This is a genomic window from Pusillimonas sp. ANT_WB101 (genome assembly GCF_008369125.1).
In the GTDB taxonomy this organism is placed as follows: Bacteria; Pseudomonadota; Gammaproteobacteria; order Burkholderiales; family Burkholderiaceae_B; genus Allopusillimonas.
The window spans coordinates 458,244-514,799 of record NZ_VOAY01000002.1 but is presented as its reverse complement, the minus strand read 5'-3'; the positions used below and the strand labels follow the sequence as shown (position 1 = coordinate 514,799).

Below are 56,556 nucleotides of genomic sequence, written 5' to 3'. Positions count from 1 at the left end.
TACAGCGTCTGGGCAAGCTAACCGTTCTTGTCAGTAATGCGGGCGGTGGCGGGCCCAAGCCTTTCGACATGCCCATGGCTGATTTTCGTCGGGCTTTTGACCTGAATGTGTTTTCGCTGTTTCGTCTTGCTCAGCTTGCCGCACCAAAAATGGAAAGCGTGGGCGGCGGGGTTATGCTGGCCATTACCTCAATGGCAGGCGAAAACAAAAACACGCGCATGGCGGCTTATGGTTCTTCCAAAGCAGCCACCAATCATTTGATCCGCAATATTGCCTTCGACCTGGGCCCAAAAGGTATACGTATCAACGGCATAGCGCCCGGGGCTACACGAACGGCAGCGCTCGAGTCAGTGCTTAATGACGACATTGAAAAAACCATGTTGATGCACACACCCATTCATAGATTGGGTGAGCCGCAAGACATGGCCAATGCGGCACTCTACTTGTGTTCGCCTGCAGCGAGTTGGGTCAGTGGGCAGATATTGACGGTCTCTGGCGGTGGCGTACAAGAGCTGGATTAAGGAGAATTTAATGAAACGCATGTCGGCATGGGCGATGGCCCTTTCCCTGGTTTTGGGAGGCAATGCAGTGGCCCAACAAACAAAGCCGTTATCGGCCCAGGATTCCGACCCCAACACATTGGGCTGGATGCAGGGCTTTCCGCCTGCCGCCGACAAGACCATACGGTTTACTGACCCAGATTACTTCGGGTTTCCAAAGTTGCGCTGGACGGTCTGCCATTTTCGCGAGCTCATGCCCACTGTTGCGGTAGATAATGGCAGCAAGGGCGCTCGTCAGTTGGCCGTGACGCTCGACCCTTCGCTTGATGCAGTTAGCTTCACACCGCTGGGTACGAACAAAGCCATGACGTGGGCTCAGGCCTTTGATGCCAACTATACCGATGGCGTTATCGTTTTGCACCACGGGCGTGTCGTGTACGAACGTTACGCAGGCTGCCTTCATCAGAATACGCTGCATGGTGCTATGTCAGTAACCAAGTCGCTGACAGGGCTTATTGGCGAAGTGCTGGTTGCCGAAGGCAAGCTGAACCCAGCGGCTCTCGTTGGCGATCTTATTCCTGAACTGAAGAAAAGAGCGTTTGGCGATGCAACCGTGCGGCAAGTTATGGATATGACAACTGCGCTTGATTATTCGGAAGACTATGCAGACCCCGAAGCGGAGGTGTGGACGTACGCCGAAGCGGGAAGCCCATTACCCAAGCCTAAAGACTATGTGGGCCCGCGCAGTTACTTCGAGTTTTTGCAGACGGTTACAAAAAGCGGTACTCATGGAAAGGCCTTTGCTTACAAAACCATCAACGCCGACGCCTTGGGTTGGCTGATTGCCCGTGCTACAGGTCATTCAGTTGCCGAGGTATTGGCTGAACGTATCTGGAGTCGTATCGGCACCGATCGCGAGGCCTTCTATACCGTAGACTCTATCGGCACACCCTTTGCAGGCGGCGGGTTTAACGCCACGTTGCGCGATATGGCACGCGTCGGGCAACTTATGCTCGATAGCGGCAAATTGAACGGAGAACAGATAGTACCCAAAGCCGCCATTAACGCCATCCGACACGGAGGTGATGTCAAGAAGTTTGAGGCGGCGGGTTATGAACTATTGCCAAACTGGCGCTACAGCAGCATGTGGTGGGTCAGCGGTAATGACCACGAAGCTTATGCTGCACGGGGCGTACACGGCCAGACCATCTGGATAGACCCGAAAGCCGACATGGTCATCGCGCGCTTTGCCTCGCACCCTGTGGCGGCCAATGCGGGAAGTGATCCCACCTCTTTACCCGCCTTTCAGGCCGTTGCCGAGCATTTGATGGCGAGCGATGCTGCATCGTCATCGGCCCAGAAGCAATAAATGCTGGTATTAAGACGCCAAACGCAAAGCAACGCCAATCTCGGCGAGCGAGTGGCGCTGCATACGCCTAAAGCAGACCTTGGGAGGGCTTATTAAGCCTAAGGGCACACTATTATTGCCCTGCGGGTCGCTACTTTGTTGCGTTTTCTATTTTTGCGCCGGCTTCACTAACGGCGTTGTCCAGCTTTTTGCCGGCTTTTTCGGCAGGCCCTTCTTTTTGGCAGGCTGCCAATGACAACGTCAGCATTGCGGCTGCCACCGCTACAACAACCTGTTTTGCACGACTATTCATTTAACTCTCCATGAAATAATAAGAATGCAAGCATAGCCGGAAATCTGGGTGGTTGTCATGTAACGCGGTGGTTAACGCCATTGGGTCGGCGTTGAGCACAGTTTGCCTGCATAATAATACGACAGTAGACACTTTAGCTGAGGCAAGATGACAGCACAGTTACGCAAGTTTCTTAATCAACTCGGGGATACCTTTTGGCTGGTCCCGGGGGTAATGGTGCTTGGGGGCATACTTTTGGCCCTGGGCCTTTTGGCCGTTGACAGGCAAGACATCTTGCCAACCTGGCTGATCGAGAACAACTGGTTATATAACGGCGGGGGAACGGGTGCGCGTACCTTGCTCGGTGCGATTGCTTCGTCAACCATTGGGGTGGCCGGCACGGTGTTCTCGATTACCATCGCGGCCTTGTCGCTGGCAGCAGGCCAGATGGGCCCGCGTCTGCTTCGAAATTTTACGCAAGACCGCGGGGTGCAGCTTACGTTGGGTGTGTATTTGGGCACATTTTCGTACGCCCTAATGGTGCTCAGAAGCGTCAGAACCCAGGAGGAAGGTGCCTTTACGCCTCATCTTGCCCTATCCGTGGGCATTATTTTTGCCTTTATTTGTGTCGCCATACTGGTTTATTTTGTTTCACACATGGCCAACCGCATCAACGTTGATACGGTTGTAGAACTCGTCAGTGACGACATCAGGTGGGCCATGGATCGTCTGGTTACCGACCAGGCACAAGCCACTGCGCCAGACGCGTCGTTTTGGGCAAACGCAACCCCAATCGTTGACGCACGACGAGGTTATTTGCAGCAACTATCAGAAGAAGAGCTGGCAGGCTGGGCCGCCGAACAAGGCACGGCCATTCGCTTGCTGGTGCGACGGGGCGACTATGTTTTTCCTGGCGCGCCTATAGCCGTCATGACTGTGCAGGTGCCTGATGCTGAAGCAGCGGTGCGTCGGGCAACTGCTTTGGGGCTTACTCGCGGCAGCGCCGGCGATGCAGAATACGCAGTGCGCCAGTTGGTCGAAGTGGCGGTGCGCGCATTGTCTCCCGGTATTAATGATCCGCATACCGCGATGAGCGTACTGGACAGACTAGGTGCAGCGCTATGCGAACTGGCCGGAAAAAACCTGCCCAGTGGCGTGACCCTTCATGAAGAGCAAGTTGCACTGGTGGTGCCCAACTTTACCTACGAAAGCCTGGTTGACGTCATGTTCAACATGATTCGGCAAAATGCAGCGGGCAGCACGGCGGTCTTGATCCGCATGCTCGACGTGCTGACCGCCGTTGTGGCCTGCGAGGCAGACGTGCCCCGCAGGGCAGTGCTGATGCGGCACGCCAATCTGGTGTGGACGGACGCGCAGCGCACCATACTTAACCTGTCAGACCGGGACGATGTCGGCCAGCGCTTTGCGCTATTCATGCGAACCATGGCACATGGCGCGCTGGGTGCCATCAATGCGCGCCCGCTCTCACAACCTGCTCTGCAGGAAAGCCCTGCGACTTCGCATAATCGAGCAGCTCCGTAACAATGTCTTTGTCTGCCTGCTTGTCGCGCGACAGCACCCACAGGTACTTGCGGTCAGGGGTGCCCACCAGAGAATAGTGGTAGTCATCACGAAGTTTCATGATCCAGTAGTCGCCCCAGACGAACGGCAACCAAGATGTCCAAGCGGGCGCAAACCGCACTTGCAATATTGCAGGGTCGCGTGGGTTTGCCGCTGTTGACAGTCGCCCTTCGCCTTGGGCAACCTCCGTGCTGCCGTCTGATGTGCGGCATTGATTGGTCACGAGTAGGGTGCTGTCGGGTCGCAGCACGTAATCGGCCTGTACGTCGCTAACGCACTGCTTCTGAAATCGGTTGGGTAAGCGTGCTTGCTCGTACCATGTGCCTGCATACTTATTTAGGTCAACGTCTTTTTCGGTAGTCAGGTTTGCATGGGGGGTGGCGCATCCGGCGAGCGTCACGATTAGTGATAACGCAGCAATTACTTTCATCGCCTTCTCCTTTTTGTCTGTTTGGAGAATAACGCGTTATGGCGGGGAACGCCGCGTTGTTGTAGGCACAAGTGGTGAGAGCGAGCTAGGTTAGTAATCAGGCACATACTAATCAGCTCTTGCGTCGGGGCCCGGGGAGTAGAATTCAATCACGATATGCGCTGCTTAATGTATAAGGCTGTTGCCGGCAGCATATCGTTTGTTTTGAGGAGAGCCATGTTTGAAATCGCTGCGCTGTGCCTGGTTATCACGGCCGTACTCGCCTATGTCAATCAGCGTTTCATAAAGCTGCCAACCACCATAGGTGTCATGGCCATCGCCTTGGCCATTTCCCTGTGTATTGTGATTGCAGCTTCTTTGGGGCTGGATCACGGGCTTAGGCGCTACGAAGTGTCTTTTCTTCAGTCGCTCGATTTTTCCGATGTCTTGATGCAGGGGATGTTGTCATTTCTCCTCTTTGCCGGCGCGCTGCACGTAGACCTTCGTGGGCTCTCGCGGTTTCGCTGGCAGGTGGGCTCGCTTGCACTGATCGGCACAGTGGCTTCCACGGTAATTGTTGGCTTGGCGGTTTGGTTAATACTGCCGCTGTTAGGGGTTCAGTTACCAATCATGTATTGCCTGCTCTTTGGCGCGCTGATTTCACCGACTGACCCGATTGCGGTCATGGGCATTCTTAAGCGTGCCAATGCACCAAAAAACCTTGAGGTGGTAATTGCTGGCGAGTCGTTGTTCAACGACGGGGTGAGTGTGGTGGTTTTTGCTTTGTTTCTTGGTGCCGCGACCACGGGCGTAATACCCGGTTGGGGCGAGGCCGCTGGGTTGCTGCTGCGCGAGGCGGGTGGTGGCATTGTGCTGGGCCTTGTGCTTGGCTATGTGGGTTTCCGCATGCTTAAAAGCATCGACCAGTATCAAGTAGAAGTGTTGTTGACACTTGCAATAGTAATGGGAGGCTATGCTCTGGCAAGGCGTCTGCACGTCTCTGGGCCTCTGGCAATGGTTGTTTGCGGTTTGCTAATAGGGAACAACGGCAGAGCGCTGGCGATGTCCGACGAAACACGCCGCTACGTCGATATGTTCTGGGAACTGGTTGACGAGATTCTTAATGCGGTCCTGTTCGTGCTGATAGGTCTTGAAGTGCTTTTGGTCACGTTTTCCATGCCGTTGCTGGCTGCAGGCTTGTGCGCGATTGTGGTGACCTTGCTTGGGCGATTTTTGACCGTTGGGCTTCCCATGCGTCTGGCACCACGATTCTTCAATCTTTCGGCCAATGCGTGGCGCGTACTTACATGGGGCGGTTTGCGTGGTGGTATCTCGGTTGCCCTTGCCTTGTCCATACCTCCAGGCCATGAACGCGAGGTGATACTAACGCTAACCTACTGCGTGGTTGTTTTTTCTATTTTGATTCAGGGGTTGACGGTGGAGAGGGTGGTTCGGACGTTATAACTCTACAGTGCGGGTTTTTGGGATATGGGTTGTATCAGCGACCATGACACCTTGCTGGCGTTTTCCAGTCCGCCAGACACCTCTCGAAGCCGATGCTGACCTTAGACTGCCAATTAGAATCCGTACAGTTTTTCAGGGTTAGTTACTAAGATTTTCTCGCGTACGGCAGTATCAGTCACCCAGATGGGTAGCTGGTTTCTTAGCTTGCCGGTATCAACCATGCGTGCAATGTGTACGTGAGGCCAATCGCTGCCCCACAAAGTCTGGTCTGGGGCCGCATTTACCAAGCTTTGTGCCCAGGATGTCAGATCGTTGCTCGTGTAGATATTGTTGCTGATACGATAGGCACCCGAAAGCTTTACCCACCAGCCATGTTCTTGCAGCATATACCGTAGTGCTTGATAGCCTTTTGAGGATTGGCCCTCGGTAACAGGCATATGCCCCATATGGTCGAACACACCGGGCACGGGTAGCTTTTCCATGTGAGGAAGTAGTTCTGGCAACTGTCGCACATCCATCAGAAATTGCATGTGCCAGCCCATGTCTTTTATTCGGTGGGCGATACGTGTCATGTCTTTGAAGCCGACACCGCCTTTGAAGAGTACGTTGATTCTTACCCCTCTGACGCCAGCTTCGTGCATGGCAACCAGCTCTGCGTCGCTGATGTCGGGACTGACCACAGCAACGCCTCTCAGCTTCTCGCGATTTCGCTTCAGAACATCAAGCATGTAGCGGTTGTCGGTGCCATAAACGCTAATTTGTACGAGAACGCCTCGGGTCATGCCTTGGGCTTTCAGCATTTGCAGATAGGCAGTTTCTGGCGCAGGCGGAGGTGTGTAGCTGCGTTCTGGTACAAATGGAAAGTGCTTGCTGTTCGCTGAAACGACATGGGCGTGTGTGTCGCAGGAACCCCATGGGATATCGAAAGCGGGCGGTTCTTGATCGATCAACGGCGGAAGACAGAGGTGTGACGCCATACTTACGGTGTACTCAGGGCGTCAGTGGACGGCTTGAGAAGGCCCCAGTCCCGTGCCCAGTCCAAACCGGCATCGGTTAGGCCTTGAGGGATATACTCACAGCCCACCCAGCCGGCGAAGCCGAGAGATTGCAACAGCTCAAGCAGATAGCGATAATTAATTTCACCATGCGTTGGTTCGTGGCGCCCTGGAACCCCCGCGATTTGCACATATTCGATGTCATGGAAATGGCGCTGAATCAATGCTGCGAGGTTGCCCTGCTCCATTTGTGTATGGTAAAGGTCGAGCTGCAGACCGACGTTGGTATGGCCAGCGCTTTTTAATACTTGCAGCCGTTCTAATGCCTGCTCAACACGTGTCAGTGAGTACGCAGGCAGCATTTGTCGGCTAAGAGGCTCGAGCAAAAGCATTAGCCCATTCGCATCGAAAAGCGTAGCCGCATAGTTGAGGTTGCTGTGCAGTGTTTCTGCTACCAGACGCTCATCAGCATCTTGAGGCAGGTTGCCGGTGAGCACATGCACGTTAGTGCATTGCGTGACGTGGGCGTATTCCACAGCTTCGTGCAAGCTCTGTTTGAACGCGTTTTCACGGCCGGGCAAAGCGGCAAGACCTCGTTCGCCGTCAGTATAATTACCCGGCGGCGCATTTAAAACTGATAGCGTTAGCCCCCATGCCCGAAGCTCCTTAGCCAGGTCATGGGCCGAAAATGCGTATGGATACATAACTTCCACAGCGCTAAACCCTGAACTTGCAGCGGCGCCTACGCGCTCCAAAAACGGTAGTTCAGGATAAAGAAGCGAAATATTGGCTGAGAGAAGAAGCATGACCTATCAGTTCATCTTTACGTTGGCTTCTTTGGCAATCCTGTGCCATTTTTTGAGTTCGTCAGCGGCGAACTGCTGCCCTTGTTCAAGCGAGTCGTTGACAACATCAGCGCCAAGCTGTTCGATCTTATCGCTAACAGGCTTGCGTTTCAGGGCGGTCTGCGCGGCATCGTGCAATTGTTTCATCAGGCCGTCGGGTGTACCGTTTGGCGCGAGCAGTGCCCACCATGATGACGTGACAAAATCCGGATAGCCCTGTTCTGCTACGGTCGGCACATCGGGCAATTGATCCCAGCGTTTTTCCGAAGTGACGGCCAACACTTTGAGCTTACCGTCTTTGATCATATTCATAGAAGACAGCGGCTGATCAACCATAAAATCTACGCGTCCAGAAACGAGGTCGGGGTAGGCGGCTGCACTTCCCTTGTAAGGCACGCTGACCATTTTGGTTGACGACATTGATTCCAACCACTTGGCATTGAGCAAGTGCATGGTGGCGCCAGTTGCATAAGCAACATTTTCTTGCTTTTCGGCCGCCTTAGTGATCAGATCTTTGATTGAATTGATGGGGGAGTTGGCAGGCGCCAAAAATACGTTGGGTGATGATGCAACCACGGCCACGGTTGAAAAATCGTCGGCGGACGAATACGGCAGCTCGCTGAAAATTGCTGGGTTGATGGCATACACACTGGTCGTCACCATCATGAGCGTGCGACCATCGGGCTTGGCGTTCTTAAGATCTCTTGCAGCGATGAAGCCCTCTGCTCCTGGCTTATTTTCGACAACAATAGTCCTGTCCAGTATGTCTCCCATCTCTTTGGCCATCAGGCGCGCAAGAATGTCAGTGGAGCCACCGGCTGAAAAAGGCACCAGCATGCGCAGCGGGCCATCAGGTAATGCTTGAGCAAACACGGGCGCTGCGGCGGTGCCTGAAATCAACAATGTGCAGATGAGTCGCTTGATCATGTTCGGTCTCCAGTTGTCGTATTGCGGGCGATGTGTTCACAAAGCGCGTTGGTACATTCTTCGGGAACAATGTGCTGGATCATGTGATACGTTGTACTTACATGCGCCAGCGTGAGGTCGCGAACATTGCGCTCCAGCGTCAGTCGCTGTTCGTCATTTGCTATTGCGCCGTTCTGAGGAAAAAGACAAAGCATGGGTGCGGTGATTTTGGGAAGATAGGGTGTTGCATTAGCATCGAGTGCGAACTGGGCCAACGCAGCAAGTACTTCGGTGCCTGTCTTCTCGACGGTATCCGTGTACCAGGTTAGAAAGCCAGGGTTCATGTCGGGCGGAAAACGCGTTGAGGCGTTCGTGCGGTCCAGCCATTCTCTTGCGCCCAGGTTGCGCACAGCGTCAGGCCATGACGCTTCGCCGAGCGCATACCCGACGCGTGCACCTTCAGAAATGAAGACGGGGCCCGAAACGTTCGTGAGGGTCTGCACACGGTCGGGGTAGCGTCCGGCAGTGGCAAGCCCCACTAGCCCGCCTATGGACTCACCTGCGTAATGAAACTTATCGACGCCGAGCGCGTCGGCAATCGCGATCACATCATCGCTCAGTGTTTCAAGCGTGAAGCCCGTGTCCAGATCGAACTCACGGCCTGACTGTCCGTGGCCTCTAAGGTCAGGGCACACGACCCGGAACTGACGGCTTAGGCGTGGAACCCATTGGTACCAGAACGCGCTATTGCGTCCATAACCGTGCTGCAAAAAGAGATATGGAGCGTCGGTCCATGGGTCAGTGTAGTCACAGAGGGTGTAATGAAGCGAGGGCCGCTCGTCACGAGTGATAGTGGGCATAGTGGTCACAGAAAGAGGGTGGGCGCTATCGGAAGAAAGGCAGTCTCGATGCGCGATGTTGTCATAGTACGAACTGAGTTATCATTCGTCCAATATATTGAACGTATTGTGTGATACTTATTAAATATGGAACTCAGGCATTTACGGTATTTCTGTGCGGTCGCGCAAGAGCTGCACTTTACACGGGCGGCGGAGAGGCTAGGTATTGGGCAACCACCGCTCAGCATGCAGATTCAGCAGCTGGAAAGAGAACTGGGCGTTATTCTGCTGCTGCGTGGGCGTCGAGGTGTTGAACTTACGGAAGCCGGCCTCGCGTTTCGAGAAGAAGCTCTGCGCGTATTAAGTGCCGCAGAGCGCGCTGTTGAGACGGCCAGACGCATAGGAAATAGCGAGATCGACAAACTCACCATAGGTTTCACAGTGTCGGCCAGCATTCATCCTTTTGTGCCGAGGGTCATTCAGGCCAGCAGAGAGCGTTATCCCACCGTAGAGATCGTTCTGTTACAACGAACCACCAATGAGCTTGTTGCTGCAATACGTGACAAGCAGATCGACGTTGCATTCATTCGGTCACCGGCACCCGAAGCACCAGGCGTACAGGTCGAGACACTTTTGCATGAGCCTTTGATCGCCGCGCTGCCAAGCTCTCATCGACTTGCTCAGCGCCAGACAATAAGTCTCAGAGATCTGAGCGGCGAGCCGTTCATCTTTTACCCGCGTAAAGTCGGCACAGGCATTTATGATGCGGTAGTTCATGCATGCCAGAGTTGCGGGTTTGTGCCTGAGGTGCGGTTCGAAGTCCCGCAGATGACGTCAGTAATTACCTTTGTCGCGGCAGGCATGGGGGTGTCACTTGTGCCTGAAACGATGCGTCAATTGAGGGCGGAGGGTGTTACCTATGTATCCATTGCTGATGAGGAAGTACCGCAGGCCTACCTGGCCGTTGCGTTCAATAAGCGGGCGCTTTCCATGGCTTTAAGTCGTTTTATTACCGGGGTACGTGAGTTTGCGGTTGGGTATGAGCAATAGCCCGCTGCTAAATAAAGGTTTGTTGAACGGGCACCGAGGGCTGGGGCGCGTTTAATTGCAGCAGATGATAGTCCCATTTATTGGGTCAGGCAATCTTAACTTGTATTGTTATAAGTACATCTATACAATTCAAGCATTGACCCAAAACTGTCTTATCGAGGAGCCTCGCATGGCGGCACAGACATTAGCTCAGAAACTGATTGCACGAGCCTGTCAGCGTGAAACGGTCGCGGTGGGCGAAATCGTGACGTGTGACGTGGACTTAGCCATGTTTCACGACTCCAGTGGCCCTCGTCGTCTGAAGCCCATGCTCGAGAAAATGAACGCGCAGATCTGGGATAAGTCCAAGGTCGTTCTGGTCATGGATCACTATGTACCCGAAGAAGATGATGATTCGCGTCGCATCTTGAAAATCGCCCGTGACTGGGCGCGCGAGCAGCAGCTCCCGCATGTATACGACTCCATCGGTATTTGTCATGTGGTGCTTCCTCAAAAAGGGCATTTGCGGCCTGGCATGTTCTGTGTCGGTGGCGATTCGCACTCGCCTACGGGAGGCGCGTTTGGTACCTATATGTTTGGCATTGGCAGCACAGAAATGCTGGGTGTGGTCGTAACCGGAAAAATCTGGGTGAAAACACCCACAACGATTTCCATGCAGTGGTCAGGGCGCCTGACGCCCGGGGTGACGGCCAAAGACATGATGCTGCACATGATTGGTCTGTATGGCACGAACGGCGCGAATTACGGCGCTGTTGAATTCTCCGGTAGTGCGGTTTCTGCCTTGCCGATGCAAGAGCGAATGACGCTGTCCAACATGAGTGCAGAATTGGGTGCTCAGGCCGGTTTGATTGCACCGGATCAAACGACAATGGATTATCTGCGCGCAATAGGTGTCGACATCGAGATTGATCTGAACCACTGGAAAACTGATGAAGACGCAGACCGTGAAATTCGGACGTTCGATGCTTCACAGCTTGCTCCTATGGTGGCTGCGCCCCATAGCCCCGAAAACGTACATTCGGTTGAAGATTTTAACGATATAGATATCCAGATAGCGTATATCGGCGCGTGTACCGGCGCCAAGCTCGAAGACTTACGTGCAGCGGCTCAGGTTCTGAAAGGGCAGCGGGTCGATCCGCGTGTGCGGCTCATGGTGGCGCCTGCGACCATGCGCGACCAGCAAGATGCACAAAAAGAAGGAATTATGGATATCTTGGTTGGGGCGGGGGCACAGGTTTTTGCAACGTCTTGTGGGGCCTGTTCAGGCTACGGAAATGCGCTGGCCGGTGCCTCCAATGTTATCTCCAGCACAGCACGCAACTTCAAAGGCCGTATGGGTTCGGTGGATACCAATGTGTACCTGGCTTCGCCCTACACAGTGGCTGCTTCGGCATTGACAGGCCGTATCGCCGATCCACGAGCTATTTTGGCGGAGGCTAAATAATGGAACGTCACCGAGTCTGGCGTGTCGGCGAAAATGTTGACACCGACGCGCTTGCGCCTGGCGCATACATGAAGCTGGACTTGCCTGAAATGGCCGGTCATTGCCTGGAAGCCCGTTATCCGGGGCTCGCTGCCGCATTTCGCCCTGGTGATGTAATCGTTGCCGGGCCAGGTTTTGGCATTGGGTCGTCGCGTGAACAAGCCGTTGGCGTGCTGGTGCAGCTTGGTGTGAAGGCTGTCATTGCCCCTTCGTTCAGCGGCCTGTACTTTCGCAATGCATTTAACCTCGGTTTGCTTGCTATTGTTTGTCCAGAGGCCGAGCTCATCGCTGAAGGCAGCTACATAGAAATAGACACCGAGAAGTCGGTGCTCTGCGTGCACGGTGGGGAGAACGCGGGTGACGCCTCGCCCCGAATACTCGATTGCGACAGCATCCCTTCGTTTCTTGTTGAAATGGTGGCTGCAGGTGGTTTGCTGGCGCAATTGCAGCGCAAACTCGCCGCGTCTTAATTCATACTGCCGCACTTATTTTTCAGCGCAAGCTATCTTATTAAAGACTGATGAAAACACTCAAATCGCTTTTGCAGAACTCTTCTTGCCTACTGGTGCCAGGCGTTTACGATGCGTTCTCCGCACTTATTGCCGAGAAATCGGGTTTTCAAGCTGTCTATTTGTCGGGTGCATCAATTGCCTACACCAGGTTGGGCCGATCTGATGTGGGCCTGACAACTTATACCGAAGTTGAGCAGACCCTGTCGCGGATTGCTGATCGTGTTGACGTGCCCATTGTGGTTGATGGTGATACAGGCTTTGGCAATGCGCTGAATGTGATACGTACGGTAAGAGGGTTTGAAAAGGCCGGAGCATCCATGATCCAGCTCGAAGATCAGACATTTCCAAAGCGTTGTGGGCATTTGGCAGGCAAGTCTGTGATTCCGGTCACAGAGATGTGCAACAAACTCAAGGCGGCTCTGGACGCACGTCGCAGTGACGATACGCTGATTCTTGCTCGCACCGATGCGGCGGCTGTCGAAGGATTGGATGCGGCGCTCGAGCGTGCGCAGGCCTACATGGAGTGCGGGGTGGATGTTCTGTTTGTCGAAGCATTGCGAACAGAAGATGAGATGCTTCAGGCGTGTGACCGTTTCAGAGGCCGGCTGCCTTTGCTGGCAAATATGGTGGAAGGCGGTATGACGCCCATACATTCTGCTGATGAACTAGGCCAGCTCGGGTTCAGCATTGTTATTTTCCCAGGTGGTGCTGCGCGCGCCGTAGCCCATGCCCTTCAGAACTATTATGGCCAACTTCAGCAGAACGGTTCAACGGCGGGCTCGGCTGATGCCATGCTGAACTTTGAACAGCTCAATGAATTGATAGACACACCCTCGTTGCTGGAAGAGGCGGCGCGCTATCAGTGACGCAGGAGGTGAACGTAATTATTTATGGTCGTCGAGAATCCAGCCCTCTGTGCCTTTGCTGCGCTTGTTGGATAGCGCCATGCGGTATTCAAAGCACTCGGGGTTATAGACGGCAATCAAATACTCTACGGGTCGCCCCTTGGTATCGCGTGTCAGGCGTTTGATGCAAAGCAGAGGTGAAGAAATCTCCACGTTGAGTGCTTCGGCATGGTGCGCGTCGGCGGCGGTGGCTGTAAAGGACTGCTCGGCCGACCCCAGCCGGATCCCAAGGCCCTTTAGCAGCATCTGCAGCGGTGCGCGCGTCATGTCTTCTTCGGTGTAGCGACATCCGATATCCTCGGGCACGTAGGTGACAAGATAAGAGAATGGCGCATCTTTGTGGTAACGCACACGTGTAGCCTTCTGGACTTTGCTGTTGGCCGGAAGTTCAAGGTGGTGCCTGGCCGTGTCATTGGCCGTTTCATACTCAAAGCTAAGTAGACGGACGGTGGTACCGGTGCCCATCTTGTTCAGATGAGCAACCAGTTTGTTTATGTCTGCAGGCAGCGGGTGAGTCGCCACGTTTCGGGCAGTAGGAAACGTGCCCGAACCCTGGCGCCGTTCGATCAGGCCGTCGCGTTGCAACAACTCTAAAGAACGACGTATGGTCAAACGCGAGACCTGGTACTTTTCAGCCAGATGGTTTTCGCCCGGCATGGCCTCTTGTTGATCATAGTGGCCGTTTTCTATCGCCTGTTTGAGCAGGCGATAGATTTTATAGTAACGAGGCGTGGGGTTTTCAATCATAGTCTCAGTCAGTCAGCGGTAACTCCGGTGAATTTTACGACTTTGGCATACCGCTTGATGTCTTCCGATACGAACTGTGCAAATTGCTCAGGCGTATTGGTGACCACAGTGCCGCCTTCAGGCTCGATGAGCCTGACGAAGTCTGCGCGCTTTGCACCTTCGACAACTGCCTGGTTTAGTTGATCGACGCGTTCCTTGGACATACCTGCGGGCCCAAACATACCGAACCAAGCCTTGGATGAAAAACCATCAACAGTATCGCCGATGGGTGGCAATGATGGAAATTGCTTCATAGACTTAGGGCTGGTTACGCCCAGAAATTTAATACGGTCGCCGTCGTAAAAAGGCATTACGTTTACGGCACTGGCAAACATGAGATCAACCTGACCGCCGACAAGATCTTGCAAGGCGGGTGCGGTGCCTTTATAGGGCACGGTAAGCCCCTTGATGCCGGCGTCCATCTCAAAGCTGGCAGTTGCCATATGCAGAGAAGATCCAACTCCGCCAATCGCAAACGAGTATTTTCCTGGGTTTTGTTTGGCGAGTTCGATGAGACCACTTATGTTATCCGCCGGAAAGTCTTTGCGCGCGATGAGTACGCTGGGTACTTCTGCCAGCATGCTAATAGGCGTGAAGTCTTTCTCTGGATCAAAAGGCAGTTTTTTGTAGAGTGTGGCATTGACCGTGAAGCTGGTAAAGCTTACCAGCAGCGTGTTGCCATCTTTTGGAGCCTTCGCTACCGCGTCAGCGGCGATATTGCCACCGGCTCCCGGACGGTTCTCCACGATGACTGTTTGCTTGAGAATATCGGTCATCTCTTTGGCGATCCCACGGGCAACGCGGTCTGTTGTACCGCCAGGAGACGCACCGACCACAAGCTTGAGCGGTGGGGTGTCAGCTGATGCATAAGAAGGGAGCGCAGCATAGGCAGCCAGCACGCCAAGAAAGCTGACGCGTATAAAGAGTTTGTGCATGTGATGGTCTCCTCTGATACATGCATTTGAAGTATGCCAGTGATCATATACATGTACTGATAACAATACAACTAGGGAAAGCGAGGGAGCTGAAAAGAGTTGGCAAGATTCTGAAGATTGTTAGGCTCGGCCTTACTGCTCCATAGTCAGATGATCAACGAAAAGTCGCGCTGCGCTGGGCAATGATTCTTTAGAACGCATGCAAATGTCAATGTTGCGCTTGGCCCAGTTTTCATCAATGGGGATTAGCTTGATGTCGAATATGTTCGAATAAAGCTTTGCGATATTTACAGGCAGTACGCCGATGCCCAGGCCGGCATCAACCATAAAGCACAGCGTGTCAAAGCCGGTTACCTGAATTTTTATGTTCATGTTGCGCTGCATGTTATCGGCGGCGTGGGCGACAATATGGTTTATGTTGCTGCCCTGGTGCAGGCCGATAAAGTCGTAATCGAGCGCCTCTTCAAATTTGATTTTTTCTCTTTTTAATAGGGCATGGTCCGCAGGCACGATCAATGCCAAGCGATCTTTTTTGTATGGCAATACCTGTAAATTGTCACCAGAATAAGAATTAGAAAAGATGCCAACGTCGGCAGCGTTTTCCTGTACAGCCTTGATAATCAGTGTGCTCACTTTCTCTTCAAGCTGAATTTGGACATTCGGGTATTGGACGTGAAAACGTTTTATATCTTTAGGCAAAAACTGTGTAATGACCGAAATGTTTGCAACGACGCGAACAATGCCGCGCTCGCCGCTTGAATACTCGCTCATTTGAATGGAAATATCTTCAAGGCCGTGCAAGGCTCGTCGTGCAAGTGAAGACAAGGCCAGGCCCGCTGATGTGGGGGTAACCCCCTTATTGGTTCGGGTAAGCAGTGTTGTCTTCAAGGCTTCTTCCAGCTCACTGATGCGCTTGCTGACGGCTGCAGCGGCAATAAATTCACGCTCTGCCGTGCCGGCAATGGTTCCCTCTTCGAGTACGCTGAGAAACAGCCTGAGTGACGTAGGGTCCAGGTGCATGATGAGGGCTCACATAAATAAGACAGGGCTCAGGGGCTTGCTACAGGTACCGCCATCGCATTTTACGATGGCGGCGTCATGATTTGCCGCTTTTATTGCTCAGGTGAACTTGATAATCTTGGTTGTTACCTTAAGTACGCGACGGAACCGTTACAGACTATAGGCAGAAGCGTACATGGGCTTGATAAATAGCTTTCTCTTTCGGCAGCAGGCATATATTGTCGGAGGGAGGTCCGACGCGAACTCGAAAGGAAAAATTTACTGTCCGCAATCCTTTCAATGCGAGCATCATAGGCACTATTCCTAACTTAGGTACAGTGGAAACCGTACAGGCAATTAATGCTGCCGAGAAGGCATTGGCTGAGTGGAAAGCCAGAACAGGTAAAGGGCGTGGAGCTAATCTCGAAATGAAACACCTCCGTATGTCAGGAAACTTCACTCCGATGTCTTAGCCGGCATCGTGTTAACGAAATTTTGGATGTCTCCAGATGAGCACACAGCAGAAATTTGATTATGTCATTGTCGGCTCTGGCGCTGCAGGTGCAATAGTGGCCAATCGCTTGAGCGCTAGCGGCGCGACGGTCTGTGTGCTGGAGGCCGGGCCGCCCGATAATCATCCTTTTTTGCATGTTCCTGCAGGCTTTATTAAGGTAATTTTCAACCCAAAGTACGCCTGGCAGTTTGCGACGCAGCCCTCTCCGTTTACCAATAATCGTCAAATTCCTATACCTCAGGGTCGTACACTGGGTGGCTCTACTTCGATAAACGGTCTTGTTTACAACCGCGGCCAGGCCAGTGACTTCGACAGTTGGGCGCAGCTCGGCAATACAGGCTGGTCCTTTCAAGACGTCTTGCCTTATTTCAAGTCGATGGAGCGCCGAGTGGGGGGCGATGATGCCTACCGTGGCCGAACTGGCGAGCTACCAGTCAGTGATATAGACTGGATTCACCTCTTGTGTGAGGCATTTATTGAAGGTGCCACGCAAGAAGGGCTGCCGCGTACACGCGACTACAACGGCGAATCGCAAGATGGTGTGGGCTATTTTCAGCGCACCATCGACAAGGGTTGGCGTATGAGTACTGCCAAGACGTTTTTGCGGCCGATTCGAAACAGAAAGAATTTGCATATCGAGACATATGCGCAGGCAAAAAAGATTCTTTTTAAAGATAAACGTGCAATTGGCGTTCTGTATGGACACCCATCAGGACACGGGCCAACCAAAACCGTCTTAGCCCTGAAAGAAGTCATTGTGGCTTGCGGCACAATTAATACGCCCAAATTGCTGCAGTTGTCGGGGATCGGCCCGGCTGCTTTGTTGAAAGAAAAGGGCATCGCCGTGGTCCAAGATCTGCCTGGTGTGGGCGAAAACCTTAGCGATCATTTCTCTGTTCGAGTAGTTGCCAAGGTGCACAACGTGAAAACGCTTAATGAGTTGTCGACTGGCCCGGCATTGGGCGCACAGGTATGTCGCTGGTTGCTCAAGAGGCCAAGCATCATGGCGTTGAGCCCCTCTCTTGTACATTGGTTCTGGAAGTCGCAGCCTGATCTTACGCATGCCGATCTGCAGGGTGTCTTTACCCCGGCCAGCTACAAAGAAGGATACGTCGGTCGTCTGGATGGTTTTCCCGGCATGACGGCCGGGGTTTGGCAGCATAGGCCGAAAAGCAGGGGCCACGTCCGCATTGCCTCGTCTGACCCTTTCGAAGGCCCAATCGTACAGCCCAATTATCTTGAGCACCCAGATGACCAGAAAGTGCTAGTCAATGGGGTGAAGCTGGCACGCAGGTTGTTGAAGACGGCGGCGCTAAGCCAATACTTTGATAAAGAGACACTGCCTGGCGCTTTGTGTCAGTCAGACGACGAATTACTTGATTTTGCAAAGCGGTTTGGCGTCTCTTCTTATCACGTCAACGGCACTGCGCACATGGGCCCGCGCAGTGATCCGAATGCCGTCGTTGATCAAAATTTACGCGTATATGGGGTAGAGAACCTGCGCGTGGTGGATTCGTCAGTTATACCGACCATACCTTCTGCCAACGTATGCGCGACAACCATGATGATAGGAAATCGGGCAGGTGATTTGATTCTCGGCATCTGAGCTCAGATGCGGGGTGCCCCACATGTACTGGTAGGCAAGTTAAGAGGATATTAATGTTAAAGCCGTTAAGTGGTATTCGAATTTTGGAGATGGGACAGCTGATTGCTGGGCCGTTTGCCGCAAAAATGCTGGCAGAATTCGGAGCAGAGGTTATCAAAATAGAAGTGCCAGGAAAAGGCGACCCATTGCGCAAATGGCGGTTGCTCCATGAAGGTACATCAGTGTGGTGGCAGGTGCAGTCGCGCAACAAGAAGTCGGTAACGCTCGACCTTCGACAGCCAGAGGCCCAGGAAGTGGTGCGCACACTGGTCAAAGACATGGACGTGGTTATCGAAAACTTTAAACCCGGCGCGCTGGAGGAATGGGGCCTGGCGTGGGAAGACCTAAAAGCAATCAACCCCAAGTTGATCATGCTGCGGGTATCGGGCTATGGTCAGACAGGGCCTTATCGTAATCGACCGGGTTTCGGGGTTATTGGTGAGGCTATGGGCGGGTTACGCCACTTGTCGGGAGAACCCGGCCGGGCGCCTGTACGCGTGGGCGTGTCGATAGGCGACTCGTTATCCGCTCTCCACGGCGTTATCGGTATTTTGCTTGCGCTGCGGTCACGTGAGCAACACAGCGGCAAAGGGCAGATGATTGATGTGGCCTTGTACGAGTCAGTGTTCAATATGATGGAAAGTTTGCTGCCCGAATACTCTGTATTCAATGAGGTTCGCCAACCAGCAGGCAGTGAGCTTCCGGGCATTGCGCCAAGCAACGCTTATTTGTGCCAAGATGGTAAGTACGTTTTGATTGCCGGTAACGGCGACAGCATTTACAAGCGCTTAATGCACATTATTGGCCGTGTTGACTTGGCTGACGACCCTGCACTAGAAAACAATGCTGGCAGGGTGTTGCAAGCCAGCAAAATAGACGCCGCCATTACGCAGTGGACAAATCTACACCCGCAATCAGAAGTGATTGACGCACTTAATGCGAGCCAGATCCCCGTGGGCAGGGTTTACGATATTGCGGATATTGCAAAAGACCCACATTATACAGAGCGCGAAATGATTCTAGACTCGTTTCTACCGGATGGAACGCCGTTAAAGGTGCCTGGCATTGTTCCAAAGCTTAGCGAGACACCGGGTGAGATACGACACGAAGCGCCGCTTCTGGGTGAGCATACTGATGAGGTTTTAGCGTCTATCGGCATTACTAAAGCACAGCGCGACGCCATGCGTGAGCGCGGAATAATTTAAATGGAACCACTACACATGACAGAAGCGAAACGACGAGTATTCATTCAGGAAGTATCCCCACGGGATGGGTTTCAAAATGAATCGCAATTTATTGAGTCGTGGGACAAGATCGCCTTTATAGATAAACTGTCGGAAAGTGGTTTTGCCAAGATCGAAGCGACCTCGTTTACGTCACCCAAAGCTATTCCGGCCCTGCGGGACGCCGAAATGATTATGCATGAGATCAAGCGCAATCCTGATGTCGTCTATACCGTGCTGGTTCCTAACCTGCGCGGCGCCGAGCGCGCCATCGCGTGCAAAGTTGATGAAGTTAACCTTGTTATGTCGGTCAGTGAAACACATAACCAGATGAATCTTCGCATGAGTAGAGAACAGTCTGTTGCACAGCTCAGCGAAGTCATCACTGCGGTGCGCGGCACAGGTATTGCGGTAAATATTTCGTTGTCCACGGCTTTTGGGTGCCCCATGGAGGGTGATATCAACCCTGAAGAGGTCTACAGGCTGGCCGCACAATTCGCTGAGCTGGGCGTGCAAGGAATCACCCTTTGCGACACCACCGGCATGGCCTATCCAACCCAAGTCGAAGAAATCAGTCGTCGTGTCGTTGAAGCCTACCCGCTACTTGATACAACGCTGCATTTTCACAATACCCGCGGCATGGCTCTGGCAAACACAATGGCGGCTTTGGCCGCTGGTGTTGTCCGGTTTGATTCATCGCTGGGTGGCCTGGGTGGCTGCCCATATGCGCCGGGGGCTTCGGGCAATGTCTGTACCGAAGAACTCGTGCATATGCTCGAACTCATGGGTTACGACACTGGCGTCGATCTGGGGAAAATTGTAGGTGTGGCCGGGCAATTGCCGGAGCTTATCGGGCATGATGTACCCAGCCAGTTGGTAAAAGCGGGGTTACGCGGCCGCCGTTATCCTGCGCCGTCATGAATGCCGATACTTTATGGCATTAATAGCGGCTTAAACAACATAGTAAAAAATAAAATAAATCGAAGGGAGGAGACGCATAGCTCTAGCTATAACCATTAAAGGGGTGATTTCAGCACTCACTATTTAGCGCCGGGCTACGTGACGGCGCTTCAGGCTTGCTGATGCCAGGATGCAGTTAATAAAACACACATAATTCATCTTTGGAGTAGACATGAAAATAAAACACACTTTGGCAGCGGTCTGCATGGCTTGGGGGGTGGCTGCGGCACCTCAGGCAGGCGCAGTAGACATTGACGTGGCCAGCACCTTCCCCAAGGACATGCTGTTTCTGGGTGATGGTCTCAAACAATTTGCCAAGGCTCTGGAACAGACCAGTGGTGGCGACATCAAAGTCAAAATTCACGGAGCAGGCGATCTGGTCCCCGCTCTGGAGGTACTCAACGCGGTAAGTAGCGGTGCGGTGAGTGCCGGGTATGACTGGGTGGGATATTGGGGCGGGATCATGCCCGTGGCCAATCTGGTGGGCGCCTTGCCATTTGGACCAACTCCCGAAGTGCTGGCCGGCTGGATCTGGGAAGGCGGCGGTATGCAGATCATTCAAAAAGCCTATGACGCGCACAATGTAAAGTTTCTTCCGTGTGTGGTTGTTCCGGCGGAGCCTGCGGGTTGGTTCAACAAGGAGATCAATTCGGTTGATGACCTGAAAGGTCTGAAAATGCGCATTGGAGGCTTGGCCGGCCGTGCACTGACCAAACTTGATGTCAGCCCTCAGATGATTCCGGGTGGCGAAGTGTTTGTGGCACTCGAGCGCGGCCGCATTGATGCCGCCGAGTTTTCCTTGCCGGCCATCGATGAAAGCATTCAGCTTCAGAAGGCTGGCAAATACTATTACTTTCCAGGTTGGCATCAGCCTTCGAGCATCAACTCGATTCCTATCAACATGAAGGTATGGAAGAGCTTTAACGAGAAGCAGCAGGATCAGATCCTGACGGCTTGTAGGTCATCATTCCTCTGGACATTGACCAATGGCATTCCCAATCAACTTGAAGCGCTTGACCGCATGGAAAAGGGTGGCACCATTATTAAACGACTTCCCGAGCCAGTTTTAGCAGCGCTGCGTAAATCGACTGATGAAGTGGTCGCCGAAGAACGGAAGAAAGATCCTATTTTCGATGAGGCGTTTGAATCATTGAACTCATATATGTCGAGCGTGGATCGCTGGAACACGCTGCAAAACATGAAGTAGGGCTCATATGAACAGGCGCTTAAATGTGAGTGCCGTGACGAAAGTGGGGAACGCACTACTTAATGCCAGTGCGATCCCCGGTCGTTATGGATCAATTCTGATACTTATTTTGGTGTTCGTTGTGTTGATTTCGGTGGTAGGAAGTCAATTTGGTCTGGGCGAATTGTTTACCTGGGACACCAGCATTCCTTTATTCGGCACCAAGTTGAATATGACCTCCATTGGTGAGCTGCAATGGCATTTGTTTGCACTTCTGATCATGCTTTCAGGCGCGTATGCACTGAAAGAAGATCGGCATATCCGCGTAGATGTGATGTCCGATCGTTTCTCGATCCGTACTCGTCTATGGATAGATGTTCTGGGTGACCTCTTTTTTCTCCTCCCATTTTTCGCACTCCTTGCCTGGTATTCATTTTTGTTTACTCAGAATGCATACAACTTTGGAGAGCAATCTAATGCGGGTGGTTTGATTGATCGATATCTGGTTAAAGCAGTTTTGCCGATTGGAAGCGTATTAATGCTAATAGCTGGTGTGGGTCGCATACTGCGCAATCTGGGACTGCTGTTTGGCAGAAAAAATGAAGACGCAGCATCTAAGGAGTTAGGGCAATGACTTATCTTTTGCCGTCTTTGATGCTTCTTGCCCTCGTGGCAGGGATATTCTCTGGGTATCCGGTAGCGCTCAGCCTTGCCGGGCTTTCTGTTGTGTTCATGTTACTGGGGGATATCGCACTTCCTACGTTTTCGCTAATCACAAGTCGTGTTTTTGGTGCTGTTCTTGAAAATTGGGTGTTAGCAGCAATACCGTTGTTCATTTTCATGGGCATTATGCTTGAAAAATCCAAGGTCGCAGATAAGCTGTTACTTGAGTTGGAGGCTCTTTTTCATGGCAGACGCGGTGGTCTCGGTCTAGCGGTCGTGATCATTGGCATCATTATGGCGGCCAGCACCGGCATCATTGGTGCTTCGGTTGTGCTGATGGGCACCATGGCACTGCCGCTTATGCTAAAGCAGGGCTATAACAAGTCAGTGGCGATCGGCACGATTTTGGGCTCAGGCACCTTGGGCATTTTGATACCTCCCAGCATTATGTTGGTTGTTTTCGGCGACGTTATGCAGGTCCCCATTGGGGACCTTTTCGCAGGTGCGTTGTTACCCGGTTTGATGCTTGGCGGGTTTTATGCCCTGTATATTATCTACGTGGCTTTTACTGCACCACACAAGGTTCCCGCCGGTAAAGCGCTCAAATCGGCAAACATGGCAATGTTGTTCTTGCGTTTGCTAAAAAATCTGATCATTCCTGCACTACTCATTTCCAGTGTTTTGGTATCCATTGTTTTGGGTATTGCCACCCCGACCGAAGGCGCTGCCATTGGTGCGTTTGGCGCCATGGTGATGGCCTTGTTCAGCAGGCAGTTGTCGTGGCGCGTCATGGTCAACAGCTTAAAAGACACATGTCTTACCACGGGCATGATTCTTATATTGGCTGTTGGAGCCACCGCGTACAGTCTGGTATTTAAGCGCATCGGCGGGCAGAGCATGATTGAAGACGCGGTCGGGATCGTCGGTCACAGTCCGTACCTCGTCATACTTGTCATCATGCTCTTGATATTCGTTCTGGGCTTTTTTCTTGAATGGATTGAAATTTCGTTCCTGGTTTTGCCTCTGTTCGCCCCGATTGTGGCTGGTCTTGATTTCGGTGATGCCTTTGCCAATCAAGGCGAGGTCATGATCTGGTTTGCCATGCTGGTTGCCATCAATCTGCAAACTTCCTTCCTCACCCCACCCTTTGGTTATGCCCTGTTTTATCTGAAAGGTATCGCCATACCTGGCGTCACGACCATGGATATCTACAAAGGCGTCGTGCCTATTGTTCTGATGCAGTTGTTAGGTGTTCTGTTGGTGGCGCTTTTTCCCATAATTGTTTTGTGGCTGCCAGGGAAGGTGTAATGAATCAATGTATATGCGCTTTTTAATGGAAGTTGTCTATGACTAACAGCCTGTTCGACCTGAGCAACAAAGTTGTACTGATTACGGGTGCGGCCGGAGGAATTGGCTCGGCGCTTGCACATGCCTTTGTTGAATCGGGTGCGAAGCTGGTGCTGGCTGATCGCGGCTTGGTCGCAGTAGAAGGCTTGATTGAAACCATGCCTGAGCACCAGCAGGACGTGCTCGCTGTCGAAATTGAAGTGCAGTTTCCAGAGCAGTGTGCTGCAGCTGTCGAGCGCGCCGTACAGCGATTTGGCCGAGTAGATGTCTTGATCAATAGTGCGGGCGTCAATACACGCATGCGCCCTGAAAAATATAGCGAAGATGTCTGGGACGATATTATTGATATCAACCTGAAGGGTACTTTCAACATGTGCCAGGCAGTCTTTGAGGGTATGTCGGCACATGGTGGAAAAATCATCAATATTGGCTCCATACTGTCTTTGGTATCCAACGCCATGACAGCACCTTACTCTGCCAGCAAGGGTGGGGTGCTTCAGTTGACCAAATCGTTAGCGTGCGCCTGGGCAGAAAACAACATTGCGGTCAATGCAATACTGCCGGGGTGGATCGATACCAAATTATCACGACAAGCGCGCATTGACATACCTGGCCATGCCGAGCGAGTTGTTCAGACCACGCCGATGCAACGGTGGGGAACGCCCGAAGATCTCGTTGGCGCTGCGATATTCCTGTCATCTGCCGCCTCGAATTTTGTGACTGGAACCAGCATTTTGGTGGATGGTGGCGTGACCGCTCATGTATGAAGCAGCCAGTAATTTACGTTTCAGAGGAAACCTATGCGTTTGATCCCCGTTACTAATTCAACAAACATGCAACAGCTTGAGGTAGAGGAAGACGATTGGTCTTTGCTGACGCCAGCAGAAGCAAAGCGGTTGGTAACGCTGTTGCTCACTGCACGACACTTCGAAGAAAGTATTCTTCAACTCGATAAACTTAACCTGGTGCATGGCCCTGCGCACTCAAGTCTGGGGCAAGAGGGTGGCGCCGCGGGTTGCATTGCTGCATTGCCCACCACAACCTTGATCAACGGCACTCATCGTGCCCACCATCAATGTCTGGCCAAAGCTATTAATGCGCTCTATGACGCAGATTTCGACCCGGTAGAAACAGGAAGTTTGACCGAGGCCATGAAAACTGAGGTGCGTGGCATGATGCATGAAATCTTTGGGCTGAAAAATGGCTGGACAGGCGGACGAGGGGGCTCAATGCATTTGCGGCGCGCTGACCTTGGCATCATGGGTACTAACGCAATTGTCGCGGGTGGTCTGCCCATTGCCTGCGGTCACGCCTTTGCTGAAAAGGCAACCAAGGGCTCAGATGTTATGGTCAGTTTTTTTGGCGACGGTGCCATCCACCAGGGAGCCACTCACGAAGCCATGAACCTGGCCGCCCTGTATCGGTTGCCTTTGCTTTTTTTCGTGGAAAACAATCGATACGCCGTATCGATGAGTGTTGAACAGTCAACATTTCAGACACAACTCATGACGAGAGCCCAGGCGCACGGTATTACTGCCATCGCGGTTGACGGTATGAACCCGTTTGCCGTTTGGCTGGCTACGCGCTGGTGTCATGACTATATCAAGCAAGAAGACCGGCCTGCCTTTATACACGCAGATGTCTATCGCTATTACCATCAGAGTTCGTCCGTTCCCGGAAGCGCATTTGGATACCGAACGCGTGCCGAAGAGGATGAATGGCGTGAACGCGATCCGTGGCTTTTTCTCAAAAAGCAATTAACGGAGCGCGGCATTCTCACTGAAGAAAACCTGGAGCGTATTGATCAGGCAGCTCGGCACGCGGTCTCTGCAGCCTACGACAGCTGCATTGAGGGGAAAGGCTCTGCCAGCCGTATTCGCCCTGAACTCTGGCCTGAAGCTGCAACGGTTGATGACCATCTGACCAGCGACATGTCTGAGTTTGATGGGGTAACGTTTTCTGAAGTTGAAGATTTCGCACCCGAAGAAATGGAGAGCCTGACCTATATCGAGGCCATGTCGCGTGTCGTGCGTGCACGCATGGAAGAAGACGAGTCTATTTATGTATTTGGCGAAGATGTGGCCAATATGGGGGGCGGCACAGTAGGTGCCACACGCAGTTTATTGCCTGAGTTTGCTGACCGTATCATTAACACGCCCATTACAGAAAATGGTTTTTGCGGTTTGGCTACGGGCGCGGCATTGTCTGGGTTGCGACCAATTGTAGAGTTGATGTACAGCGACTTTTTTCTGGTAGCGGGCGATCAATTGCTGAATCAGGCCGGAAAGATACGGCATCTTTTTAATGGTACTGCAACCGTGCCTCTGGTATTGCGCACACGAATTCCCGGGCATGAGGGGTATGGTTCTCAGCACTCAATGGACCCTGCTGCTGTGTTTGCGATGTTTCCTGGTTGGCACATCGTGGCGCCGTCCAACGCCTTCGACTATGTGGGTTTGATGAATTCGGCTTTACGGTGCACAGATCCGGTATTGGTAATCGAGCCGCAGGAACTACACCGCAAAAAAACGCTGGTGCCTGCCGGATGTAACTACTACATCCCTCTGGATAAAGCGCGTCGCGTTCTTGAAGGAACTGACATCACCTTATTGGCGACTTCAACTATGGTCGACATTTGTGTCGAGGTGGTAACACGCCTTGGTGTGAGTGCCGACGTTATTGACTTGAGGACACTCGCCCAGCGCGACATCGATTATGAAACGATTGGAGAGTCTGTTCGTAAGACTGAGCGAATCGCTGTTGTAGAGCAGACCTCAAGGGGGGCGACTATTGGGGTGTTTATTGCCGATGAGCTGCAGCGGCGTTTTTTTGATTATCTTGATCAGCCCATCATGCGTATTACCGGAAAATGGGCGCCACCCGTAGTGTCCAAGGCCCTTGAAAAGGCGGCACTGGCGGGTGCGGCAGAAGTGGAGGCCGGCATACGACAAATGATGGCAAATAGCGGGCTGACTATGCCCCGCCCTGGGGAGCAATCATGATGCCGTTCTCGCTGGCAGGCAAGACAGTTCTTATTACCGGCGCTAGCGGTGGGATTGGCTCGGAGACCGCACGGGTATGCGCGCAACTCGGTGCAAGCCTGGTGCTTGTTGATTTAAGCGAGCCTGTGCAAATTGCTCAAGAGTTGCAGGCTAAAGGCGCCAACGTACAGATCGCGGGCTTTGATGTGCGTGATCGACGCGCGACGGAAGACTTGGTCGCACAAATTCCTCAATTGGACGCAATCGTGGCAAACGCAGGGTGTTGCCCGTGGGACGACTGGAACGACCCAGATTGGGATGATGCGTTTCATAAAACAATCGATGTAAATGCGCTGGGCGTTATTAATTTGCTTCGGCCCGGTCTTGACCGGTTGATTCGCCAGGGGCATGGCCGAATCGTGTTGGTGTCGTCAGTGGCTGGACGTATGGGCGGATTGAAAGCGAGCCCGCATTACGTGATCGCTAAGGGGGGCATCAATGCGCTGGTCAAGTGGTTGGCACGCAAGGGTGCTCCGCACAACGTTACGGTAAACGCGGTTGCGCCTGGAGCCACAGCAACAGGTATGGTGGCCGATCAGACTTTTGATGAAACCGCCATTCCACTTCGGCGCCTCGCCACACCGCAAGAAATTGCGCAACCTATTGCCTTCCTTTGTACAGACGCTGCCAGCTATATATGCGGCACAACGCTAGATGTGAACGGCGGCGTGTTCATGAATTAGCAGCCAAAGATGGACGTACCTTGTGCGTGTTGCAAGACTAATACAAAAGGTAGTACAGATGACAATTGAAATTTTAATGCCCGCTATTGGTTCAGGCACGACGCAGGGAAAGATTGTCCAGTGGGTGAAGAAAGAGGGCGACCGGGTTTCAGTCGGCGATATATTGGCAGAAATCGAGACGGACAAAGCAGTCATTGATCTCGAAGCGTTTGATGACGGCGTGCTGGAGACAATTCTGGTTAATGCGGGAGATGCCGATGTTGCAGTCGGAACCGCGATTGCTCTGCTATCTGTAGAGTCCGCATCGGGAGATGCTGTTGCGTCGCTTGTTGAGCAACCGGCCCTAGACGCGACACACAAAAAGGAGCCCACCCGGAATGCAGTGGTCACTGAGGAAGCCCATTCCGCTAAACATCGGCGTTACGTAGCCAGCCCTTCGGCTCGACGACTCGCTCGTGAGTTGGATGTTGATATTGCATCCCTCGAGGGCACTGGCTTTGGTGGACGCATAGTCCGAATAGATATTGAAAGGGCGGCGGTCGGCGTTGAACAGCACGTTGATGTGCTCAAGCAGAGTGATGAAACGACTTCAATCAAATCGATACCTCATACCACTATGCGCAAAACCATTGCACGTAGACTGCAAGAAGCCAAACAACAGATACCGCATTTTTATCTGAGTATCGACTGCAGCATGGATTCCATTATGGCGATGCGTGGTCAACTTAACGCCGAGGTTGATGCTTCAAAAGACACGGCAAAGATCTCGGTCACTGACATTCTGGTTTTTGCCGTCGCACGTGCAGTCAAACGTGTGCCTGAAATCAACGTTCGCTGGACTGATGAAGTCGTTATTCAAAACGCCGCCGTTGATGTCAGCGTGGCTGTGTCCACAGAAAAAGGGTTGTTGACCCCCGTGATTAAAAACGCAAATCAAAAAGCGCTTGGCGAGATTGCGCAGTCGCTGAAAGGTTTGGCAGAAAAAGCGCGGGCTGGACGGCTCAAGCCAGAAGAATACGAGGGCGGATCGATTACGATTTCCAATCTTGGAATGTATGGCATAAAGCAGTTCAGTGCAATTATCAATCCACCGCAAGCAGCCATTTTGGCCGTGGGGGCAGTGGTGAAGCAGGCTGTTGTAAAGGAAAACGTGCTTGGCATTGGTCACGTCATGAACATGACTCTGTCTGCCGACCATCGTGCCATTGATGGGGCGGTGGCGGCGCACTTTCTAGCTGAATTAAAAGGACTGCTTGAGTCTCCCTATAAGTTGTTGATGTAAATCGTATCGAGCACACGCTTTTATCTTCAAAGCACCCCCTGCATATCCCGCGCAGCCTTGTTCAGATAAGGCAACATCTCAATGGCTTTGTCCAGCGACATGCGAGCGGTGGGCGCATGCAGGGCGACTGCTGCGGCGACGTCTCCGCGGCTGTCGCGCACTGGCACGGCAACCGCAACCATGCCGGCAATGAATTCTTCGCGGTCTGTTGAGTAGCCCTTTTCACGGATATCCTTGCACTCGCGCTCCAGATCCATCAGGCAGGTAATACTGCTTGGGGTGAGTGCATCCATGCGCAGATAGGGCAAGATGCGGCTGGACTCATCGGCCCGCATGTGGGCTAACAGTAACTTTCCGCTGGCGGTGCAGTGCAGCGGCACGCGCGACCCAACATCAAAAATAAGCCGTAGTGGCCATTGGCCTTCGACGCGATCAAGGTACACCACCTGAGTGCCGTCCAGGGCGTTGAAGTTGCAGGTTTCACCTACCTGTTTGACCAGTTCCGTCAGAATGTCATGGCGCAGGCTTTGCACCGAACGATGCTTCAGTGTATTGAGTGCCATGCGCCGCATGGCCTTCCCCACGGCATAACTACGATCATCCACATCGCGCGCCAGATAGCCCATGGATACCAGCAGGCTGCAAAGCCTATGTACTGTGCCCTTGGGCAAAGACAGCGTGCCAGTGATTTCGGCTAGCGTCATGGCCCTGCCATGAGCGGAAACCAGTTCGAGAATGCGAAGGGCGCGACCGGGTGCACCCCCACTGATTTCAATATTCGTATCTTCGGCGTCGAAATTTGGAACAGAATTCACGGGAAAGTCCTAGTAAGAACCAGCGGTTTATGGCTTGTTACTCTGTTCCCTGATCTATACCATATCAGAACGAATTGTTCCATTTTTATGCGATTCTTTTTACGCCGGAGAAACGATCGTATGGCCCAACGTTTTGATTACATCGTGGTTGGTGCTGGCTCGGCGGGGTGCGTACTGGCTTCCCGGTTAAGTGAAGATCCCTCGGTTCAGGTGCTGCTGCTGGAAGCAGGGCCGCCCGACAGGTCGATATGGATTCATTTGCCTATCGGCTACGGTAAAACCATGTGGAGCAAGCGGTACAACTGGTGTCTGCACACAGACCCTGACCCCAATATGAACGGCCGTCGCATCTACTGGCCACGTGGCAAAACGCTAGGTGGTTCCAGCGCAATCAATGGTCTTATCTACATACGTGGGCAGCGCCAAGACTATGACCATTGGGCTGAGTTGGGCAATAGCGGATGGAGCTATGAAGACGTATTGCCGTATTTCATCAAGTCTGAATCCAACGAACGCGGTGCTTCGCGGTTTCATGGGGGGAGTGGACCACTGAAGGTCTCTGACATCCCTCACAAAGATGAACTTATTGAAGCCTTTCTGGATGGCGCACAAGAGATCGGTGTGCCGCGCACTGCCGATTTCAATGGCCAGGAGCAAGAGGGCGCGGGTTACTACCAGCTCACAACCTTCAAAGGCTTGCGCTGTAGTACTGCAACGGCGTATTTGCGCCCCGCACGCAAGCGTGCCAACCTTACCGTACACACCAATGCGCAGGCAACAGGTGTTATTTTGGACGGAAACCGGGCCGTGGGCGTGAACTATCTGCGCAATGGCCAGGCGAACCGCGCCGAGCTTAATGCTAATGGCGAGGTGCTGCTGTCTGCTGGCGCCATTTATTCGCCTCAGTTACTGCAATTGTCGGGTATAGGGTCGGCGGAGTTATTGCAGAGATTAGGCGTGCCTGTGGTGGTGGATCTGCCCGGTGTTGGTGAAAACCTGCAGGATCATCTTCAGATCCGTCTGGGTTTTGAGTGCACCAAGCCCATTACCACCAATGATGCGCTCAACACGCTGTGGGGAAAGATGCGCATGGGCATGCAATGGCTTATGCTGCGACAGGGGCCGCTCGCCGTAGGCATCAACCAGGGAGGCTGTTTCATGCGGGCATTGCCTGGCGAGGCCGCTACTCCTGATATCCAGTTTCATGTGGCGACGCTTTCCGCAGACATGGCGGGGGGCAAAGTACACCCATACTCAGGGTTTACTTTCTCAGTGTGCCAGTTGCGGCCTGAATCGCGTGGCTACGTGCGTATCAAGTCTGCCGACCCATTGGTCACGCCCGAAATCCAGCCTAATTATCTGGATACAGATCTTGATCGCAGAACCACGATCGCGGCGGTGAAGGCGGCCAGGCAGATCGCCCAGTCCAGTGCCATGCGGCCTTACGTCAAAAGAGAGGTTAAGCCTGGGCCAGATGCAGAAACAGATGAAGACTTGCTGGCGTTTTCACGAGATACAGGCGCCACGATTTTTCATCCTAGTGGAACATGCCGCATGGGGCCAGAAGGAGACCCCATGGCAGTACTCGATGCTCATATGCGGGTACGCGGCGTGCAAGGTCTTCGTGTTATTGATGCTTCGTCCATGCCCACGCTGGTCTCGGGCAACACCAACGGGCCCATCGTCATGATGGCCGAAAAGGTGGTGGATCTGATTCGCGAAGAAAGACAAGGGTAGTTCATATAGGCTGAACACAGCCAATAACGGAGACATAACATGACAACGAAAACACCTTTGGATCGTCGGGGCTTTATGCGTGTGGCGGGCCGTTATGGCCTGAGTTCCACCATGCTGGGCGCACTGGGCTTATTTGGTCCCTTAACACTTGAAGGCGTAGGCGTCGCCGCAGCACAGACGGCGAAGGACCGCGGCGGTAAAGCCAAGTACAACTTCAAAATGGGGGCGGCTGGGTTTAACGAAGAAAACCTCAAGATTCAGGAGTCAGGCCAGCTATGGTTTGCGCGCGAACTTGAAAAACGCAGCGATGGCGCAATTCGCGTTGACTTTATTGGCAGCAATCAGATTTGCAACCAGCTCGATTGCGTGAAGAAAACCCAGCAGGGTATTGTCGACATGTTTACCGCCAGTACGCAGAACTCGGCAGGCGCGGCACCCTACTACAACGTGCTCGATTTTGCCTACATGTTCCCCAGCCGCGCTTCGCAGCATTATTTTTTCTATCACCCCAAGAGCGAAGTTCTGTTGCGCGAACCGTTGCGTCGCCTGCATAACATTCAGTTTCTGTTCACGCATTGTGAGCTGCGCGGTCTGATGATGGGCTCCAAGTTTGCCGACAAGCCTACAGTTACCACGATATCTGAGCTTGCGGGCACCAAAAATCGCGTTACGGGCACGCAGTTGGGCCGCATTGCCATGGAGCTCATGGATCTGGGTCCCGTCCCGCTGGCATGGGAAGAAACTGTCGACGGATTGAAGTCTGGTCTGATTGATGGCGCAGAAACCTGGATGGGTGCGGCTGGATACGGCGGGCTTTCGCCGGTTTTGTCCCAGGCTGTGGACCTGCGCTTCTTCTGCGGCACGGAGCATACGGCGATGAACAACAAAACGTTCGAGAAGCTGCCGCCTGATCTGCAAGACGTCATCATGGAAACCGCATACTCGGCACAGCAGTACACGCAACGTGAGAACGAGCGCGCCTTGGTCGAGGTCGTTGGCGCCGTGCCGAATCCTGGTCCTGACACGCTTTTTGGCAAAAACAAGGTACGGGTTGCCGAGCTGTCTTCCGAGGAAATCAAAAAGGCCGAGCAGATGTGCTCGCCCAAGTCCAATGCCAAACCTTGGGAACAATGGCGTGAACGCTTGAACAAGATGCAGGGTGGTGCGGATACCTATGAAGAAATTTATGCGATTGCGCGTGAGATTCCTGAGGATGCCACTGTCGAAAGCGTGAAGCCGCGCAAGTGGTGGAAGTCTGCCTGAATCCGCGCAGGCCGGGCGCGGGTAAGTTCCCGCGCCTGATGGTGTCACCGGCGGGCCAGTACGGGCTGCTGCATGCATATGTACAAGCACAAGGATTGAGTGATGACGCCTTTACTTTCCATACTGCGATGGCTGGACCGCAATGTAGAGCGGGCATTCATCCTGGTGGCCTACGCTTCTATGGCCGGCATTATTATTTTTGCTGTGGCACAGCGATATTTGTTCAGCACGCAGATTCCATGGAGCGGCTCGATTCCCATTTACCTGTTCCTTTGGGTCACGTGGATTGGTTGCTCGTACAACGTGCGACGGCGTTCGCACCTGTGTTTTAACGAATTTCGCGTGAGAATGTCCTATCAGGGGCAGTTCGCCTGCATGTGGCTGGACGCCTTCTTGTGGGTCACATTCGGTGTGCTTGTCGTCTACTACACGCTGGAGCAAACCGTGCTCGCCTATAACAATTTTTCTATCGTTCAGGGCACGGACAACCTCATGCAATGGTGGTTTTATTGCGCAACCCCCACGGCTTGGATACTGCTGATGTTTCGCGCTTTGCAGAATCTTGCTGCCGATATTGGGCGTTATCGCAGGCGAGAGCCATTTATTGTCGACATTCAAAGTGTCGGCTCGGAAACTGTTTAAGGGCGCAATATGGACACCAGTCTCTTAATTACTCTGATCACCCTGGGTGTGTTTGTATTGTTTTTGCTCGGCGTGCCGATTTTTCTGGTTTTGGGCTTTTGGGTCGTGGGTGCATCGCTGGCGATAGATTTTACGCTGGCCAATGTGGGTGTCACCTTGTTCGAAGGCCTGAACTTTTTCGGTTTGCTGGCATTGCCGCTGTTTATTCTTACCGGAGACCTCATCGCGGCGGCCGGTATTGCGCGACGCCTAGCCGATTTTGCTCATGCTTGCCTGAGCTGGATGCATGGCGGTCTGGGCCTGGCGACTTTAGGCTCCTGCGGATTATTTGCCGCGATATCCGGTTCAAACGCGGCCACGACGGCCACCATAGGCGGCATCATGCACCCGCTGCTGGTCAAGGATGGATATCAGTCTAACTTCGCGGCGGCTACCGCAGCAGCCGGCGGCACGGTTGGCATTATTATTCCGCCCTCCATTATTTTTATTGTTTATGGCTTCATCATGAACTTGTCGATTTCCGACCTGTTCATCGCGGGCATACTGCCAGGGCTGCTTATGGTGGTGGCGATGATGACGGTTTGCTGGTGGCGTTGCCGACGTGATGGCATGGGGCAAAGAACGCCACTGGATATGCGCAAGGTTGTGCGTACTGCAAGACGGGCATATCTGGGCTTTTTTGCTGTGTTCATCGTGATCTATGGCATTTACTCAGGTATTTTTTCACCCACCGAGGCTGCCGCGATCACGGTGGGGTTCTGCCTGCTCGCTGGCCTGTTTGTAACGCGTGAAATCAGCTGGCGTGCGCTGCCTGACATTTTGCTTAGGTCGGGGCAGCTTACCGGTATGCTTGCGCCCATGATTGCCGTCTCGATTGTGATGCAGCAGGTGTTCGGCCTGTTGGGTGTTAAGGATTCTGTGGCGGGCTTCATTGGTACATTTGGCCACAGCCCAACCATTGTTTTGCTTATCTGCATGACGATTGTTCTGGCTGCTGGGTGCATTCTCGAAAGCCTTCCGGTTACCGTCATTTTTGCACCTATTCTTGCGCCCATTGCCGTGTCGATGGGCGTCGATCCGGTTCATTTTTCGGTGATCTTTCTGGTTGGTGCAGCCATCGGGTTTATCTCTCCACCTTTTGGATTAAACCTTTTTGTGGCCAGCGGAATTACGGGCATTCCCTATATGCGTATTGTTCCTTCGGCAATGCTGTATCTGGGCGGACTGCTGATTGCCTGGATGCTTATCGCCTTTGTGCCGTGGCTGTCTCTCGGCCTCATCCCTGTGCGATAGCGGATGATAATTCCTGAGCTTGCCGCGCTGGCGCCGTTTGCACTTGTCGTCATTGCGGCGGTGTATTTTCATACCGTGACAGGTTTTGGGCTGGCTATGATCATTATGGGTCTGGCCAGTGGCGCGGGCATTGTCTCTGTGGCTACGCTGGCCAGTGTGGTCAGCATCGTCACACTGATGAACAGTGCCCTGGCCTTACGGGGCAATCTTCACCATGTTCCGTGGGCGGTTACCGGTGTTATGGTGGTGGCAGTGCTGCCCGCCAGCCTGCTGGGTGTGCTGCTACTGGATTACCTGAGCAGTGAAGCAGCTGATGTTATTCAGGTATTGTTGGGATTAGTCATCGTCTATGGCGGGGTTAATTTTGCCTGGAAGCCCGAGCCGCTAAAACAGCTGTCAGGGCGGGGCAGTTTTGCCTACTATGCATTTCTGGGGGGGCTAATAGGGGGCATGTTTGGCATACCCGGGCCGCCATTGATTTTTCAGCTTTATCGACAACCCCTGTCGCTGGCGCAGATACGTGGTGGGCTGATATTTCTAAACGCCGTTATTGCCGGGGCGCGCACGTTGTTCGTGGCGGCACAGGGGCAACTCTATTCGCAAGAACTTGTACTTAGCGCAATTTGCCTGCCGCTGGTGGCGGTGGCCACCCTGGCAGGAAAACGTTACCCGCCACCTTGTTCACCCCAAACCATGCGCCGCTTTGCCTTTGCGCTACTTATTTTGATGGGTCTGGGCCTTATTGTGCCGGTGCTGGTGCACTGGCTGTGATGGTCAGGGTGGCGTGATGGTTTCGCCATGCGGGCGTTCGGGTGAAGGTTATGGGCTTCACCGACACCTGTTTGGCAATGGTGGGTCAATTTGCTGTAGACCTCAATGCGGCCGGCAAGGGTAACTAATCGTTCTGATATTCAGACAGTTTTGCACCGCATTTTTTACAGAAATTGGCGTCAGCATCTAGGCCTTCTTTAAGGCATTCGTGGCATGTACGGGTGGTAACGTCTTTGCGCATGGCCTTTTGTGCCAGACCTAATTCCAAAGTGACGATACCGGTGGGTACGGCCAATACCCCCCAGCCCAGCAGCATCATGACCGAGGCAAGGAAACGGCCCAGCCCAGTTTGCGGGGTGATATCGCCGAAACCTACCGTCGAAAGTGTAGTGATGGCCCAATACACCCCTGCTGGAATGCTGATAAACCCTCTGGTGGGGCCTTCGACCACATACATAATAGTGCCCATGACCAGCACAATAGACAGCACGACAGACAGGAAAACCAGAATTTTGCGGGCGCTGGCGCGTAGTGCCCGGCCAAGCATTACGTATTCATCGACGAAAGCGGCAAGCTTGAATACCCGAAACACCCGCAGCAGGCGCAAGGCACGAACACCGATCAGGAAGGCCATGTTGGGGAAAAGCAGTGCCGCATAAGTGGGCGCGACCGCCAGCAGGTCAACAATGCCGTAAAAACTGAGCGCATAGCGCCAGCGATGTTTGACGCAAATCAGCCGCAGCAGGTATTCAAGAGTAAACAAACCCGTGAACGTCCATTCGAGGATACGAAACACATGTCCATATCGGCTTGAGAGATCTTCGACGCTGTCGGCCATGATGACTGCAAGGCTGAGAAGAATAGCAATGATGAGGATTAGATCGAATAGCTTGCCGATCTTGGTGTCTGCTTCGAAGATGACCGTGTAAAGCGTATGGCGCCATCCCTCGAGCGGTTTACCGAGATCGTTTGCGTCAGGAAATGCATTACGTTTTTTTCGGTTTCTGTCTTGGGTCATGAAAGTGTGGGGCGTAGGCCAGCGAGCGTTGAGACAAATTTTGTGCCGAGAAAGGCAGCGTATCACAGGGTGGTGGTCTCAAGGAGTTTGCCAGTGTCCAGGAGCAATGCGGGGCGCGGCCACAAACAGCAGCGCGTGGTTCTTTTGACGCCTTCGTGCGGGCTGGGGCTGTTTTCCGGCCGTCATGCGGTCGGGTGGTGCCCGACTTGACGCGTGCGCGTGCCTGATCGCGACGGCCGTAAAGTGGTTCTTTTAACGCCTTCGTGCGGGCTGGGCCTGTTTTCCGGCCGTCATGCGGTCGGGCGATGCCCGACTGCCCACGCGCCCATACCTGATCGGGACGCTTGTCTGGAGCCCACTGGGCTCCAGACAAGCGTCCCGCTCGAACAGTTGCGGCCTTGCATCCCCGCTCAGGCACGTGCGCGCGGCGCATTCCTAATCCCGTCAAACAGGCCCAGCCCGCACGAAGGCTGCGGTGCGTCTATATGGTGTGTATGTAAAGTGTGTATTTAAAGTCTGTAAGGTAAGTCTGTAAGGTAAGTCTGTAAGGTAAGTCTGTAAGGTAAGTCTGTAAGGGATGTCTGTAAGGGATGTCTGTAAGGGATGTCTGTAAGGGATGTCTGTAAGGGATGTCTGTAAGGTGTGGTGCTTGGTGGACTTCGCCAATTCGTTGCGACTGATCGATATTGGCTACTGCAGTGATTCCTCGGCGGTTTACGAGAAAGGGTGTTGTGTTGTATGATGACGTATAACTAATGTTGGTCATCGTTAAAACCCATTAACTACGTTGTCAGATCAAACGCGGCTGGAGGCTTCTTGTCTCGGCTTAAAACCCTGACGGGAGTCTTTCATGAGTAATGCTGTTCCGTATTCCGCTTTCCCCAACCAGTTTCGGGCTGACCTTATCGCCGGCAAACGCTTGATAGGGTGCTGGTCAGCGTTGGGCAGCCCCATCACGGCTGAGATTCTTGGCCTGGCTGGCTTTGACTGGATCTTGCTCGATGGCGAGCACGCGCCCAATGATGTGCTAACGTTTATTCCACAGCTTATGGCACTGAAAGACAGCGTCAGCGCGCCTGTTGTGCGGCCGCCAAGTAATGACACTGTAACGATTAAGCGTCTGCTCGATATCGGCTTTTACAACTTTTTGGTGCCGTTTGTGGAAACCGCTGATGATGCTCGTGCTGCGGTTGCCGCGACGCGTTATCCAAGTGGCGGGGTGCGCGGCGTATCGGTTGCGCACCGCAGTAACCGGTATGGTACGGTCAAAGACTATCAAAAAGTCATTAATGACAACATCGCGGTCATCGTCCAGATTGAAACCCAGCAGGCGGTAGATAACATCGACGCCATTGCAGCAGTAGGTGGTGTAGATTGCCTTTTCGTAGGCCCGTCTGATCTTGCGGCGGGCATGGGGCATCTGGGTGAGGCCTTGTTGCCGAAAGTGCAGAGCACGATTGCGCATGTTTTTGCCCGTGCCAAGGCGGCCGGCAAGCCCTGCGGGATTCTCGCGCCGGTAGAAGCCGATGCGCGTCGCTATATGGAAATGGGCGCGAGCTTTGTCGCAGTAGGCGGTGATTTGGGTGTATTCCTGAATGCCACTCAGGCATTAAAAGACAAATACCTTTAAAGCAATACGTTCACAGGAGAGAGCAATGAGTAAGTTGGGTTTCGTAGGGCTGGGCATTATGGGTGCGCCCATGGCGTTGAATTTAATCAAGGCTGGCCATGATGTGTTTCTGTTTAGCCGCACCAGTGTCCCCGCAAACTTGGTCGAGGCTGGCGGCGTAGCCTGCAGCAGCGGCAAAGAAGTGGCACAAAGTGCAGACATTATCTTTGTGATGGTGCCCGATACCCCGAATGTAGCAAGCGCGTTGTTTGACGCCAATGGTATTGCCGAGGGGCTGTCAGCGGGTAAGGTGGTGGTAGACATGAGCTCGATCTCGCCCATCGAGACCAAAACCTTTGCATCCAGAATCAACGCGCTTGATTGCCAGTACCTGGACGCCCCTGTATCGGGTGGCGAAGTTGGCGCACAAAACGCCACGCTTTCCATCATGGTGGGCGGCGAAGAAGACACCTTCGAAAAAATTCGGCCACTCTTTGCCCTGATGGGCAAGAACATAACGCTGGTCGGTGGTAACGGTGATGGTCAAACAGCCAAAGTTGCCAATCAAATTATTGTCGCGCTTAACATCGAAGCGGTTGCCGAAGCCTTGCTGTTCGCCTCCAGGGCAGGCGCTGACCCCGCCCGTGTGCGCGAGGCCCTCATGGGCGGTTTCGCGTCGTCGAAGATTCTGGAAGTGCATGGCGAGCGCATGGTGAAGCGTACGTTCAATCCTGGTTTTCGCATTGAACTGCATCAGAAGGACCTTAATCTTGCATTGTCTGCCGGCAAAGAGTTGGGGCTGGCTCTGCCAAATACCGCAACGTGTCAGGAGCTCTTCAACGTATGCGCTTCGCATGGCGGCAGTGCATGGGACCACTCAGGCATGGTGCGCGCGCTTGAGCTAATGGCCAATTTTGAGGTAGGGCAGAAAAATTAATTTGTACGGTTCAGGCAAGCATAAGATGGCGGTTTTATTTTCGACAGGCCGTTGTAATTAACCTTGCTTGTCAGATTGCCTCATGCCTTTAGCCTAACAAACAAGGCCCAACATCGCACCATTGATCGCGACGTTGGGCCTTGTGTGCGTTCTGCTCATCTTGGTGGGTAACTGCCGAGATGGCGACATCGCCATTTATGCAGTGCTTGCACAGATCAGCCTTATGTTACTGGCCCGGGGTTAAAGAGCACTAGGTCGTTCGCGATACCCCAGTGTTCCGCCCAGGTTTTGCGGCCGCTTGCAACGTCGAGTATGCATTCGAATAGTTCCTGGCCCATGTCCTCAATGCTGGCTTCACCCGTGGCAATGCGACCGGCATCGATATCCATTAAGTCGTACCAGCGACGCGCCAGATCTGACCGGGTGGCAACCTTAATGACCGGAACTTCCGTCAGGCCGTAGGGCGTGCCACGCCCGGTGGTAAAGATATGGACGTTCATGCCTGCGGCTAGCTGCAGTGTGCCGCACATAAAGTCGCCAGCTGGTGTGGCTGCATACAGCAGCCCTTTGGTCTGTGCGCGCTCGCCTGGGCTCACCACACCCCTGATTGGCGTACTGCCTGATTTGACAATGGAACCCATGGCTTTTTCCACAATATTGGACAAGCCGCCACGCTTGTTGCCAGGTGTGGTGTTGGCGCTGCGGTCAGCGTCGCCGCGCTGCAGGTAGTCGTCATACCAGGCCATTTCGCGCACCAGGTCCCGTGCAACTTCGGGCGTGGCTGCGCGTGCAGTGAGCTGGTCGATGCCATCGCGCACCTCGGTCACTTCCGAGAACATGACGGTGGCGCCTGCGCGCACCAGTAGATCACTGGCAAACCCCACAGCAGGGTTTGCGGTCGCACCTGAAAACGCATCGCTGCCGCCACATTGCACGCCCACTACGAGCTCGGACGCCGGGCAGGTTTCGCGACGACGACGGTTCAGGCGTTCGAGGTGGGTGTCAGCCATTGCCAGAATCGAATCTATCATGGAGCCAAAACCAATATGCTGGTTGTCTTGCAGCCGAATCAGATCGGGATGAGAGCCGGCCTGTCCATCGAAGCGGTCTGGCAACATACGCTCGGGCTGCAGTTTTTCGCAGCCCAGGCTTACCACCATGACTTCGCCGCCGAAATTGGGATTTTGTGCAATGTGGCGCAAGGTGCGTATGGGGATGGATGCGCCCGGTGCGTCAATGGCCACACCGCAGCCATAGCCGTGCCGCAGAGCTACGACGCCATCTACGTTGGGGTAGCGCGGCAACAGCTCTTTGCGAATACGCTCAATGGCGATTTCTGCAACGCCAGCCACGCATTGCACTGTCATGGAGATGGCGAGGATGTTGCGCGTGCCTACGGAACCGTCCGGATTGCGGTAGCCTTCAAACGTGTAGTCATTCAGCGGCGGCAAGTTGGGCGCAGGTACCGTACAGACCGGCAGATTCTCCAGCGAAGGGGCGGGGGGCATACGCATGACGGCTTCGTAAACCCAGCTTCCAGCCGGCAAAGCCCTTGTTGCATGGCCAATGACGACCCCGTATCGCATAATCGCGCCACCGTCGGGGATATCTACCAATGAAAATTTATGGGCTTGGGGGACTTTCTCGCGCAACGTGACGCCTGGCAACTGCGTGCCTGCTGGCAGGCCTCGGTCATTGGCGACGATGGCCACGTTGTCGTCTGCATGCATGCGGATCATGCGGGGAATCTGAACGGTCGGGCTGTTGAAAGTCACCGTTTGTCTCCTGTGCTTTATATTTTTTCAGTCAAGCTGCCTCTCATCATATAACTGGGGGTGAGGCAAGGGATTTGGCGCAGATATGATGCGGTTAATCAGCGGGCAAGGGTGATTGTCCAAAGCATTTAATATCGTCCGCAAGCAATATGCGTCATCATACAACCTGGACGGGGGTTAAGCTGGGTAAACAACCATGCCATCTTTCTGGGTGATGGCGCCGGGCGTAAGCTTGGCGGCATCAAGACGGCCAAGCCCCATAATGTGGATTACGTCTTCACCTCGGGCAATAAGGTGATCAGCAACAATGCGTCGATGGCAGCGCCACCACACCGCTTCTGAACACATCATGGCGGTGCGCCGCTCTCGGCCTATCGCGATCAGTTGATCCAGACCCTGATGAAATTCTTCAGACAGAGCGTAGTCTGCATAGTTGTGAAAGCTGGCGTTTTCCCAGAAACCGTTTTCGTCACGGGGGATGGTTTTGGATTTGCTGCGTAGCCCGCCTAGTTCAGCGATACGCGTGTACCCGATACCAAACTCTTTGAGTGAGTCACCAACCGTATCTTCATTGTATTGTGGGTTGGTTCGCGAGCGCGGCACTGTTCTGATATCCACCAGCATTTCAACACCGGCATCATTCAGCATGGCGGCCAATTCTTCCAGGCTGCGGGTTGAGTGCCCTATGGTAAAGAACGGGAGCGCCATGCTCAGCTCTTTTTGGGCGCGTGTTCCAAAGCGCTACCCTTGTGCGCCGCGATGTGATCCGTTTTATCGCTCTTTATTTCATACTGCGGGTCGTCTTGCGAAGCGCGGTGGGTGTGCCCTTTATAGTCAAAGTCTTGGGTATGTACCTTAATGATGGTGCCTGACACGTGACCAGCTTCAGAATTCCAGGTGACGTGATCGCCTTTCTTGAATGTCTTGCTCATATGCTTGGTTCTCCTTAGTGTCGTTGCTTTCCTGCCTGCCATGCCAATCATGCCGCGTGGCGCAGACACGTTAGGCAGTATGGATTTTCTTCACAACGTTTAATTGGCACCCTTGCGCAGTGGATCCAGCAATGGTTTCAGCCCATTGTGATCCAATTCTTGCATCAATGCCAGAAGGCGGCCGATCTCCCCTTTTGGAAAGCCGTTGCGCGCAAACCAGTTCAAGTAATGGCCGGGCAGGTCGACTATCAGCCGCCCTTGGTATTTTCCGAAGGGCATCGTGCGGGATACAAGCAGCTCAAGGTCTTCGGCGTTCATCGTGCGTGGGTGTGGTGGTTTGGTTAATGGTCAAGCTCGTGCGGCGGGTGTTTGTTCGGCTGTATGGTTACTGGTGTGAGTTCACGTTAACAGATACGACCAGCCTTATGGCCGTATCTGCTGTTAATTTGGTCGCCCTGCAGATTGGCCCAGGCGCTAACTTTGCTTAGCAAAAACCTTAGGTACACCCAAAACCTTTATCGGATCTTGGTCTTGGTTTAAGCCCATAAGTTTGATCAGGTCTGGTTTGATGGTGTTCCATCTTTCACGTGCCATTTCTTTGCCAGGAGCGGTCTTGGCCTCTTCAAAGAGGCGCAGGAAAACATAGTAAACGATGTGGCCTTCCTCTTGAGTTGTTTTTGCACCCCAGCGCTTTTGCGCCAGCATGCGCCATTTGCTGCCATCTGGAACCACTGATTCAGGTACGAATTGAGAAATGAGATCGGCATCGTGGGCGAACTTGGCTATGTTGCTTTCTGGCTCAGGGTATACGCTTTCCCATGCGCCGGGTTTGCCAGCTATGTCATCTATCGATGCACGAAAATACCAATAGCCGGTAGAGTGTTCCACGATTGCAGCCCGAATGGCATTAATCTCTTTTTCTGAATAGCCGCCTACCTGTTTCAGCAGATCACCGGCCATGACGCCACCCGTAATGTGGTGCACGAGTGCCCGGTTGCCACCAATCTTGGGGTTGGTGAGGACCTGTTCGTCGCTCCAAAACTGTGGTGACTTCTTAAAGTAACCTTCACTTTTAAGCTCGGTGACCATCTCTCTGGCGCTAGACATTTGAGCTGGGTCCGTCAGGACCATCTCTTTTTCCTCTTTGGCGATGTTGTGCAACAAGTCGCCAGCGACAGCAAGCCGGCGCTCTTCAGCGTCTAGGCTTTCTTCTGAGGCCATTTTGTAGACCAACGCAGAACACAACCGATTGTGCAAAATGTCTTGAGTTGGGTCTTTCACCTGCCGCGTAGCTGTCTCAATCATGACATCCATGATTTTCTGTAGATCAGGAGAGTCTTTTAAATAGCTTTTCTCCATACTCAAGAACGGCTCTGGAAGACTATACGCATCTTGGGTTGTAGCGAAGGCGGGCGTAGCCATAGTGAGGCTAAATGCCAGTGCCCCGATAAATTTAAAACGACGGCTTGTCATGACGTGTGTCTCCTTTGGGATGATTGATGGCGGACCTCAACTGCGGGTTTCTGCAGCAGGGCCGCCAATTTGCGTGTTTCACGCTTTAGTCATCAACATAGCTGCTTGTAGCAATGAATAAAGCGTCTAATTCAGGCAAGCCTTTTCTCGTTCATCTAATGGATTGGCCTTCATCCATGATGCGGTTTCCGCGGCGCCCGCCTTGGAGAGCGCTTCCATGACCGCCGCTGAAGGCGTTTTGTTAAGCGTCATTTTGTTTTCCTGCATACGGGCGTAGTTGGCATCGATGCGTTTCTCTACGCCACTCCAGGACGCTTCGGAAACCTGCTCAGCCGCCTTGGTGAGCGTGGATTGTTGCTCTGGGCTTAGCTTATTCCAGGTGTCGTTATTGATAATGGTGTAGCTGAGAGGGATTGAATAATTTACGGCAGTGAAGTTTGGTAAATGATCCCACAGTTTGCGACCTGCGCCGCCATCACCCGAGGTCAACACGGCGTTGACTTCGCCAGCGGCAAGCTTTTCAGCCAGTGCAGAATAAGGCAGGTTGACGCTTTCAGCGCCTAGGTTCTGAAATACCGCCTTGCTGGTTTGGTCGTAGGTTCTGATCTTTAAATTCTTAAGATCTCCTGCATTTGCCACGGGTTTTACCGACCAAATTCCGGAAGGAGGCCAGGGCGTTACATACAAAAGACGTGTATTTAGTGCCTGAGCGCGTGCTTCAAGAGCGGGTTTGGCGCACGTATAGATAGCGCGTGCTTGTTTAAAATCCTTCGATGCAAAGGGCAGGGAAGACAGCAAAAACAGTGAGTCTTTGGCACCCAGTATTCCGCCGAATATTGTTCCCATTTGAACATCACCCTTGCTCACGGCATCGACCTGATCTACGCCTTTGAAGGGGTTGTCTTTCTCTTGCAGTGTTTTAACTTCGAGACTGCCTTGCGACAGTTTATTGACCTGCTCTGCGAAATTCAGATCTGCCGTCGCCGTTATCGACGTAGCTGGATATTCGTTAATGAGTTTTAGTGTGGTTTGTGCGTAAGCGACTGGTGCAACAGCAATGGCAGCAGTCAGCGAAGCGGCAAGAAAATAGCCAGAATGCTTGCGGTACATGAGGAGTCTCCCATTTTCTAATTATGCCGAGATGGCCGTTTGAGTATACGTGGGTGTTGGAATGAATATAAAGCAGTAGCCTGATTCTGCTGCCCTTTGAAAGTCAGATTGATTGGGCTGCCTGTTGGCGATGTGGCGCAGATATGGATATAAATCACTCAGGCCATACCATGTTCGCGTAACCAGTGATAGTTTCAAACGGTATGTCAATTGATGGCCCGTATGGCAAATTTTTAATGTCCGGCTGTGTTCCAGCATACAGGCGCCGTCTAAATCAAAGTGCTATCGAGAAAAGTTGCATGTAACGCAGGTTATGCGTAATATGTTTCATGTAACGATAAATAGGAGTTTCAGTCATGGCGACTACGCATATAAATGCACGCGTCCAAAAGCATCGTAACGCGCTGCGTATGGCGGGTTTACGTCCAGTGCAAATTTGGGTGCCAGATACACGAAGGCCTGATTTTGCGGAGGAGTGTCGCCGTCAATGTCGTTTGATAGCTAACGCAGAAAAGGCTGACACGCAGTTGGATCGCCTTATGGATGAATCTATCGCGGATGTGGAGGGCTGGACAGACTGATGGCGCACAAAAGTATACGCGGCGCGTTTGTGACAATCTCGATGCAAGGTGATTTTGGCAAACCCAGGCCTGCCCTAGTGATTCAGGCCGATCAGTTTAGTGAGCATACAAGCGTTACCGTGCTGCCAGTGACCAGTAGGCTAGTGGCCGCTCCCTTGCTTCGTGTCACCATCGAGCCAGGCGTAGAGAATGGCTTGCAGAAAACCTCGCAAGTCATGATTAATAAGGCGCTGTCAGTTAAGCGCGACAAGCTAGGAGAAGCCTTCGGGCATATCGACGTAAATACAATGGTGCAAGTTGAACGGTGCCTGGCCGTGTTTCTGGGCATAGCTAAATAGCGACACTGTTTGACCGGGTGCACAAGTAAGCCTCGGCCTTCAGGGGGAAGGGTAGCGCAGACGCCGCGATACGCTTATGCGTTAACTATCGGAAAACTCGATCCTGGCAAAGAATGCATCCGGTTGAGCGCGTTGCTTGGTCACGCGCTATGCGAAACCAAAAAGGGCCCTGACTTAGAGCATCAGACAATCTCTAAAAAAGCGAAAGCCCCAACAAGTGGGGCTTCATAGTCTGGGGTTTGGTGTCTTCGCATCGGGCGAAACCACTTGCGCGGTAGTTAACGCTTCTACCCCTTGCGAGGTTCAACAGCTATTGCGTTAAACAAAGTTACGCAAATTGCCGTTTTGACGTCAATAAACGCCAACTGGCTTGTTGCAGGCACACGCTTTCCCACGTTGATTCTATGTATAAAGTGGTCAATCTACACCCACGCTGCGATCGTACTCGTGCGCAAGTGTGTACAGATTTGGTATATGAGAATATGCGTCAGTTGTATGTGCTATATGTAGGGGAATGTGAATTTAGGCGCAAGCAAGTAAGTAGCCATAGCGTAGCCTAGGGCATTGCTGTTAAATAAGCCCAAAGCCGCGCCACATGACATTTACAGACAAGTGACGTGCTGCAAGCTAATGGCGAGACACTTAACCTTATTACGTCAAGTCAGTGAACAGCCACGGCTCTTGGGCCGATCGCTGCCGTTCGTACGCTTTGATGGAATCAATATCTTGGAGAGTGATACTGATATCGTCTAACGCATGTAAAAGGCAATGTTTGCGATAAGGGTCGATATCGAAACTATATTGATGGTCTGAAGAATTCGTAATGCTTTGATTACAAAGGTCGATCGTCAGCTGATATCCGTCGGTACCTTCCGTATCGTTGAACATCTGGTTAATGATCGCGCCATCCAAGGTGATGGGCAAAAGCCCATTTTTAAAGCAATTGTTATAGAAGATATCGGCAAAACTCGGTGCGATAATGGCTCTGACTCCATAATCATCCAGAGCCCAAACTGCATGCTCCCTGCTTGACCCGCAGCCGAAATTGTCCCGCCCAAGAAGGATGGCCCCTCCCCGATAACGACTTTGGTTCAGTACAAAATCAGGGTTGGGTAAGCGGTTAGTCGTGATCATTCCCGGTTCGCCAGTGTCAAGAAAGCGCCAAGAATCGAACAAGTGGTTACCCAGGCCTGATCGCAAAATTGTCTTCATAAACTGTTTTGGCAGTATGGCGTCAGTATCGACATTGATTCTGTCCAGGGGTACAGTCAGTGAGGTTAGTGTAGAAAAAGCACGCATCGTGTCAGCTCCCAGTAAAATCCGTGAAGCGTCCTGCGATGGCAGCGGCCGCTGCCATCGCAGGACTCACCAAATGGCTAAGGCCTCCGGCGCCTTGTCTTCCTTCGAAGTTCCGATTCGAGGTTGACGCGCATCGCTCTCCAGGTAGCAGTCGATCCTCATTCATGCCCAGGCACATCGAGCAGCCGGGCTCTCGCCACTCAAAACCGGCAGCGATGAATATCTTGTCTAATCCCTCAGCCTCGGCCTGCGCCTTGACTAGTCCGGACCCTGGTACGACCAGCGCCTGTACTATTGTTGGGGCAACCTGTTTGCCTTCGACAATCATTGCTGCAGTTCTCAGATCCTCGATTCTCGAATTAGTGCAAGAACCGATGAACACCTTGTCGATCTTGATATCGGTAATCAGCGTATGCGGCTGTAATTGCATATATTCGAGTGCCTGTCGAACACTGACTTGCTGATTAATGGTTTCAAAATCTTCTGGAGCCGGGACGCTCCCATCAATTGACGTCACCATATCTGGTGATGTGCCCCAGCTCACCATGGGCTTAACGTCTTCAGCGGTCAAGTGAATCGTGCAATCGAACACGGCGTCCTCGTCGCTGACCAGGCTTTTCCAATATTGGCTCGCGGTATTCCACTGCGCTCCTGAAGGCGCAAAAGGGCGGCCCGCAAGATAGTTAATCGTGGTGTTATCGACGGAGATCAAACCAACGCGCGCACCGGCTTCAATTGCCATATTGCACAGAGTCATGCGTGCTTCCATGGACAGCCCTCTGACCGTTTCTCCGGTGAATTCAATAGCATAATTGCTTCCTCCGCTGGCACCTATGTGTTTGATTATGTGCAGAATCAAATCCTTTGCGCTCACGTGGGGATGCAACTTTCCCTTAATGTCTATTCGCATGGTTTTTAAGTGGCTGACAAGTAAGCACTGTGTAGCAAGTACATGCTCCACCTCCGAAGTGCCTATTCCAAATGCGAGCGCAGCGAATGCGCCATGGGTACTTGTATGTGAGTCTCCGGCCACCACTGTCATGCCGGGCAATGTGGCGCCCAGTTCGGGTCCGATTACATGGATGATTCCCTGGCGCGGGTCGTTGAGTTTGAATTCTTTGATCTCAAACTCTTCACAGTTAATACTTAGTTGGTCGATCTGTGCCGCGGCCAATCGATCCGCGATGCCGGCATGGCGGTTTCGCGTAGGGACGTTATGGTCTGCTGTCGCCAAAATAGTTGAACTTCGCCATGGTTTTCTTTTATGTTGACGTAATCCTTCAAACGCTTGAGGGCTAGTCACTTCGTAGACAAGATGGCGGTCTATATAAAGCAAATCTCTTTGTTGATCGATGTTTTTGACAACATGCGCATCCCAGAGTTTTTTAAATAAAGTACGTGCGGTACTCATCATCAACCTCGGTTCATGCACACATTAGGCATATGCAATTTTTCGGCTGGTTGAGTCGCGTTAAAATCGGGGCAGTGGCTCATGGAAATTTCTTCTCAATTATTAATGTGCTTTTAGTGCTGGGCGTGATGGCCGGGTGTTATTAGTATTGTGGTGCGGCCTTAGTTACTTGCAAAGCAGTCGATAACGAATGAGCCATCGTGAAATATGTTGCTACCATGCTATTTTTTTACAAACAGGTAATAAAAGCCGACGTCGCAAGACGTCGGCTTTTATTATTTAAAGCACGTAGTCGATTATCTGAATTTTGGTAGCCAAAGAACAATTTCTGGAAACACCGTCAAAATGACTATGGCGATTATCTCAAGAAACACAAAAGGTAATGCGCCTCTTGTAATCTGTTTTAAGCTTATCTCAGGTGCAATGCCTTTAATTACATATAAGTTCAGCCCTACGGGAGGTGTGATTACTGCCATTTCACATGCAATGATCATGATGACGCCGAACCATATGGGGTCATAGCCCAATGTCACCACTACCGGCAATAATATGGGTGTCGTTATAAGTATCAGCGATACGATATCCAGAAACATGCCGATGATGATCAGAAACAAGAGCATGAAAACCAAAACTATCCAGCCAGGTTGAGATGATTCTGCAACCATGGCAACAAGCTTTTGAGGAATCATGAGGCGCGTCATGATATAGCCGAACAACAAGGCAGCAGCCAGAATCAATAGAATCATGCCGCTTGTCACTGCAGTAGATCTCAGGATGGTCATGATCTTGTTGATGTTGAGCTCTTTGTATCCTAACGCAATTACAAATGCTCCCGCAGCCCCAATACCAGCCGATTCTGTCGGTGTGGCTATGCCGAGATAAATGGTTCCTATCACAAGAAAGATTAGAATTATGCCTGCCCAAACATCCCTAAACGCCAGAAGTAATGCACGTGTTGAAACACGTGCTGGGTGTCGTGGTGCCAGTTCAGGCCGCATATAACTTAGCACGACGACGTACAGAACCATTAATGCGACGATTAGCAGAGCAGGAATGATCGCAGCGATGAATAGCTTGCCGATAGACTGGTCTGCAATTTCACCATACAAAACAAAACCAATACTGGGTGGGATTAGAAGGGCTAAAGCGCCTGCAGCAGCAATCGAACCACCCGACAGCCCTGGGTCGTACCCTCGTTTAAGCATTTCCGGAATTGCGAAACGCCCAATCGTTGCAGCACCGGCCACACTCACGCCGCTCATAGCACCGAATACCGCCGAACTGCCGATACTCGCTACTGCAAGGCCTCCGGGTAGACGACTAGTGATCAAATAAAATAAGTGATAAAGGCGCCCGCCTATACTCGTACGGGCAATGACCTCACCCATTAAGATAAATAACGGTATGGCAATGAGTGTGTAAGTTCCCATGCCTCGCTGTAGAGTTGGTGGAATAACCTGCAGTCCACTGAACCCAGAGTGAAGGATAATCCCAGCAACACTGGATACGCCCAGCGCCGCAAAAATAGGGGTTCCCAGACTCAGCAATACTGCGAATGCGCTGACCAGGATAATGAAAATCGTCATTGAATCCATTACGCGCCCTCGTTCTTGTCGTCTGTGAGGTGTTTATCGCCCGTTATTAATCTGTTCAAGGCAGTCAACCCAAGTAATAAGCCACCACAAGGGATGAGTGTGTAGGTGATCCATAATGGGAATTTCATTAATGAGGTGGAACGATAGTTACGTAAGTAGGCCGTTTCAGCGACCAAATAGCCCGCCCATACAAGCACCGCGCAAAAGGCGATAATGCAGGTCATTGAAATGATTTTGGCTACCAATTTGATCTTGTCGTTGAACAAACTTTCAAAAACCTCAACGCGCACATGTCTGTCAATTTGATGTATATAGCCTACAGACGCCCAAGTGGCTAGCAACAGTAAATACACGCAAGTTTCCGTTGCGTACATGCTTGGGCTTTTAAAGAAGTAGCGCGAGATGACGGCGTAGCAAATGCAAAGCATTAGCGCTACCAGCGATAGCTCGGAGATAGCTATCGCAAATTGGTTCATTCGGTTTGTAAAACGGGTGAAACGATTTGCTAGAGGCCGCATACTTTCTCCAGAGATGGCTTTCGAACTTGGCCTGAGCCAAGTTCGAAATTAGCTAGATTATGGTTTACGGGTGTCGTTGACCAGTTTCAAATAAGCGTCGCCATTTTTGACATCAGCTGACCACTTCGCAATAACTGGTTGCGTTGCCGCACGCATTTTGCTCAGATTGTCACTGTCGACGCGTTCGACGGTAACACCAAGAGATTTGTACTTGTCAATCGAGTCGGTAATGAAGGTTTCTACCCTTGCCAATTGATCCGCGTCACGCTCTTTTGCTGCGGTTGAAATAATCTCCTGAATGTCTGCAGGCAGAGAATCCCATTTCTTTTTATTAATTGCGAGTATCGATACGTCTAGGCCAAAGTTAACCAGAGAAATATGTTTGGCCACTTCGTACAGACTGCGTCCCATCCCGGTGAGAAGTGGGCGTGGTGTTGCGTCGATTACTCCACGGTCAAACGAAAGATAGAGTTCCGATGAAGGCATACTGGTAGGTGAACCACCTAGTGCTTGGATGGCCTGAGCGTCGATCGAGCCAGTTGATGCCCATACTTTGCCCTTGATGTCATCGACGGTCTTTATGGGTGAGTTGCGCGAGTAAAACTCATAGGGATCCCATGGGGCAATACCCAGTATGACCGCGTCATGTTGCTGTTCAAGTTCTTGGCGAGCACCAAGATCGAAGAGACCAGCGTCCAGCGCGCGCTTCAAATGTGCGGTGCTGTCGAACAAGAAAGGTAGGGTAAAAACGCTGAGAGCGGGGACCGTGCCACTTGGGTAGGTCGAAGTCATGTTGACGATATCTACATCGCCTCGGGACACCGCCGGAAGCTCTTCATATCCGTCGAACAGCTGGGCGGAATGAAAAACGTTGATCTTAACGCGACCGTTGCTACGCTCCTCAACATTTTTGACGAATGTTTCGATTGGCTTCCATGCATATTCATACGCAGGGGGCAAATATGTTGAGAACGTTAATTCATGCTTTTTTTCGGCACTGTTTGCAGCGTTCGCAAAGCCGAACGCAAATACGGCAGTCGCCAGTAGTAGCTTGTGAAATTTCATGGTTGTCTCCAGATAATTATGATCAAGGCAAGAGGGTTAATCGTTCAGTGCGCGCAAATACGTTAGGAGTTGATCGTTAGTTTGAACTTCAGCATATTTGCTGGCCATGTCGATCAGGTTGCTCTGGTGTTGGGCTGCAGAGCGATCGGCAACGCACTCCAGTGCAACAAATGGTGCATAGCCGTACTGCATGGCATCGACTACGCTTGCTCGTACGCAACCGCTCGTTGTTGCTCCTGCAACAATGAGGGTGTCGGTTTTTAAGTTGGCTAGTATGCCGTTTAAAGGTGTGCCAAAAAACGCTGACGCTTGTGTTTTATAAAGAATAAGGTCTTTGTCAGCGTCATAATCGAGGCGCGGATCTAGTTCACTGGCGGCTGTGCCTCGACGCAAAGTGCGCAATGATTCTGCTTTTTCAATCCATTTCCCAGCGTCTATGAAGTTGTCGTCATAGCAGATAATCGTAAAGATCACCTTGCCAACAGGGCGGATTTGTTTGATTAGCGCATTCGTGTTTTCAATCTGCGAGTCGCAGTTCGACCAAAGTGGGCTGATCCCTTGCTCGGTGAAACCACGCTGAAAATCAACAACTATTAGGGTGGGCGACGATCCATGGCGTAGCTCGCCACTAAAGCCGCCTTTTATGTTTGCTGGGTCCCGCATAGCCTTCCTCCATATAGACTTTAGCCGAATGTGCAATTCTACAGACCGTAACCTTTCGGTACAGCAGCAAAAAGCGAACGGGCCATCGTAGAATACGTTGGCAAACACACTCAATACCCATGTAATCTGATAGCGAATGAGCATGTATGAAAATTGATCCGAAATCTCTGCGGCTTTTCCTGACGGTGATCGAAGAGGGAACCATCACCGCAGCGGCGGACCGCGCCCATATTGCGCCCGCAGCGATCAGCAAGCGCATTATGGATTTGGAAGGCGTGCTGGGCGTCCAACTACTGTCGCGCACCAACAAAGGCATTACTCCCACTCCTGCGGGCCACGCCTTGGTGGATATGGCACAGCGCATCCTCAGTGATCTGGATGGCGTAGTGTTGCTGATGCGTGACTACGCAAGCGGCGTGACAGGGCAGGTGCATATTGCCGCGAATATTTCTGCCATTACGCAGTTTCTTCCCGATGGCCTACGCGGCTTTATGGACTCAAACCCTTTGGTGCAAGTGAGTGTCGAAGAGCGCATAAGTACCGGCGTGGCACAGGCAGTCGCTACTAACGTGGCAGATATTGGGGTGCTCGCAAGTGGTATTGCCACAATTGATTTGGAATACCACAACTATCGCCGTGACGAGCTTGTTGTCCTTGCTCCACCTTCGCATCCTATAGCGTCCTACAACCGTGTAAGGTTTGCGGCAATGCTTGATTACGATTTTGTGGGTTTGCATACCGGAAGCCAGCCTAACTCACTCCTTTTGCGTGCTGCAGCGGAGCTGGGCAGAGCGTGGCGATGTCGGGTTCAGGTCACAAGTTTTGACGCGCAATGCCGTATGGTGCAAGCAGGTCTGGGGATCGGTGTGCTGCCTCGGAGAGTGGCTGAGTTTTTTGTGAAGGGCTTGGGTTTGGTGATGTGCAAGCTCGATGAGCCGTGGGCGCACCGCCAGCTGGTGTTGGCGGTGCGATCGTACAAGCAACTAGATCCTGCAGCTCGGTTGCTCGTTGACCATTTGCTGGCTGATCCAGATGACGTTACCACCTGATGATGCAGGCCAGCCTTAGATGACTGTAGCTAGGCTAGAAGGCGCATTCTCAGTGATCGCTATGCGCGACCAAGGGCTCCGGACAATATATAGCCAGCATTCGGAACACGCGTTTCCAAACCTAACGTTTTGAGCATTTGGTACACGGTTGCAACTGAAGCGGAAAGTACAGGTTTGCCGATTAGATCTTCGGCACGTTGTATGGCTGGCAACGACGGCATCTGTACGCATGCCGATAAAACGACAGCATCGACGCCGTCATGGTTCAACCGCTTAACATGATTTAACAGCTGCTCGGGATCGAGTAGCCCAACCTCAAGATTGTCGGCAACTTCAAGGCTGATGGAGTCTTGCACGACGATATCTTCTGCTTCGATGTATTCCACCACACGTTGCGTCAGTGGTTTCATGTATGGAGTGACGATAGAGATTTTATTGAAATCAAACGCCTTCAGCGTGTCAATGAGCGCTCCTGCGGAGCTTAAAATCGGAATCTCTACCCCATTTTGCTCTACGGTTGCTTGCAAGCGCTGTTGTGACGCACGGTGATAGCCATTACCTTGCGCCATAATGGCGACCAGGCACGCGTAGGCCATTACATCGCATCTGGCGTCGCTGAGTTCGACTGCGCATCGATCACTTGCCTGATCCATTGCTTTTAGTTCTTCGGGCGTAACGCTCATCATTCGCATGCGTGACGAATGAAATGTGAAGCGCTCCTCAGGATATAAATCGAAGCGCGAAAGCAGCATTGCGGGAATTTCGGTCTCCATGGTTGTGTTGGAGCTGGGCACAATTTGACCGATGCGATATGTTTTCATACTGACTCAAAACCCGTTGGAATGATTAATGATGCGTACATTCTAGAGTCCAGCAGGAGTCTTGCACATGTTCATTGCGCCAACATGCCATCGTGTTCTGCGATGATGCGGGGGTTTTTACGCGTTCGTTCGCTGGTGGACGCTGTACAGATACATGCTACTGTCTGCAGAGGTGTCCGGCATCAGATAAGCACAAGCGATGCCTGCAATGCCCAGGCAACACCACCATAAAAGAAAATGGAGATACAGCATGGCTGAAAAGTTTGATGCATTCGCCGATTTCCACATGGATGGCCACAACGTCATCATTACGGGTGGCGCACAAAATATAGGCGCGGGCGTTGCCAAAACGCTGGCGGCAGCGGGTGCCAACGTGATGATTGCTGATCTTCAGGGCGACAAGGCTGCAGCAACTGCGGCACAGATCGAGGCTGAAACCGGCAAGCGCTGCCTTGGAATGGCCTGCGACGTTACCAAAGCAGAAGACATCAATGCCGTAGTTGCCGCGACAGTGGCTGCTTTTGGTGGCATTTCTACACTCGTCAATAATGTGGGCTGGGGTCCGCGTCATGCAGACCCAACCGCTATTACTGAGGAAGAGCTGGTCAATGCGTATCGGCTCAATACGGTTAGCGCCTACCGCATGTCTATGGCTTGTCTGCCTCATCTGCTTAAAGCCAGTAATCCGAGCATTATCAACTCGGGCTCGTTTTCTTCCGCTGTACCGGCCTATGACATCCTGGCCTACGGCACATCCAAGGCGGCGCTAAATCAGATGATGATTTCGATCGCGCACATGTTGGCGCAGAAGGTACGAGTTAATTCGGTTCTGATCGGCACGGTGATAACGGAAGGTTATGGCGATGCCGGTTTGGACTCTGCTATTCAGGAAAGGTTAAAGCATCCTGATAACCTCATCGGGCGTACGGGCCAACCGCAGGACATCGCTAACGCCATGCTCTGGTTGGCATCACCGGCCAGCAGTTGGGTCAGCGGGCAGATCATCCAGGTTCATGGTGGTGGGGCTGTTGTGCGGTTGTTTGGTGAGTAGCTAAAAAGATTCGGTATTGGGGCTGTGCTCGCCTGCCAGTTGGCACCGATCTCCAAATCTGGTTCCTTTATCCACACGTGTCAGGGGCGTGCTGAGTCAGATTGCTAGTGAGAGCCTTGGTTTTTCTGGCACAGCTGATCCTCAGGCAAGTGCTTTATTTGAAGTAATGCCGCCGTCAACCGTGAAGATGGCACCCGACGTGTATGCAGATCGAGGCGAAGCCAGAAATACGAACAAATCAGCGACTTCCTCTACGTGAGCGGCGCGTCCGAGCGGCAGTTTTTTCAGTAATTGTCCGTATTGTTCGGGATCACCGAAGGTAGTCTGTGCACGCGCACGCAGGATGCGTTCTATGCGTTCTGTGGCGACTGGTCCAGGGTTCACACCCAGTACACGAATGCCGTGTTGCAGACTTCTGCCACCCAGTGCCCGCGTGAAAGCCATCAAGGCTGCATTGCCAGCGGTGCCTGCAATGTAGTCAAAGTCGTACATTTCACCCCCATTTCCGATGTTGTTCAAAATTACACCGTGGCCGCGTTCACGCATGTGCCGATAAAATGCACGGCACATGTCGATGTAGCACATGACTTTCAGTTCCCAGCCTTCACGCCATTTGGGGGCGTCTACGTCCCATAAATTGCCCCCTGGTATGGCGCCTGCGTTGTTTATCAAGATATCAGCGTGGCTGCCCTGTTCGAGTACTTTATCGATAACACCTGGCGCAGTCAGGTCCACAGCGATGATTTGTGCGTCCACCTTATATTGCCGTGCTATCTCCTGGGCAAGGCTTTGCAGTTTGTCTTCCGAGCGTGCAACGAGCACGAGAGAGCATTGCTCCTGTGCGAATGCCCTTGCCAGGCCCGCTCCTATCCCTTGTGACGCACCTGTGATCAGTACGGTTTTTCCTGCTAGTTGTAAGTCCATGGACGTTCCTTTGTTACGAATAGCCCCCGGCAAATATTCTTTACCGGTTGATTGTGTTTAGTTGCTGCTGTGTGGCGTTCAAGATAAACGCGCAGAGGTTTCCAAAGGGAAGAATTTCTGACGCTTCAAGGCAAGCTGCCAGCCATACCTCGCAATCTCGTTCAGGCCACCCGGATGCGGCGAGTAACGTTTCTGCTTTCGTGCGAATCAGTTGGGGTGACAGCGGTCGTTCAGGATCGCCAAGGACGTCGTTGACGCTGGCCGTCAATCTAAGGCCGGTGCCCGTTGTGACTGACACGCTGGCACCATAATGAGCAGGGTAACGAGATGACCAGTGTTCGGAGGTTTTTACGACTACCTTCTTTCGTAGTGCAGCGACTCGTGGGTCGTTGATCGCCGCGTATTCAAAATGAGCAAGCGTGGGGGCACCAAACAGGAGGCTGACTGCGACGGCATGTTGCAGGCTGAAGCGAGCTTGCGGACCCGTGCAGGGGGTTGGCTGATCACAGAACAGGACGGCATCCGAATAGCTTTCTATCTCAACCTGCGTGATGTCGGATGACTTCTGCGGGAAATCAAGCTGTTGCTGGTCTCTGAGCTTTAACGCAGCATCAATGGCAGCGTGCGTATGGCGACAGGCCGGCCAGGGTTTAAAACTGGTGTCGAATAGACGCCAAGGGGCTTGGGGGTTATGGCAAAGGCGGCTCGGATCTCCGTCTGGGCAAAATGCTGCAAAAAAGCCCTTTTCACCTTCGAAAATTCGCTCTGGTCCTGCAGCGCCGGCTTGGGCCAGCAGGGCTGCCTGGATTCCGGTTTGTGCCGCACGTGCAACATGCCATTGTTTTGATAAGCAAGGATCCAGGCGTACCTGCCAGAGACCGGCACTTTGCGTTGCTGCGTGGCCGAAGGCGTGCTGCCAGCCGAGTACGGGCAAACCCAATAGCGAAGCCGCTGCGGCGGCCGCGCCGACAGATCCACAAGTCGCCGTGTTATGCCAATACTGATAGTGTTGTGGTCCTACGCTGGCGCCCAGACGGATTATGGCTTCATAACCACGCACTATGGCAACAAGCACATCGCGCAGAGATCGACCCAATTCTTGCCCCAGAAACAACGCTGTGGGAATGATCACTGGGCCAGGATGAACGATGGCCTCGCGGTGAATGTCATCCATTTCCATGATATTGCCTACAGATGCAGTAAACAGTAGAGCGTGCCAAGGATCTCGCTGCAATGTAGTCTTGTTTTTGCTGTCTCGAATAGGAAAGAGGCTGCTGCCTTCCAGCAGAGCCGTTGCACTTGGTTGGGCTGCCCCAACAGCGGCGCAGCCCAACCAGTCGAGAAGGTGCAGCCTGGCTCGCTCCACGGCTTCGTTGGAAACTGGGCGTAGGCAGATTGTTGCCAGTTGTGATGAAAGCGTAGGCATCAATGGCGTACAGATGAGAACATGGCGAATGCTTTTACGATGAGTGG

Annotated in this window: 56 protein-coding genes (1 of these 56 cut by a window edge); 30 read left to right on the top strand and 26 right to left on the bottom strand. The window is 52.6% G+C overall.

Annotated elements, in window-relative coordinates; all coding sequences use genetic code 11:
- On the top strand, positions 1-521 hold the 3' portion of the coding sequence (gene hdhA, locus FQ179_RS11330) for a 7-alpha-hydroxysteroid dehydrogenase (protein WP_149397397.1). The gene continues 247 nt to the left of window position 1, outside the view; only the last 521 of its 768 coding nucleotides appear in the window; its start codon lies off the left edge, out of view; it ends in the stop codon at positions 519-521.
- A 10-nt stretch (positions 522-531) separates the two neighbouring features.
- Positions 532-1,869, top strand: coding sequence for a serine hydrolase (locus tag FQ179_RS11325; protein WP_149397396.1), 1,338 nt, complete (start codon positions 532-534; stop codon positions 1,867-1,869).
- 130 nt (positions 1,870-1,999) lie between these two features.
- Here the strand turns inward: FQ179_RS11325 and FQ179_RS22300 are convergent, their stop codons facing one another.
- Positions 2,000-2,161, bottom strand: coding sequence for a hypothetical protein (locus tag FQ179_RS22300; protein WP_180119966.1), 162 nt, complete (start codon positions 2,159-2,161; stop codon positions 2,000-2,002).
- Positions 2,162-2,308: 147 nt separating this feature from the next.
- On the opposite strand from FQ179_RS22300, the gene FQ179_RS11320 reads away from it, so the two are divergent.
- Positions 2,309-3,682, top strand: a complete 1,374-nt coding sequence (locus tag FQ179_RS11320; RefSeq protein ID WP_149397395.1) for a DUF2254 domain-containing protein — start codon at positions 2,309-2,311, stop codon at positions 3,680-3,682.
- Here the strand turns inward: FQ179_RS11320 and FQ179_RS11315 are convergent.
- Positions 3,609-4,151, bottom strand: a complete 543-nt coding sequence (locus tag FQ179_RS11315; RefSeq protein WP_149397394.1) for a lipocalin family protein — start codon at positions 4,149-4,151, stop codon at positions 3,609-3,611. The genes FQ179_RS11320 and FQ179_RS11315 overlap by 74 nt on opposite strands.
- A 216-nt stretch (positions 4,152-4,367) precedes the next feature.
- On the opposite strand from FQ179_RS11315, the gene FQ179_RS11310 reads away from it, so the two are divergent.
- A complete protein-coding gene (locus FQ179_RS11310) occupies positions 4,368-5,594 on the top strand; it encodes a sodium:proton antiporter (RefSeq protein WP_149397393.1) in 1,227 nt (408 codons plus the stop codon).
- Between the two features lie 113 nt (positions 5,595-5,707).
- Here the strand turns inward: FQ179_RS11310 and FQ179_RS11305 are convergent, their stop codons facing one another.
- The 4 genes from FQ179_RS11305 to FQ179_RS11290 are packed head-to-tail and all read right to left on the bottom strand — an operon-like array spanning position 5,708 to position 9,200.
- The gene (locus FQ179_RS11305; RefSeq protein ID WP_149397392.1) at positions 5,708-6,571 is read right to left on the bottom strand and encodes an amidohydrolase; all 864 of its coding nucleotides are present in this window, start codon (positions 6,569-6,571) and stop codon (positions 5,708-5,710) included.
- A gap of 2 nt (positions 6,572-6,573) precedes the next feature.
- Complete coding sequence (locus tag FQ179_RS11300; protein WP_149397391.1) at positions 6,574-7,395, bottom strand: hydroxypyruvate isomerase family protein; 822 nt, start codon at positions 7,393-7,395, stop codon at positions 6,574-6,576.
- A 6-nt stretch (positions 7,396-7,401) separates the two neighbouring features.
- On the bottom strand, positions 7,402-8,361 hold the full coding sequence (locus FQ179_RS11295) for a tripartite tricarboxylate transporter substrate binding protein (RefSeq protein WP_149397390.1): 960 nt from the start codon (positions 8,359-8,361) through the stop codon (positions 7,402-7,404).
- A complete protein-coding gene (locus FQ179_RS11290) occupies positions 8,358-9,200 on the bottom strand; it encodes an alpha/beta fold hydrolase (RefSeq protein WP_149397389.1) in 843 nt (280 codons plus the stop codon). Before FQ179_RS11290 ends, FQ179_RS11295 begins: the two co-directional genes overlap by 4 nt.
- A 126-nt stretch (positions 9,201-9,326) precedes the next feature.
- On the opposite strand from FQ179_RS11290, the gene FQ179_RS11285 reads away from it, so the two are divergent.
- The 4 genes from FQ179_RS11285 to FQ179_RS11270 all read left to right on the top strand — a co-directional run bounded on the left by FQ179_RS11285 (position 9,327) and on the right by FQ179_RS11270 (position 13,090).
- Positions 9,327-10,229 (top strand): LysR family transcriptional regulator, encoded by a 903-nt coding sequence (locus FQ179_RS11285; RefSeq protein WP_149397388.1) that lies wholly within the window; start codon positions 9,327-9,329, stop codon positions 10,227-10,229.
- Positions 10,230-10,398: 169 nt separating this feature from the next.
- Positions 10,399-11,673, top strand: coding sequence for a 3-isopropylmalate dehydratase large subunit (locus FQ179_RS11280; protein WP_149397387.1), 1,275 nt, complete (start codon positions 10,399-10,401; stop codon positions 11,671-11,673).
- Positions 11,670-12,182 (top strand): 3-isopropylmalate dehydratase, encoded by a 513-nt coding sequence (locus tag FQ179_RS11275; RefSeq protein WP_255474980.1) that lies wholly within the window; start codon positions 11,670-11,672, stop codon positions 12,180-12,182. Before FQ179_RS11280 ends, FQ179_RS11275 begins: the two co-directional genes overlap by 4 nt.
- A 50-nt stretch (positions 12,183-12,232) precedes the next feature.
- Entirely contained in the window at positions 12,233-13,090 is an 858-nt protein-coding gene (locus FQ179_RS11270) for an oxaloacetate decarboxylase (RefSeq protein WP_149397385.1), read from the top strand.
- Between the two features lie 18 nt (positions 13,091-13,108).
- On the opposite strand, the gene FQ179_RS11265 is transcribed toward FQ179_RS11270, so the two are convergent.
- From FQ179_RS11265 to FQ179_RS11255, 3 genes are all read right to left on the bottom strand, one after another.
- Positions 13,109-13,876 carry a GntR family transcriptional regulator gene (locus FQ179_RS11265; protein WP_149397384.1) on the bottom strand — a complete coding sequence of 256 codons (768 nt, stop codon included), beginning with the start codon at positions 13,874-13,876 and terminating at the stop codon, positions 13,109-13,111.
- Between the two features lie 8 nt (positions 13,877-13,884).
- Complete coding sequence (locus FQ179_RS11260; protein WP_149397383.1) at positions 13,885-14,850, bottom strand: tripartite tricarboxylate transporter substrate binding protein; 966 nt, start codon at positions 14,848-14,850, stop codon at positions 13,885-13,887.
- A gap of 132 nt (positions 14,851-14,982) precedes the next feature.
- The gene (locus FQ179_RS11255; protein ID WP_149397382.1) at positions 14,983-15,870 is read right to left on the bottom strand and encodes a LysR family transcriptional regulator; all 888 of its coding nucleotides are present in this window, start codon (positions 15,868-15,870) and stop codon (positions 14,983-14,985) included.
- A gap of 218 nt (positions 15,871-16,088) precedes the next feature.
- On the opposite strand from FQ179_RS11255, the gene FQ179_RS11250 reads away from it, so the two are divergent.
- The 11 genes from FQ179_RS11250 (at position 16,089) to FQ179_RS11200 (ending at position 28,393) form a co-directional block, all read left to right on the top strand.
- Positions 16,089-16,322, top strand: a complete 234-nt coding sequence (locus tag FQ179_RS11250) for an aldehyde dehydrogenase family protein (protein ID WP_255474953.1) — start codon at positions 16,089-16,091, stop codon at positions 16,320-16,322.
- A gap of 36 nt (positions 16,323-16,358) precedes the next feature.
- Positions 16,359-17,969: a GMC family oxidoreductase gene (locus FQ179_RS11245; RefSeq protein ID WP_149397381.1), complete on the top strand. Its 1,611-nt coding sequence runs from the start codon at positions 16,359-16,361 to the stop codon at positions 17,967-17,969.
- Between the two features lie 53 nt (positions 17,970-18,022).
- The gene (locus tag FQ179_RS11240) at positions 18,023-19,213 is read left to right on the top strand and encodes a CaiB/BaiF CoA-transferase family protein (RefSeq protein ID WP_149397380.1); all 1,191 of its coding nucleotides are present in this window, start codon (positions 18,023-18,025) and stop codon (positions 19,211-19,213) included.
- Between the two features lie 15 nt (positions 19,214-19,228).
- On the top strand, positions 19,229-20,152 hold the full coding sequence (locus FQ179_RS11235) for a hydroxymethylglutaryl-CoA lyase (RefSeq protein ID WP_149397379.1): 924 nt from the start codon (positions 19,229-19,231) through the stop codon (positions 20,150-20,152).
- Between the two features lie 211 nt (positions 20,153-20,363).
- A complete protein-coding gene (locus FQ179_RS11230) occupies positions 20,364-21,398 on the top strand; it encodes a TRAP transporter substrate-binding protein (protein WP_149397378.1) in 1,035 nt (344 codons plus the stop codon).
- Positions 21,399-21,405: 7 nt separating this feature from the next.
- On the top strand, positions 21,406-22,011 hold the full coding sequence (locus FQ179_RS11225; RefSeq protein ID WP_149397377.1) for a TRAP transporter small permease subunit: 606 nt from the start codon (positions 21,406-21,408) through the stop codon (positions 22,009-22,011).
- The gene (locus FQ179_RS11220) at positions 22,008-23,348 is read left to right on the top strand and encodes a TRAP transporter large permease subunit (RefSeq protein WP_149397376.1); all 1,341 of its coding nucleotides are present in this window, start codon (positions 22,008-22,010) and stop codon (positions 23,346-23,348) included. Before FQ179_RS11225 ends, FQ179_RS11220 begins: the two co-directional genes overlap by 4 nt.
- Before the next feature lie 38 nt (positions 23,349-23,386).
- Entirely contained in the window at positions 23,387-24,154 is a 768-nt protein-coding gene (locus FQ179_RS11215) for an SDR family NAD(P)-dependent oxidoreductase (RefSeq protein WP_149397375.1), read from the top strand.
- A gap of 33 nt (positions 24,155-24,187) precedes the next feature.
- On the top strand, positions 24,188-26,389 hold the full coding sequence (locus FQ179_RS11210; protein WP_149397374.1) for a thiamine pyrophosphate-dependent enzyme: 2,202 nt from the start codon (positions 24,188-24,190) through the stop codon (positions 26,387-26,389).
- Positions 26,386-27,111 carry an SDR family NAD(P)-dependent oxidoreductase gene (locus FQ179_RS11205; protein ID WP_255474952.1) on the top strand — a complete coding sequence of 242 codons (726 nt, stop codon included), beginning with the start codon at positions 26,386-26,388 and terminating at the stop codon, positions 27,109-27,111. Before FQ179_RS11210 ends, FQ179_RS11205 begins: the two co-directional genes overlap by 4 nt.
- 58 nt (positions 27,112-27,169) lie before the next feature.
- Positions 27,170-28,393 (top strand): dihydrolipoamide acetyltransferase family protein, encoded by a 1,224-nt coding sequence (locus FQ179_RS11200; RefSeq protein ID WP_149397373.1) that lies wholly within the window; start codon positions 27,170-27,172, stop codon positions 28,391-28,393.
- Between the two features lie 26 nt (positions 28,394-28,419).
- On the opposite strand, the gene FQ179_RS11195 is transcribed toward FQ179_RS11200, so the two are convergent.
- Entirely contained in the window at positions 28,420-29,208 is a 789-nt protein-coding gene (locus tag FQ179_RS11195; RefSeq protein WP_149397372.1) for an IclR family transcriptional regulator, read from the bottom strand.
- Between the two features lie 120 nt (positions 29,209-29,328).
- On the opposite strand from FQ179_RS11195, the gene FQ179_RS11190 reads away from it, so the two are divergent.
- The 5 genes from FQ179_RS11190 (at position 29,329) to FQ179_RS11170 (ending at position 34,914) form a co-directional block, all read left to right on the top strand.
- Positions 29,329-30,945 carry a GMC family oxidoreductase gene (locus tag FQ179_RS11190; protein WP_149397371.1) on the top strand — a complete coding sequence of 539 codons (1,617 nt, stop codon included), beginning with the start codon at positions 29,329-29,331 and terminating at the stop codon, positions 30,943-30,945.
- Positions 30,946-30,984: 39 nt separating this feature from the next.
- Entirely contained in the window at positions 30,985-32,208 is a 1,224-nt protein-coding gene (locus FQ179_RS11185) for a TRAP transporter substrate-binding protein (RefSeq protein WP_149397370.1), read from the top strand.
- Positions 32,209-32,310: 102 nt separating this feature from the next.
- Positions 32,311-32,850 carry a TRAP transporter small permease gene (locus tag FQ179_RS11180; protein WP_149397369.1) on the top strand — a complete coding sequence of 180 codons (540 nt, stop codon included), beginning with the start codon at positions 32,311-32,313 and terminating at the stop codon, positions 32,848-32,850.
- Between the two features lie 9 nt (positions 32,851-32,859).
- Entirely contained in the window at positions 32,860-34,143 is a 1,284-nt protein-coding gene (locus FQ179_RS11175) for a TRAP transporter large permease (RefSeq protein WP_149397368.1), read from the top strand.
- 3 nt (positions 34,144-34,146) lie between these two features.
- Positions 34,147-34,914, top strand: coding sequence for a TSUP family transporter (locus tag FQ179_RS11170; protein WP_149397367.1), 768 nt, complete (start codon positions 34,147-34,149; stop codon positions 34,912-34,914).
- 124 nt (positions 34,915-35,038) lie between these two features.
- On the opposite strand, the gene FQ179_RS11165 is transcribed toward FQ179_RS11170, so the two are convergent.
- Positions 35,039-35,932, bottom strand: a complete 894-nt coding sequence (locus tag FQ179_RS11165; RefSeq protein ID WP_149397366.1) for an ion transporter — start codon at positions 35,930-35,932, stop codon at positions 35,039-35,041.
- A gap of 850 nt (positions 35,933-36,782) precedes the next feature.
- Between FQ179_RS11165 and garL the strand changes: the two genes are divergently transcribed.
- Together garL and glxR are read left to right on the top strand one after the other, a co-directional pair.
- Positions 36,783-37,562 carry a 2-dehydro-3-deoxyglucarate aldolase gene (garL, locus tag FQ179_RS11160; RefSeq protein ID WP_149397365.1) on the top strand — a complete coding sequence of 260 codons (780 nt, stop codon included), beginning with the start codon at positions 36,783-36,785 and terminating at the stop codon, positions 37,560-37,562.
- 25 nt (positions 37,563-37,587) lie between these two features.
- Entirely contained in the window at positions 37,588-38,478 is an 891-nt protein-coding gene (gene glxR / locus FQ179_RS11155; protein WP_149397364.1) for a 2-hydroxy-3-oxopropionate reductase, read from the top strand.
- A 221-nt stretch (positions 38,479-38,699) separates the two neighbouring features.
- Here glxR and garD read toward each other — a convergent pair whose 3' ends face one another.
- From garD to FQ179_RS11125, 6 genes are all read right to left on the bottom strand, one after another.
- On the bottom strand, positions 38,700-40,217 hold the full coding sequence (gene garD / locus FQ179_RS11150; protein WP_149397686.1) for a galactarate dehydratase: 1,518 nt from the start codon (positions 40,215-40,217) through the stop codon (positions 38,700-38,702).
- Positions 40,218-40,430: 213 nt separating this feature from the next.
- The gene (locus tag FQ179_RS11145; protein WP_149397363.1) at positions 40,431-40,961 is read right to left on the bottom strand and encodes a DUF488 family protein; all 531 of its coding nucleotides are present in this window, start codon (positions 40,959-40,961) and stop codon (positions 40,431-40,433) included.
- A gap of 2 nt (positions 40,962-40,963) precedes the next feature.
- Positions 40,964-41,185 carry a DUF2945 domain-containing protein gene (locus tag FQ179_RS11140; RefSeq protein WP_149397362.1) on the bottom strand — a complete coding sequence of 74 codons (222 nt, stop codon included), beginning with the start codon at positions 41,183-41,185 and terminating at the stop codon, positions 40,964-40,966.
- 99 nt (positions 41,186-41,284) lie between these two features.
- Positions 41,285-41,503: a DUF3820 family protein gene (locus FQ179_RS11135; protein ID WP_149397361.1), complete on the bottom strand. Its 219-nt coding sequence runs from the start codon at positions 41,501-41,503 to the stop codon at positions 41,285-41,287.
- Between the two features lie 156 nt (positions 41,504-41,659).
- Positions 41,660-42,658 (bottom strand): hypothetical protein, encoded by a 999-nt coding sequence (locus FQ179_RS11130; RefSeq protein WP_149397360.1) that lies wholly within the window; start codon positions 42,656-42,658, stop codon positions 41,660-41,662.
- A gap of 126 nt (positions 42,659-42,784) precedes the next feature.
- Entirely contained in the window at positions 42,785-43,768 is a 984-nt protein-coding gene (locus tag FQ179_RS11125; RefSeq protein WP_149397359.1) for a TRAP transporter substrate-binding protein, read from the bottom strand.
- Positions 43,769-44,124: 356 nt separating this feature from the next.
- On the opposite strand from FQ179_RS11125, the gene FQ179_RS11120 reads away from it, so the two are divergent.
- Both FQ179_RS11120 and FQ179_RS11115 read left to right on the top strand, forming a co-directional pair.
- A complete protein-coding gene (locus FQ179_RS11120) occupies positions 44,125-44,349 on the top strand; it encodes an antitoxin MazE family protein (protein WP_149397358.1) in 225 nt (74 codons plus the stop codon).
- The gene (locus FQ179_RS11115) at positions 44,349-44,687 is read left to right on the top strand and encodes a type II toxin-antitoxin system PemK/MazF family toxin (RefSeq protein ID WP_188074585.1); all 339 of its coding nucleotides are present in this window, start codon (positions 44,349-44,351) and stop codon (positions 44,685-44,687) included. Before FQ179_RS11120 ends, FQ179_RS11115 begins: the two co-directional genes overlap by 1 nt.
- A 651-nt stretch (positions 44,688-45,338) precedes the next feature.
- On the opposite strand, the gene leuD is transcribed toward FQ179_RS11115, so the two are convergent.
- The 6 genes from leuD to FQ179_RS11085 all read right to left on the bottom strand — a co-directional run bounded on the left by leuD (position 45,339) and on the right by FQ179_RS11085 (position 51,238).
- On the bottom strand, positions 45,339-45,986 hold the full coding sequence (gene leuD / locus FQ179_RS11110; RefSeq protein WP_149397357.1) for a 3-isopropylmalate dehydratase small subunit: 648 nt from the start codon (positions 45,984-45,986) through the stop codon (positions 45,339-45,341).
- Between the two features lie 4 nt (positions 45,987-45,990).
- On the bottom strand, positions 45,991-47,400 hold the full coding sequence (leuC, locus tag FQ179_RS11105) for a 3-isopropylmalate dehydratase large subunit (RefSeq protein WP_255474951.1): 1,410 nt from the start codon (positions 47,398-47,400) through the stop codon (positions 45,991-45,993).
- Positions 47,401-47,693: 293 nt separating this feature from the next.
- Complete coding sequence (locus FQ179_RS11100; protein WP_149397356.1) at positions 47,694-48,992, bottom strand: TRAP transporter large permease; 1,299 nt, start codon at positions 48,990-48,992, stop codon at positions 47,694-47,696.
- Positions 48,992-49,510 carry a TRAP transporter small permease gene (locus tag FQ179_RS11095; RefSeq protein ID WP_149397355.1) on the bottom strand — a complete coding sequence of 173 codons (519 nt, stop codon included), beginning with the start codon at positions 49,508-49,510 and terminating at the stop codon, positions 48,992-48,994. The genes FQ179_RS11100 and FQ179_RS11095 overlap by 1 nt, the downstream gene beginning before the upstream one ends.
- 57 nt (positions 49,511-49,567) lie before the next feature.
- Positions 49,568-50,575: a TRAP transporter substrate-binding protein gene (locus tag FQ179_RS11090; RefSeq protein WP_149397354.1), complete on the bottom strand. Its 1,008-nt coding sequence runs from the start codon at positions 50,573-50,575 to the stop codon at positions 49,568-49,570.
- A 36-nt stretch (positions 50,576-50,611) separates the two neighbouring features.
- Positions 50,612-51,238, bottom strand: coding sequence for an isochorismatase family protein (locus FQ179_RS11085; protein ID WP_149397353.1), 627 nt, complete (start codon positions 51,236-51,238; stop codon positions 50,612-50,614).
- A gap of 146 nt (positions 51,239-51,384) precedes the next feature.
- Here FQ179_RS11085 and FQ179_RS11080 point away from each other — a divergent pair, with 146 nt between their 5' ends.
- Positions 51,385-52,287 carry a LysR family transcriptional regulator gene (locus tag FQ179_RS11080; protein ID WP_149397352.1) on the top strand — a complete coding sequence of 301 codons (903 nt, stop codon included), beginning with the start codon at positions 51,385-51,387 and terminating at the stop codon, positions 52,285-52,287.
- A 59-nt stretch (positions 52,288-52,346) separates the two neighbouring features.
- Here the strand turns inward: FQ179_RS11080 and FQ179_RS11075 are convergent, their stop codons facing one another.
- Positions 52,347-53,108: an aspartate/glutamate racemase family protein gene (locus tag FQ179_RS11075; protein WP_149397351.1), complete on the bottom strand. Its 762-nt coding sequence runs from the start codon at positions 53,106-53,108 to the stop codon at positions 52,347-52,349.
- A 250-nt stretch (positions 53,109-53,358) separates the two neighbouring features.
- Here FQ179_RS11075 and FQ179_RS11070 point away from each other — a divergent pair, with 250 nt between their 5' ends.
- A complete protein-coding gene (locus tag FQ179_RS11070; protein WP_149397350.1) occupies positions 53,359-54,159 on the top strand; it encodes an SDR family oxidoreductase in 801 nt (266 codons plus the stop codon).
- Between the two features lie 141 nt (positions 54,160-54,300).
- On the opposite strand, the gene FQ179_RS11065 is transcribed toward FQ179_RS11070, so the two are convergent.
- Both FQ179_RS11065 and FQ179_RS11060 read right to left on the bottom strand, forming a co-directional pair.
- Positions 54,301-55,083 (bottom strand): SDR family oxidoreductase, encoded by a 783-nt coding sequence (locus FQ179_RS11065; RefSeq protein WP_149397349.1) that lies wholly within the window; start codon positions 55,081-55,083, stop codon positions 54,301-54,303.
- Positions 55,084-55,123: 40 nt separating this feature from the next.
- Positions 55,124-56,509: an MmgE/PrpD family protein gene (locus tag FQ179_RS11060; RefSeq protein ID WP_149397348.1), complete on the bottom strand. Its 1,386-nt coding sequence runs from the start codon at positions 56,507-56,509 to the stop codon at positions 55,124-55,126.
- Positions 56,510-56,556: the final 47 nt, after the last annotated feature.

Coding starts and splice junctions, on each gene's coding strand:
- garL (WP_149397365.1), top strand. CDS start 36,783: ATGAGTAATGCTGTTCCGTATTCCGCTTTCCCCAACCAGTTTCGGGCT.
- garD (WP_149397686.1), bottom strand. CDS start 40,217: ATGATCCGCATGCATGCAGACGACAACGTGGCCATCGTCGCCAATGAC.
- FQ179_RS11300 (WP_149397391.1), bottom strand. CDS start 7,395: ATGCTTCTTCTCTCAGCCAATATTTCGCTTCTTTATCCTGAACTACCG.
- FQ179_RS11140 (WP_149397362.1), bottom strand. CDS start 41,185: ATGAGCAAGACATTCAAGAAAGGCGATCACGTCACCTGGAATTCTGAA.
- FQ179_RS11060 (WP_149397348.1), bottom strand. CDS start 56,509: ATGCCTACGCTTTCATCACAACTGGCAACAATCTGCCTACGCCCAGTT.
- FQ179_RS11320 (WP_149397395.1), top strand. CDS start 2,309: ATGACAGCACAGTTACGCAAGTTTCTTAATCAACTCGGGGATACCTTT.
- FQ179_RS11270 (WP_149397385.1), top strand. CDS start 12,233: ATGAAAACACTCAAATCGCTTTTGCAGAACTCTTCTTGCCTACTGGTG.
- FQ179_RS11175 (WP_149397368.1), top strand. CDS start 32,860: ATGGACACCAGTCTCTTAATTACTCTGATCACCCTGGGTGTGTTTGTA.
- FQ179_RS11135 (WP_149397361.1), bottom strand. CDS start 41,503: ATGAACGCCGAAGACCTTGAGCTGCTTGTATCCCGCACGATGCCCTTC.
- FQ179_RS11185 (WP_149397370.1), top strand. CDS start 30,985: ATGACAACGAAAACACCTTTGGATCGTCGGGGCTTTATGCGTGTGGCG.
- FQ179_RS11295 (WP_149397390.1), bottom strand. CDS start 8,361: ATGATCAAGCGACTCATCTGCACATTGTTGATTTCAGGCACCGCCGCA.
- FQ179_RS11220 (WP_149397376.1), top strand. CDS start 22,008: ATGACTTATCTTTTGCCGTCTTTGATGCTTCTTGCCCTCGTGGCAGGG.
- FQ179_RS11285 (WP_149397388.1), top strand. CDS start 9,327: ATGGAACTCAGGCATTTACGGTATTTCTGTGCGGTCGCGCAAGAGCTG.
- FQ179_RS11225 (WP_149397377.1), top strand. CDS start 21,406: ATGAACAGGCGCTTAAATGTGAGTGCCGTGACGAAAGTGGGGAACGCA.
- FQ179_RS11245 (WP_149397381.1), top strand. CDS start 16,359: ATGAGCACACAGCAGAAATTTGATTATGTCATTGTCGGCTCTGGCGCT.
- FQ179_RS11215 (WP_149397375.1), top strand. CDS start 23,387: ATGACTAACAGCCTGTTCGACCTGAGCAACAAAGTTGTACTGATTACG.
- FQ179_RS11075 (WP_149397351.1), bottom strand. CDS start 53,108: ATGAAAACATATCGCATCGGTCAAATTGTGCCCAGCTCCAACACAACC.
- FQ179_RS11255 (WP_149397382.1), bottom strand. CDS start 15,870: ATGCACCTGGACCCTACGTCACTCAGGCTGTTTCTCAGCGTACTCGAA.
- FQ179_RS22300 (WP_180119966.1), bottom strand. CDS start 2,161: ATGAATAGTCGTGCAAAACAGGTTGTTGTAGCGGTGGCAGCCGCAATG.
- FQ179_RS11100 (WP_149397356.1), bottom strand. CDS start 48,992: ATGGATTCAATGACGATTTTCATTATCCTGGTCAGCGCATTCGCAGTA.
- FQ179_RS11190 (WP_149397371.1), top strand. CDS start 29,329: ATGGCCCAACGTTTTGATTACATCGTGGTTGGTGCTGGCTCGGCGGGG.
- FQ179_RS11170 (WP_149397367.1), top strand. CDS start 34,147: ATGATAATTCCTGAGCTTGCCGCGCTGGCGCCGTTTGCACTTGTCGTC.
- FQ179_RS11085 (WP_149397353.1), bottom strand. CDS start 51,238: ATGCGGGACCCAGCAAACATAAAAGGCGGCTTTAGTGGCGAGCTACGC.
- FQ179_RS11095 (WP_149397355.1), bottom strand. CDS start 49,510: ATGCGGCCTCTAGCAAATCGTTTCACCCGTTTTACAAACCGAATGAAC.
- FQ179_RS11265 (WP_149397384.1), bottom strand. CDS start 13,876: ATGATTGAAAACCCCACGCCTCGTTACTATAAAATCTATCGCCTGCTC.
- FQ179_RS11310 (WP_149397393.1), top strand. CDS start 4,368: ATGTTTGAAATCGCTGCGCTGTGCCTGGTTATCACGGCCGTACTCGCC.
- FQ179_RS11210 (WP_149397374.1), top strand. CDS start 24,188: ATGCGTTTGATCCCCGTTACTAATTCAACAAACATGCAACAGCTTGAG.
- FQ179_RS11200 (WP_149397373.1), top strand. CDS start 27,170: ATGACAATTGAAATTTTAATGCCCGCTATTGGTTCAGGCACGACGCAG.
- FQ179_RS11290 (WP_149397389.1), bottom strand. CDS start 9,200: ATGCCCACTATCACTCGTGACGAGCGGCCCTCGCTTCATTACACCCTC.
- leuC (WP_255474951.1), bottom strand. CDS start 47,400: ATGATGAGTACCGCACGTACTTTATTTAAAAAACTCTGGGATGCGCAT.
- FQ179_RS11260 (WP_149397383.1), bottom strand. CDS start 14,850: ATGCACAAACTCTTTATACGCGTCAGCTTTCTTGGCGTGCTGGCTGCC.
- FQ179_RS11205 (WP_255474952.1), top strand. CDS start 26,386: ATGATGCCGTTCTCGCTGGCAGGCAAGACAGTTCTTATTACCGGCGCT.
- FQ179_RS11120 (WP_149397358.1), top strand. CDS start 44,125: ATGGCGACTACGCATATAAATGCACGCGTCCAAAAGCATCGTAACGCG.
- FQ179_RS11090 (WP_149397354.1), bottom strand. CDS start 50,575: ATGAAATTTCACAAGCTACTACTGGCGACTGCCGTATTTGCGTTCGGC.
- FQ179_RS11080 (WP_149397352.1), top strand. CDS start 51,385: ATGAAAATTGATCCGAAATCTCTGCGGCTTTTCCTGACGGTGATCGAA.
- FQ179_RS11115 (WP_188074585.1), top strand. CDS start 44,349: ATGGCGCACAAAAGTATACGCGGCGCGTTTGTGACAATCTCGATGCAA.
- FQ179_RS11165 (WP_149397366.1), bottom strand. CDS start 35,932: ATGACCCAAGACAGAAACCGAAAAAAACGTAATGCATTTCCTGACGCA.
- FQ179_RS11325 (WP_149397396.1), top strand. CDS start 532: ATGAAACGCATGTCGGCATGGGCGATGGCCCTTTCCCTGGTTTTGGGA.
- FQ179_RS11180 (WP_149397369.1), top strand. CDS start 32,311: ATGACGCCTTTACTTTCCATACTGCGATGGCTGGACCGCAATGTAGAG.
- FQ179_RS11305 (WP_149397392.1), bottom strand. CDS start 6,571: ATGGCGTCACACCTCTGTCTTCCGCCGTTGATCGATCAAGAACCGCCC.
- FQ179_RS11070 (WP_149397350.1), top strand. CDS start 53,359: ATGGCTGAAAAGTTTGATGCATTCGCCGATTTCCACATGGATGGCCAC.
- FQ179_RS11230 (WP_149397378.1), top strand. CDS start 20,364: ATGAAAATAAAACACACTTTGGCAGCGGTCTGCATGGCTTGGGGGGTG.
- FQ179_RS11145 (WP_149397363.1), bottom strand. CDS start 40,961: ATGGCGCTCCCGTTCTTTACCATAGGGCACTCAACCCGCAGCCTGGAA.
- FQ179_RS11235 (WP_149397379.1), top strand. CDS start 19,229: ATGACAGAAGCGAAACGACGAGTATTCATTCAGGAAGTATCCCCACGG.
- FQ179_RS11130 (WP_149397360.1), bottom strand. CDS start 42,658: ATGACAAGCCGTCGTTTTAAATTTATCGGGGCACTGGCATTTAGCCTC.
- FQ179_RS11280 (WP_149397387.1), top strand. CDS start 10,399: ATGGCGGCACAGACATTAGCTCAGAAACTGATTGCACGAGCCTGTCAG.
- FQ179_RS11240 (WP_149397380.1), top strand. CDS start 18,023: ATGTTAAAGCCGTTAAGTGGTATTCGAATTTTGGAGATGGGACAGCTG.
- leuD (WP_149397357.1), bottom strand. CDS start 45,986: ATGCGTGCTTTTTCTACACTAACCTCACTGACTGTACCCCTGGACAGA.
- glxR (WP_149397364.1), top strand. CDS start 37,588: ATGAGTAAGTTGGGTTTCGTAGGGCTGGGCATTATGGGTGCGCCCATG.
- FQ179_RS11065 (WP_149397349.1), bottom strand. CDS start 55,083: ATGGACTTACAACTAGCAGGAAAAACCGTACTGATCACAGGTGCGTCA.
- FQ179_RS11125 (WP_149397359.1), bottom strand. CDS start 43,768: ATGTACCGCAAGCATTCTGGCTATTTTCTTGCCGCTTCGCTGACTGCT.
- FQ179_RS11315 (WP_149397394.1), bottom strand. CDS start 4,151: ATGAAAGTAATTGCTGCGTTATCACTAATCGTGACGCTCGCCGGATGC.